The organism is Micromonospora alfalfae (assembly GCF_022230925.1).
GTDB lineage: Bacteria > Actinomycetota > Actinomycetes > Mycobacteriales > Micromonosporaceae > Micromonospora > Micromonospora alfalfae.
Genome location: NZ_JAKKFH010000062.1, coordinates 115344 through 173014 on the forward strand (window position 1 = coordinate 115344; position 57671 = coordinate 173014).

Below are 57671 nucleotides of genomic sequence, written 5' to 3' on the forward strand. Positions count from 1 at the left end.
AGCCTGGGCAACGTCTTCTCAGACGAGGAACTGACGGCCTGGGCCGCGTCGCTGGAGCGGCGGCTGGGCGGAGCCGCAGTGGCAGGCTGGGCGGTGGAACCCAAGCTCGACGGTGTGGCCTTGGCAGCCCGCTACCGCGAGGGCCGGCTGGTTCAACTCGTCACCCGCGGCGACGGGACGACCGGGGAAGACGTGTCCCACGCGATCGGGGACATCATCGGCCTGCCCATGACCCTGACCGAACCGGTCACGATCGAAGTGCGGGGCGAAGTCCTCATGACCGAGGACCAGTTCGCCGCTGCGAACGAGCTGCGGATCACGCACGGCGCCACGGCCTTCGCCAACCGCCGCAACGCCTCCTCGGGCTCACTGCGCGCCAAGGACCGTGCCTACCGAATCGGGCAGACCTTCCTGGCCTACGCCGCATTAACCCACTCCGAGCACACCGACGATCCCGGCCTCGCCGCGCTCACCCACACCCAGCTCATCGCCCGCCTCGCCGATCTCGGGCTGGGGACGATGGCCGACACCCCGCTCGCTACCCGGACCTACGTGACCCTTGACCAGGTGGTGAACCGGGTGCGCGAGATCGGTGCCCTGCGTGCAGGGCTCGACATCGAACTGGACGGTGCCGTGATCAAGGCCGACAGCCCTGCCGACCAGATCCGGGCGGGGATGGGCTCTCGCACCCCGTACTGGGCCACCGCCTTCAAGTTCCCGGCCGCCCAGAAGATCACTGTGCTGCGCGCCGTGCAGTGGAGCGTGGGCCGCACCGGTGTGATCGCCCCGCGGGCCGTCCTCGACCCCGTGGACGTCGCCGGCACCACCATCACCTACGCCACGCTGCACAACCCGGCCGACATCACTCGCCGGGGCCTGATGCTCGGAGACCACGTCATCGTCTACCGAGCCGGCGAAGTCATCCCCCGCGTTGAAGGCGCGGTCGCCGGCCTGCGCACCGGCACCGAGGAGCCCATCGACTTCCCCGAACTCTGCCCGCGCTGCGGTTCCGGCATCGACCGCAGTCAGGAGCGGTGGCGCTGCGCGCGGGGGCGCTCCTGTGGCCAGAAAGAGGCGATCCGGTACGCCGTGGCCCGCGACGCGCTCGACATCGACGGCCTCGGCGAGAAAGTCATCGTGCAACTCGTCGACATGGGGCTGATCGAGGACTTCGCCGACTTGTTCACCCTCACTCGCGATCAGCTACTCGCCCTGGATCGCATGGGGGCCAAGAGCGCCGACAACCTGATGGCCGCGATCGAGACGGCCAAGTCCAAGCCCCTCAATCGCGTCTTCTGCGCCCTCGGCGTCCTCGGTACCGGCCGTTCCATGTCGCTGCGCATCGCCGCGCACTTCGGGTCCATGCAAGCCATCCGAGACTCCGACGCCGTCGCTTTGGAGCAGGTCAACGGCATCGGCAACGAGAAGGCCCCCGTGATCGTCGAAGAACTGGCTGACCTGGCCCCTGTCATCGACAAGCTCGTCGCCGCAGGCGTGAATATGTACCAACCGGGCTTCGTTTTTTCTACTCCCACAGATGCTGAAGGCGAGGCCGAGACGTCCGCCCAGGAGGCGAAGAGCGAGCTGCCCTTGGCGGGGATGACCGTGGTGGTGACCGGCGCGATGACCGGGCCTCTCTCGGACCTATCTCGAACCGAGATGACCGAACTGATCGCCAAGGCAGGGGGACGCGCATCCTCAAGTGTCTCTGCCCGCACCCACCTCGTCGTCGCCGGGGAGAAGGCCGGCAGCAAGCGCGACAAGGCCCGGGCACTGGGCATCGAAGCCATCACGCCCGAGGAACTCGCCCAGCGCCTCACTGGACACCTAACGTGAATAGGGGTAGATGAGCAGGCCCACGTCGACCGGCGACGTTGTTGCGACTCTGGTTCGCAAGGCAGCTCATGCCTCGATGGTGGATTCCGTTGTTCCGATCGTCTTCGCTGACCTGGTCGCCGGCTAGGCCCTGATCCACGCTGGTGGCCGACGCAAACGGCCAGTTCGTCGGGGAAACGGATGTCGTGACGACTGTGGCAGACAGGCGAGGCCGTCGGATTCAGGTCAGCCGCCGGGTGCTCCTGCAGGGCGACGGTGCACGACGCCACCGCGGTAAGGCGCGCCCTCGTGACACAGGTCATCGGGCCGTCGCACAATCCGTGGCATGAGTGCGGACGAAGTGCGGCCGCCGGTCATCCTGCGGGTGCAGCAGCCCGCCGACCCGGTCGGCGCGGTCACCGAGGAGGACGCGGCACGGCGAACGGTGACCTACCCGAAGATCCGCATCGGCGCCCCACTGTTCGGCCACGCGGTGCACATAGATCGCGGGCGGTGGCAGGTGTACGCCGTCATGTCGGATACGCCGCAGGCCGCGCGGGACGAGCTTGCGCACCACCTCATGGAGCAGCTCGACGAGACCACTGACCCCCCGCTGGCTGCGGAGTTGACCACCGCGCTCGGCGTCCTGGACCGGGAGAAGGTGAACGAGGTGGTGATCAACGGTCGCGTGCACCGCATCGTGCGGGTGGACACGTTCGCGCGGTTCGGCCCGGACGGGCCTGAACCGCCCCGACCCACTGACCGCGACCCCCGCGACGCCGAGGACCACGACAGCTTCCTCGCCCCAGAGATCGTCATCGACCCAGACGGGGCGACCGGCCTGAGTGAGGCAATGCTGCGGGCCGAGCTGACGACCTCGCACTACCCCCGCGCCCAGGTGCCCGCCAACGTATACGCCGACAGCGTCGCCGCCGTCGCCTCCCACCCAGTCGGGGTCATCCTGCCGACCCGCTACGCCGCAGCCGAATCCGTCGGCGGGTCGTGGCGGCCCTACAGTCGCGCGGTGGCCACACCGCAGCTGGCCCGCGACGAGATCGCCTTCGGCCTGCGCCACATCGAACCGCGCCTGCTGAGGCTGACCGACGACCAGGCCGCCGCCTACCAACAAACCGCCGACACCCTCGATACCAACCCTGTCGACGACGTCACCGCGCTCGGACGCCACTTCCGGGTCACCCGCATCGAGACCCTGCTGCGCATGGGCGCCACCGGCCCGGAAATGCCCCGACCATCGGACCCCGATCCAGACCAGCCACCGGGCGCGGGCCGCCAGCGCTAAGACGAGCAACGGCATCACCATCGGGCTGGACAACCACCAACCGGCCACCACCCTCCTAGCCAAGGCCGCCCAAGCGCTTCACGGAGACTGTTCGGCGAACGCCGGGCAGCGGGGTGATCCTCACCGGGTTCTTGAGTCGTACACCATCGGCGCGTGAGGAGCGGTACATGAAGTTGATCTGGATCAACGGTGCGTTCGGCGCGGGGAAGACCACTCTGTCGGAGAGGTTGACTGCGGAGGATCCTCGGCTGTTGATGTTCGATGCGGAGTTGCCAGGGTTCATGCTCCGCGAGATAGTTCCGCTGCCCGCGAGCGGCGATTTCCAGGATCTACGAGTGTGGCGTCGTAGCGTGGCGGATACGGCGATAGCACTACTGGAGGAGTACGGACGCACGCTCGTGGTACCGATGACCGTGGTGGTGCCGTCGTATCTTGAGGAAATTTTCGGTCGGTTGCGTGCCCACAGCGTGGGCGTCGACCATTTCTTCATCGACGTGCCCTTCCGCGTCCTTCAGGCTCGAATTGAGGCGCAGTCGATCTGGCCGGATGACCCGGCTCGTGATGCGCAGGTGCGTACGTGGCGGCTGGAGCAGGTGAACCGCTGCGTTGCCGCTGTCGGTTTGTTGCCGGTTGACACGGTGGTGCTAGATGGTGAGCTGCCGGTAGCGGAGTTGGCGTCGCAGGTGTTGGCGCGGCCGGCTCAGTCGTGATCAGACGTGCGGCCCAGAGCCCACGGTCGCTTGGACTGCGGCATTGTTGGCCGCCAACGAGGCAGCGGGATTGCCACAGTCGTTGTACTCGCCGGTGATGTGGTGGATCAGTACGTCGTTGTCGCGGGCGAAGGCGATCGCGGCGTCGGTGGCCTGGCACTCACCGTTCGGCGCCGGAGCCATGGCCTCGCCGGCCAGTCGTAGGCTCGTTAAAGTGAATGGTCAGTGGGTCACAAGCCAAGGGGCGCGGTCGCCACCGTTGTCCACTCGTAACTGCGATGTTCTCGGCGCAGCGCGATCAGCGTTGCTTGCCGGATGGTCACCCAGGCTGGTGGCTGGTGGCGGATGGCGTTGAGGCGGTCGCGGATTGGTGCGGTAGGCGCTTGCGAGCCGCTGTAGGCGATCGTCACGTGTGGCCGGAATCCTTCTGAGGCCTCCGGCACGGTCTCCCATACCGCGTTGATGGCATCGCGGATGGTGGCTCGGAGTTGTTCGACGCGGTCCCAGGGACGGACGAGCAAGCCGATTCCTTCGGCGTCGGGGTCGACCGGGCCAAGTGACAGCTCTAGAGGCGACATGCCGGCGCAGCGTCGCCGGGTTTCGGTGACGACTGCTTCGAGGTCGCTGTCGGTGACCTCGTCGGTGAAGCCGAGGCCTTGCATGGTCAGGTGGAGCCCGTCGAGCGGCACCAGGTCCAGTCCGGGCAGAGTGAGTTGGCGTTGCACGTCGCTGACGAGGTGATCGAGTTCCGGTTGATGTTCAAACGTGAGGTGCCAGGTGTAGAACTGGCGGTCGGCCCGCCAGCCCGGGCGCCAGTACCAATGGTTGGTGAGTTCGGGCAGGGCCTGGTAGGCGGTCCAGCGCTCGTGCAGGCTGGCCAGTTCCCGGCTGCTCATGACAGCGATGGTAGAGCGGCCTGTCCGGTGGCAGCGACCTGTGTGCGGTCGACAAGCAGGTCGGCAACGTGCCGTAGCTGTGGGTGGCGAGCGAAGGGGTGGGCGGCAGCGAGGAACTGACGGGCGCGCTGGTGGACCGATTCGAAACGCTGGTCCGCGGTGAGAGTGAGGGCCTCCGCCGCCAGTGCGCCTGCTTCCTCGGGGTCGGGGTTGTCGGCGTGCAGGTGTGCGGTGGCCAGGTCGAGGCGGCTGAGTGCACGCGGGCCAGCCAATCCTGCGGTGTCGAACGCGGTGATCGCGGTGGTGAGATGGTTGGTGACGCCTGCGGTACGGCCGAGCGCCAGGTAGGCGGTCGCCGCATTGGCCGCGGTCCTGGCCGCGCAGTACGGGCCGAGGGCGAGACTAGCGCTGACGGAGGAGCCGGCCGGGTAGTCGGACAGCATGGTGAACGCGTAATCGACGGCGCGGTCGACGCCGTACCGATCGCCGAGGCGGGCGAGTGCCCGCGCCTGACCGTTGATCGTGAGGCGGATCCGGTGCGCGCTGGCGCCGCCACGGCGCAGGCCGTCCTGGGCGTAGGCCAGCGCGTCATGGTAGTCACCGGCGTAGAAGGCGATCAGGCTCTGCGTGGCCCGTGCCCAGGCTTGCGCTTCGGACTGCTCGGCAGCCTCGGCGAGGTCGAACGCTTCGGCGGCATAGGCGTGCGCCGCACCGAATGCGCCGAGGTCAAGGGCGAGTGCGCCGAGAAGGCCAGACAGGTGAGCGGCGACGGCGTAGAGCCGGGCGCGTTGCGGTGGGTGCTGCCGGCCTGCCATGAGCTGGTCGACGTAGGACCGAAGCGGTCGCATACGCGCCATGAGGATAACCGGGGTGAGGCGCTCGTTGTCGGCGATCGCCTGCCGGACCTCGCGTTCCAGATATGCGAGACGAATGTTGTCATCGACGGAAGACTTCAGTGCCAGACGGCGGGCGTTGATGGTGTCCTCGCGCTCCCAGAAGACAGCACCGCCGTTCGCTGCAGGGACTTCGCGGCCAGCGTCGGGCGTCACCGGCACTGACGTGCTCCTGACCGCCTGGATCGCCGCTGACCGTCGTCGTTGGCGGTCCAGCTCGGTGATGCGGTCGTACTCACTGACGAGCGCGTCACCGGTTTGCAGGACGATGTCGCAGCGCGCCCAGAAAGCACGGTCCGGGTGCTGGTGGCCAGTCTCGGTGCTCGCCACGGAACTGCGGCCGTATTGCACGAGCCGCGCCAAGTCGTGCTGGGTAAGATTGCCAGCCCTACGCAATTGAGCGAGTCGGCGGCCGAGTGCGCGGCGGGCAGCCTTGATCTCGTCGCTGTCAGCCATCGCTGCTACCTCCGGTCGACTGCAGACACTGTGGCCATGGTCCGTGGAGACCATCAGTGTCGCCTGTGACAATCTCGCGGTCCGGCGAAGCATACGAGCATCTCAGCATGCACCGGTGCAACCGTTGATCGCTGAGAGACCGTGCAAAATCGTCAGATGCCCATTATCGACAGTGGCGGCAGCCCATGGCAGGGCCACAATGTCGAGGTTTTGTCGGAGTTTGATGTCGGCATATGCCGACATTATCTACACAGGGCGCTGCGGGCGTGTCGACCGACCGACCAGCCTCTTACCCTGCCGGCATTCGTGATCATGCGCGAGGCCCAGAGGCCACGATCGCTTGGGCTGCGGCGTTGTTGGCCGCCAACCAGCCGGCGGGATTGCCGCAATCGTGGTACTCGCCGGTGACGGGGTGGATCAGTACGTCGTTGTCGCGGGCGAAAGCGATGACGGCGTCGGTGGCCTGGTACTCGCCGTTCGGCGCCGGGGTCAGCTTCTGGAAGTAGGCCATCGCGTCGGCGGGTAGCAGAGTGCGACTGATGTTGATGTAGGCGGTCAGCTCGCCGTAGGTGGTCGGCTTCTCCAGCAGCTGATCGAGTAGCTGGTGACCTTCCGCTACTCGCGGAGCCAAAATGCCATAGCGGTGGGCCTCGGCGCCGGGCACCGTGGCGGCGGCGAGTGCGGCCGGTACTCCGGCGGCGGCCCGGGCAGCGGCGAGGTCGACGAGGTCCGATCCGCCGTCGTTGCGAAGCAAAAGGTCGTCGCCGGCCACCAGGAGGAAGTCGTCGCCGGCGATGAAGTCAGCGGCGACGATCGCGGGCAGCGCGGTGCCGTACCGATCGTCGCGTGGTTGTTCGATGAACGTGAAGTCGGCTTGGCTGTGCAGGTCGGCGAGGGGCGTGTACTTGTCCTGCCAGCCGCGTGCGGTGAAGTAGTCCTTCAGGTCGTGGTCTTCGGTGAAGTAATGACGCACCTGGCGGCCAATCTCGCCGGGGGCGGTGACGATCGCGATTTCGTGGGCGCCTGCGGCGACGCAGTCAGCGACTGCGTAGGCGACGACTGGTTGGTTGAGGATCGGCAGCATGCACTTGTTGATGGTTTTGCCGATGGGGAAGAAGCGGCTGCCCATGCCGGCGACAGCGATGACGGCCCTCACGCGCTTACCTTTCGGTTGGGTTGCACCGGCCGTCAAGGTTAAGGCGACAGTGAGCCGGGCGGATCTGTGCCAGTTTACGCATCGCACTGGTCCGATTCGGGGCACATGGGGAAGGCGCGCACGGGTTCGGGCCGCCGGCGTGTCGACGCCGGCGGCCCGCGATATCTCGTCAGCGTGAGGCGGGTGCCTTGAGCATGGTGGTGGTCGTGGGTTCGCCAGCGGCTGCGGCCAGGGAGCCGGCCTGACGGATGCGGTCCCACGTCGGGGTCCGGCGTGTCTCGGGGTCGAGGCCGTGGCGCAGGGCCTGCCGGTGAACGCCGTTGAGCATGGTGTCGTAGTCGTGCGGGGTGCTCCGGTGACCTTCGGTGTACTGGTGGAGGGCGGCTACGCCGACCTCGGCCACGGTGTGTCCGCAGCGGGCGATGGCGGCGAGTAGGTCGGTGTCGAACGCCAAGCTGTGGTCGGCGGTGAGGGGCAGTGCGGTGCGCAGGGCGGTGGCCGGGAAGGCTTTGAAGCCGGCCTGCGGGTCGGTGGCGTCGAGTTGCAGGAGATCCTGGACGGCTCGCTGGTAAAGCCGGGTGGTGGGGGTCGGGCCGCTGGGCGGGTAGTAGCCGTGGGAGTCGGGGCGGCGGCGGGAACCGATGACGGCGCCGACGCCGGGTTGGTCGAGGGCGGCGACGTGGAGACCGAGTTGCTCCAGGGGGTAGGTGAGGTCGAGGTCGGTGTAGGCGAGGATGGTGCGGCCGGCGCCGGCGAGCTCGGCGAGGCCCCAGAGCACGGCGCCACCTTTTGCACTGGTGTCGTCGGGGCGTTGGGCGACGGTCACGCGGATCTGCGGGTGGTCGACGTCGATCGCGCGGGCGGCGCGGGCGGAGGCGCCGTCGGTGCTCTCGTCGACCAGGAGGATGTCGGCGTGGGCGTCAGGACGGGCTTGCAGGAGCCAGCCCAGTTGGGCGACCTTGAGGGTGAGCGCGTCGTCGCAGTGTGTGGCGATGAGGCGGTGGGCTTCGGCGCGCATCGGCACGACGATGCCGAAGTCGGCGGAGACCTGCCGGGCCAGGATGGCGGCTTTGGACCGGGCGGCCTTGATGGCGGCGATTAGGCCGTGCAGGTGTAGGTCCGCGGGGATGTTGTCGTGGCGGTTCTTGGCGAGGCCGTGCACAAAGGCGATGAGGAGTTGGTCGTTGTAGTGCGGGAGGGGGCTGTGTGTCTGGTGGCCGGTGAGGTGGTCGGCGACCAGGTGTAGCAGCGCGCGGCCGGCGGGGTCGGCGGCCCAGTAGTGGTCAGGGGTGGGCGGGGTGTCGGGTGATCCCCAGGTGCTGCGAACGTGGTTGGCGAGCAGGTCATAGCCGGCCACGAGGGCGCGTTGAGTGTCGTCCCATCGAGCGCCCTCGTCGGTGAACTCGGCTGCCTGCCACGCCTGCTCCCAACCGCCCGGCTGGGCTCCGGCGGCGCTCGCGGCGGCGGTGACGTGCTGCCAGCGGCGACGGACGGCAGGCCAGGCGCAGGCCGGGTCTTCTCCCGAGGCGAGGGTGTTGGCGGCGTTCTCGGCCAGGGCGAGGGCTTGGCTGGCTTGGGCGGGGGTGTCGGCGGTGGCCGTGAGAGCGGAATACCACAGCTCGGCGGCCAGCGTCAGTCCCGCGGTGTGGTCGGCGAGGTCACGGATCGTCTGTTCGCGCCGTGCGAGAAGCGCGGCGCGTACCTGCTGCTGGCGGGCGCGGTCGAGAGCGGTCGCGCCCGCCAAATCGAGGGGGGCCGTTGGGACGCGGCCGGCGCGGGCGTCGAGCAGCGCGAGCAGCCCGGTCTGGGCGGGACCGGGCAGGGTGCCCCCGTCCAGAATCGGCGCCAGTAGCTGTTCCAGGACAGCCGGGTCGGCTGCGGCGGCGGATGCGCGGAATCGTTCACTGTCGAGGTAGGCGTCGTCGACCGATGCGGGCTGGTGGACGAGCGTTGCCACGGTGCGGGCGAATCGATGACATGCACCGGGTGAGGTGCTGTCGGGGAAGAGTCGGCCGCGCAGGGCACCGGTCGCCTGCTTAGCGTCGGGCCGGTGCGCCACGAGTAGCGCCAGTGAGGTAAGGGGTAGGTCCGTTCGCTCGTCGAGCGCGCGGGCGATCCGATCGGCGGCCAGGGCGGCGGTGATCGACAGCAGCGCCCGCACGGTCGCGGGTTCGGGGTCAGCGGTCGTGGCCAGGAGCACGGCGAGGTCGACGTCCTCGTCGCCGTGGTGGCTAAGCAACGGGGACTCGGCCAGGGGCAGGAAGATCCGCTTAGGCGTGGGGCGTGCGGCGGTGGTCATCGGGTGATCCTTCCGGCGACGAGTTCGGCGGCCTGCCGGGCGGTGTGCACCGGGAAGAGCAGGTTCTGGCGCAAGAACGTTCGTTCGAACGGGCTCAGCTCGGCGTGCACGACGGTGGTGATGCCGGTGATGTCCACGCGCGCGTCGGGCCGGCCGATGCGTGCCAGGAGGTGCCGGACTGTTCCCTCGTCCGGCGGCTGGGCTGCCGCGCACACCTCGTGCTGGGCTGCGGGGCAGCGCAGTCGGCAGTTGGTGGTGGGCTGGTCGTAGTGGCCGTTGTAGTCGGGGATGTGGCTGCCGCGTTCCACCGCTCGACCGCACGAGGATCGTTTCAGGACTGCGGGGCGCCAGTCTGGGGCGACGTCGGCGTACACCTCGTCGAAGGCCGCCATGATCCGCGCTTCCGTGCCGGCGGTGAGCAGCTTCTTGCCGGGGGTGAAGGACCCTGCCGGCAGCGGCAGGCCGTAGGACATGAAGGACTGGACGTGGTCGTCGGCGAACTTCAGCCCGCCGAGGACCACCGTGCGGGCGTCGGCGTCCTTGAAGGTCTGCCAGACGTGACGCAGGTGGGCGTCGGTGGTGTTGAGCCCTTCGGCGATCGGCCGGTAGTACGCCAGCACGTTGATCTTCTCGGAGTGCAGGATGCGGCGCAGGAACCGAAGCCTGCGCCCACGGTTTGGCGGCTCGATTGACTCGGGCATGGCGGCGTAGCAGACGTTGATGTCGAGGTCGACGTGGACGAGGGATTCCAGGCAGTCGATCTGCTCGTCAGAGAGGGTGTACTTCGTGATGCACGAGACGCGGTTGGTCAGGCCGAGCTCGTCGAGCAGCTGCAACGCACGCCAGGTCCGCGGCCACAGCTTCGGCAGGAACGCCTCGGAGGTGGACATGTGCAGGCCGATGGGCGTGTGGTGCGGGGTGAACCACGGGTGCGACAGCAGCCGCGCGACGACATCCTCGGGCTCGAGGAACCCGGTCGGCTCCCAGGAGCCGAGGTAGCCGTCGACGGTGTCGCCTTCGCGCCGATAGCAGTAGGCGCACATCAGGGGGCAGCCGATGCCGAAGTCGGCGGACATGCCGCCCTTCATCTGCGAGATCATGTAGCTGGTGTTCAACCCGTCGGGACCGGCGGTGGCCTGGCTCGCGGCGATCTGCTCGACCGTGGCTTTCGGCACGAACCCGGCAGGGAGCACCGACTTGAGCGCGTACGGGGCGTCCGGGGTGCCGACGACGCCGGGCCACGCGAAGGCGCAGCGCAGCGCGAATCCCAGGGCGTCGCTCTGGTCCGCGTCGAGGTGGTGGGTGCGGGTGAGCGCAGCGATCGTGCGGGCGGGTAGTTCCTGTAGCGGGATGCGGCGACCGGTGGGCTCGTGCAGCAGCCGGCCCGCAACGACGTCAGCCAGGGCCCGCTCCAACGCCCCGGCGGCGAGTTGACGCGCCGCGTTCACGACCGGGTAGGGGTCGGATAGGTCGAGGACGGCTTGCAGGCGGCGGGCGACCTCGGATCGGGCCGCACCTCGGTAGAGGGCTGGTTGGTCGGCGGCCAGGGGGCCGGCGAGGGTCGGTGTGCTGGTCGGACTGCTCACATCTGCTCCTTCTGTGATCCGGTGGTGGCGTCGAGGGGTTCGGGTTGGATCCATCCGTGGGGAGCACGGACGTTCACGCGACGACCGGCCTCGATGAGCGCGGCCATGTCGCCGGCGTCGAGGGCGATGCCGTCCTGGCGGGCCCGGTCACGCTGGGACCAGGCGCGATCCCCCGGCATCCGGGCACCTTGCTCGCGCACCGCCTGGGCGACAGCGGCTACGCCCGAAGCGAGCGACTCGGCGACGGCGAGGCGGTGAGGGTCGACCGCCACGACCAGCAGCCCTCGACCGTCGTCACCCGTCGGCAAGGGGGCGTTCCCGGTCAGCGCGCCGACCAGCAGCTCCAAGACGATCGCCAGGGCTTGGCCGCGCTCGCCCTCCGGCAACAGCGCCACAGCGAGGCCCGGATCGTGGACCCAATGCCCGCTCGCGTCGAGCGCGGATCCGTTGGGCAACGCCTGTCCCGTGCGGGCCAGCTGGTGGAGGCGGCCCCAGGACATCGCGGCAGCGGCCAGGTCCACCAGCACCGGGCGCTGAGGGTCCGGACCTGGAACGGCGACCGCCAGCGCGCTGCTGCCCAGGACCGGCGCGCTACTGCCGCCGTGCAGGGCCACGCTGCGCGCCGACGCCTGCGCGGCGGCCACGCCCACCAGGCCACGCCGGGCCAGCTGAGCGGCGGGAATGCCGAGCGCGCCGACGTGACCGGCCCGACGAACGGTCACGGCGGCGATGCCACAACGCCGCGCACGGAGCATCGCCGCGGCGACCGCCAAGCGGGCGGCTACCGGCCCCGGGGCCAGGTCGGCGTCCACGACCAGGACCGCTTCCTCGTCCTGCACGATCCGAATCAGGGGACGCGGGTTCAGGTGCCCGGTTCGCAGCTTGTCCAGGTAGCCGGGGGCCAATCGGCTGCCGTGGCCGGGTATGCCACGAAGGTCAGCCTCGACGTGCGTATCGGCCATCACGCGCGCCCCGGCTCGGGTCATCCCCGCGGCCTCATATAGGCATTGCAAGAAGCTGGCGAGCTGGCCGGCCGGAACCCGGGTCACCACGACACACCGGAGACGGGTACGACACCGTGGGCGCGGCCGTCGACGAGCAGGATTCGGGCCACCGCCGCGACGGAGGCCCAGTGCGGGCTGAACGCGGCCACCAACACGGGCGCGGGCGAACCGGCCAGGTCGTCGACATCACCGAACGCGACCTGAACTACCGTCCGCCCGCGCTCGACCAGCCGGGTGGCTTCCTGGGCAGCTCTGCTCGGACCCGCGATTGTGGTGCGGGTGTCGTAGCCGTACACGATCACCGGACCGGCCGTCGGCACTGGAGCGCCGACCGGCACCTGCACCACACGGTGACGCGCGGCGAGCAGCGTGGGCAGATAGTCCGGCGTTAAGCGGGCACTGTCGGCCCGCCGCTGCCCCTCGTCAGGCACCCGCATCAAGGCCAGCACCTTGCCGGACGGCACGTCCAGCGGAAGGACCCGGTCTCCGCGCACCACCGCCACCGAACGGTCAGCAATCCGTTCCGCCGCACGCCAGGCCGCCGCGTTCGCCGACGGCCAGTCCGGTCGGAGCGAGCTAGGCGTCAGGCCGTATCGCCGGTGCAGTGCCTGCACACGGTCCACGGCCTCGCCGATGCGCTGGCGGTCGATCACGCCCTGCTCGACCGCCGTCGTCAGCGCCTGCACCACCTCCGCGCGCCGCCGAACCGCCGCCATCCGCGCCGCCAACGAGCTACGCCCCCGGGAAACCTCCGAGTCCAGCATCACGATGTCCACCCCGGCGGCCACCGCGGCGACCGCCGCGCGCGCCACCCCCCCGAGCGGCTCGTGCACCGCAGGAATCGACAAGTTCTCGCTCACCACCACGCCGCCGAAGCCCAGCTCGTCACGCAACAGGCCAAGCACGCGCGGCGATGCCAATGCCGGCTTGTTGTCTACGGCGAGCACGGTGTGACTGCCGACCATCACGCACGCCACCTGCGCGTCGATCGCCGCTCGAAACGGCAGCAGCGCACCTGAACCGAGTCGGTCGACCACCGGCGCGACGTGGTGCGGGTCCCCACCAACCCCGCCCAGACCGGGAAAGTGCTTGGCGGTCGCCGCGACGCCGGCCCGCTGCAATCCGCGTACGTACGCTGCCGCCAACAGCCCAACCCGTTCAGGATCGGAGCCGAAGGCGCGAGCGCCAACAGCAGCAGCCGCCGGCCACCCCGTGGTGTCGCACACCGGCGCCAAATTCCAGGTCAACCCCACCGCGCGCAGCTGCTCACCGATCGTCGCCCCAGCGAGCTCGGCCAGGTCCTCGTCCCCCGCAGCCCCGAGCGCCAGGTTTCCCGGTAACTGGGCCGCGCCTGGCCAGTCCAGCGCGTTCAACCGGCCGCCTTCCTGGTTCACGCTCAGCAACAGCGGCAGCGAACAGGCCGAGTTCTCGCTCGCCGTCCGGGTGACCTGGCTCAGCCGGGCCGGGCCTGCGACGATGGCCTTACTGATTCGGCCCGGCTCACTGCCGGCCTGCTCGTGCAGTGACTGAGCGCAATCTTCGGGCCGTAGGGACATCCGGCCGGGACGCACCAGCAGATCAATGTCAGCGGTAAGGACGGGATCGACTCCTACCGGCTGGCCGGGAATCAGACGTGGCATGGCAGCTCTCCCTCGCGACCGCAGGTCGACTAGCGAGCATCAACCGCAGGACGCCGGAGTGACATCCGAGGCGCTGACGATGCCCACACATCGACCTTTGTCGGTTCGCAGCGCCTGGGGCAGGCATCAAAGCAGTGCCACTGGTGCCGCTCGCTCGGAACCTGGTGCGGATGGTGCGCTTCGCTGCCCGCCACTGACCGTGGCCGCTACTGTCAGGCCCGCGGCTGCACTACCGGCACCCGGAAGGGGGATCCCACCGTGGAGGCCGAACCCACAACTTCCCGCGCCAACCGACGTCTGGCCGGCCTGCTCCGAGAGGCGCAATGGGGGCCCGAGGCCCTCGCCCGACGAATCAACTCGGCTCTGGTGGCCCGCGGCAGCACCCGCAGAGTCCACCCCAAGACCCCCTACAAATGGGTCTCAGACGGCGCTGTGCCGCACGGTGACATACCCGAACTCGTCGTCGAGGTGCTTTCCGCCAAGCTCAGAATCGACCTGATGTTCGAGGACGTCTGGGGGGTAACCGCCCCGCGTTCGCATCCAGCGCTACTGGCGAATCACGCGATGGATCTACCCTGGGACAGCAACGGACTGCTCAGCCTCGTAGGAGGACCCGTGCCGACCCGTCGCACCGTCATCGCTGTCACCGGCGCCGCGCTCACCGCCCACGCCTGGACCGCGCTTCACCAGCCACACCCAGACCTGATCGCGGCTGCCGGAGACGGCGGACCAGTCACCCCACCGCTACTCCACATGATCGACACCGTCGTCGCCCACGCACAACGGCTCGACGACCACCAGGGCGGCGCCGCCCGCGGATTCGTCAGTGACCAGTTCACCGCCGTAGCCCGGCTCCTGCGCCGCGCGTCCTACAACGCGGAGGCCGGCCGCCGCCTTGCCGCCGCACTAGCGCAGCTCGCCCAGACCGCTGGGTTCATGGCGTTCGATGCCAACGAGGACGGCCTCGCCCAACGCTGGTACCTCACTGCTCTACGCGCCGCGCACGCCGCTCGCGATCCCGGCCTAGCCGCCAGCATCTTGGCCCTCATGTCCAACCAAGCCGCTGACCGAGGCCACGCTCTCGACGCCCTGCAACTTGCCTCAGCAGCCCAAGAGTCGGCGGCAAAGGCTCCGCCCGCCGTCCGCTCGCTGGTAGCCGCCCGCAGCGGCCTCGCCCACGCCGTCGCCGGCGACCTCACCAGCTTCTTCCACATGCGCGAGAACACCCTCGCACTCGTCGACACCGCCCCCGACGCCCCGCTTCCCCCATGGGCGTCGTACATCGATCGGGTCGAACTGGACGCGATCACCGGCCGAGGCCTCGTTGTACTGGCCGAGCGGGTACCGATTCAACGGCCAGCGATCCTTCGCCAAGCTGAACGGCTGCTCCACGCCCGCGCGCACACCAGTCCCACCGACTCCCCGCAACGCTCCGCACTACGCCACGGTGCCTGGCTCAGCCTCGCCCACCACGCCGCCGGTGACCTCGACCTCGCGGTCAGCACAGCCCGCCTCGCCCTTGGCCGCCTACCCGCCGTCAGCTCCGTGCGCAGCGTCGCACTGCTACACCGACTGCACGACGAACTCGCCCCCGCCGCACCGCGCTCACCAGCGGTCCGCGACATCCTCCGTGAAATTCGTGAGTTGCCGCGGACATCACCCGCACGGTGATCACTTCGGAAGGTCGTGCATGTCTCCTGCCCGCGGCATCACCGGTGGACACTCACCGGGCTCGGTGTGCTCGCGTTTGCCCGCTGCTTGGCATCGCGCAAGAAGCACGCCGCACGTTTCCTTGGCCGAGCGGATATCCGCAGGCGGATCGCTTCTGCGTGACGTGGGCAAGGCTATCTCGCGTAGCGGAGGGGGTCCTGTGAGCGCTGTCGATCCGGTGTTCGCCTGTGTGCCGGAGCGCTACTACACCCACAATGAGCACCGAGGCGAAACCCTGCACCGCTCCGCAGCAGAAGCCATCCAACGCGACGTGATCGCCCTCGACGTCAACGAAGGCGCCCGCGTGCTGGAGATCGGCACTGGCACGGGATACTCCGGCGCGTTGCTCGCCGCGCGAGCCGGGGCCACCGGCCTCGTGACCAGCATCGACATCAGCGACCACTTACAACTCCTAACGAAATGATGTTGGGCGTAACGCGGGGACGTGAGGGTCGTTCTGCCTGAACGTGAGGAGGGGTGAGCAGCCGCCGTGGATCGTCTCGGACGACCTCTGGGCCGAGATCGCGCCGCTGCTGCCGCCCCGACCACCACGGCGGCACCGGTTCCCCGGCCGTAAGCCCCTCGACGACCGCAAGGTGTTGTGCGGGATCCTGTTCGTGCTCTACACCGCGATCCCGTGGGAGTACCTGCCCCAAGAGCTCGGGTTCGGGGCGGGGATGACCTGCTGGCGCCGGTTGCGGGACTGGAACGACGCCGGGGTGTGGCAACGCCTGCACGAAACACTGCTCGGCAAGCTGAGGGCCGCCGACCAGCTTGACATGTCTCGGGCGGTGATCGACGGCACGCACATCCGGGCCCTGAAGGGCGGCCCAAAACCGGTCCGAGCCCGGTCGATCGCCGCAAGCCAGGCTCGAAACACCACGTCATCACCGACGCGGGCGGCATCCCCCTCGCCGTCACACTGACCGGCGGCAACCGCCACGACGTCACCCAACCTCACCCTCGCCTGCGCCATCATCTGCTGGCGCCGGCTCCAACACTCAAAGAGTTAGGAGTTCTAAGTCATCCGACCATCGCGTCGGCGCTGAATGGCGACCGGTACGTCGATTTGCGCACCCTCGCCAGCCTGGAAGTCGCCTTGGGTGTCGAGCTATACCCCGTCCGCCTGTACCAGAGACTGCAGGCGGAATGACCCGCATCGCTTGACGGACGAGCAGTCCATCCGGGCCGGGCTACTCGGTGTGGCCGACTTCAGGCTGACCCCCACCGCTGCCACAAGCCCATCAACCAATACGCCACAACCTCCGATATGCGAGACGGTGCAAAGCGGCAAGAAGCTGCTCTTTCTCGGCGAGTGTGGTGCGAGGGTCGGTGAATCGGTCGCGGACGGCCACAAGAAGCGCTTCCATCGCTGGATCTGCCACGGGCACCTCCGGCGGCGGTGTTTTTTGCGGCAGCGGGGTGAGGGCGCGCAGGGCAGCGCCGAGCGGGAGGTCCAGGGCCGCGCAGAACGCCCGCACTTTGGGCAGCTCTGGATGATGCTGCCAGTCACCGGATAGCCACCGGAAGATGGTTGAGCGTCCGATGCCGCAACGGGCCGCCACTTGCTTGATCGACCAGTCATGGTCGTCGTGAGCGGCGTCGACTGCACGGCGCACGAACTGGGCAAACCGGTCCTGTGCTGCCTGTTCGGCATCACCCATGTCCCGGCCATCGCCTTCCCCGTCGTTGGCACCCAACTGACCCCTCCCCTCCACGCCTGCCCTCTGAGTTGCAGTCGCATCGAGCGTGCAGACAGCCATTGTGGGCGCTCCCGCATGGGAGCCGCTCCCCTTGCGTGACGGCGCAGAGATGTCGCTCGAACTCGCCCGGCCCGACTGACGGTGCCAGCATTCCGGATCTCCGTTCCAGGTGCGGCAGCCAATCCCTGGGACGCACCCGTGACACTGCTGTCGGCGTTGGCTGGACTTCAATGGCCTGGTGTCGCAGCGCAGCTGGGGCAAGCCTGCTCTGTTGGAAGGCTGACAGCCTGGCGGCAGACGGGATCTCCACCTGCATGCTCAGCGGATGGTCGCGTGGTCCGGTTCGGCCACGCCCGTAGCCGGTCCGATGGGCGCGCCGCCCCTGACGGTGGACGCGGAGACGTACGGCCTCGCGACTCGCCGAGGCGGCGCGCGTCATCGGTGGTTCAACCGGTGGCTCGGCGCCACAGCCGCGCCTACGGGCGTCGCCGTCGCGGGCGCCGCGGCCAGGGACGTGGACGACGGTGCTTGGGATGATGACGCGCCGGCCTGGCTGGACGACTGGTTCCGCCGGCCTGGCGTTGCCAGGTCCGCACAACCAGTGCGCCAAGGGTGCTGGCAACACGCCGGATTCTCGTTGAGGGCTGCACTCTGTCACCGTCTTCTCGCATGGTGTATAGATGGCGGGTGCTCCGCGCTAACCCGGCGCTCAACGAAGCGGCGCGGAGCACCCTGACCGACCAACCAGTCAGCAGATCGGCGTGGATAACTTTCCTCGACGTCCCTAATGTCGGGAAAGGGGTCCGGATCAACTCCCGACAACATCGATCGCTGTCGGGACCACCCTCGTGCAACAAGGACGACCGACCGCATGAGCACCGGCCAGCGCCAGCCGCGCCGCAACGCCCGCCCGTACACCGTCGACGAGGGCACCATCCGAACGCGGTCCGCCAATCCGGACGCCGCTGAGTACACCCTCTACGTGCGCCGCCTAATCGATGATCACCTGGGCGTCGGCGGACAGGCGAAGATCCTTGAGCACGCCCATAACCGGGGCTTGCACTACCCCGGTCTCAACCGCCAGAAGGTATCGGAGCAGCTCAGCCGCTACCGCCTCGGTCCGACCTGGGAGATGACCGAGCTGATCATCGCGTGCCTGCCGGACAGCTGCGATACCGCCGGGATCCGGGCCCTCGCCGCGGGCTGGTACCAATGCGCACGAGGACAGCTCCCCCACGGCTACAACGGTCCGGTCAGCCGCCCGCCGGGCAAACCCGGCCAGCGCAACGTCCCGGAGAGCGAACCCGCCATTCCAGTCCTGCAACGCCAGGTCGCCCGTCTGCAGGAACGCCTCCGGGCAGAAGCCGAGCGCCATGTCAGCAACCTGCGGGCCTCGGAGAATGCCCGCAACGACGCGGTCCGCGTGGCCAACCAGCTCGAAGTGCAGTTCCACCAGACACGGGAGGAGCTGCTGCGGGTTCGCACCATCGCCGCGGAGGTCGCGACGATCCGCGAGGAGTACGCCCGTCAGTGCGTCGCACTCGAACTGGTGGCCGCGCCCAGTCTGCGCTCGACGCCGGTCATCGACCTGCCGAAGCTGCCCGTCACCCGCCGTCGGGTCCGCTTCGGCCTCCTGGTCACTGGGATCGACACCCAGGCACCACCGGCGCGCCGGGCGCTGGCCCGCTACCTCTGTGTCTACGCCGAGCTCATTGGCGTCTCTTCCACCGAGCTCGCTCGCAGGGCGGACATCGCAACCACGGTGACGATGGACATCCTCGCTGGGCGCCTCGTACCCACCGCCGGCCACGCCACCCAATTAACCACCGTGCTGAACTGCGAACCGGACACCTTGCGCTCCCTCATCAGCGCCGCCAGCAGCGCCACCGCCGTCGACGAACACTTCTGGAGCATCGCCGGCGCCGTCGACACCACTCCCTCCCCCGACAGCGCACCGAATGCCGAGGACCTTGTCGGGATCGATCCCGACAACCGTGCCGCGCATCCACACCCCGACCCGACAACAACACCGTCCACCCCGATCGCCGACCGACTCCGCCAAGTGGCCGCCGTGCACCAGCAGGGGTTGATCAGCGACGGTGAGTACGCTGAGCAACGCTCCCGCATCATCGGCGAGCTGTAACCGGACCAATGCCAGGGGAGCGCTTGGCGATGTCGATGCGATGCGGTTATACAGGCGCTCTGGCAAACGTTGCCGATGGCTCGACTACCAGAGATCGGCTGCTTCCTCGGGGACGACAGCGCAGCCAGCTGGCCCCACTTCTCTATCAGCCATACAGAAGGCTACTGTTCAGTAGTAGATCCTGCGGAATTAGGGGGTAGAGCTGTGGCTAAGCAAATCATTCATAAGCTGGTCGACGACCTGGACGGCGGAAGCGCGGACGAAACCGTCAGGTTCGCCCTTGATGGCGTTCAGTACGAAATCGACGTGTCAGCCGCGAACGCAGAGAAGCTGCGGGACGCCTTCTCGCCGTACACCACCCACGGCGTCAAGGTGGGACGGGGCGGCGTCGCACGATCCGCACGCGCCACGCATAGCGCGGCGGGTGTAGGCAGTTCGCGGGGTGCCCGTACCGGCGGAGTCGCGAACCGGGATCAGAACAAGGCGATCAGGGACTGGGCCAAGAGGGCCGGCAAGGACATCTCGGATCGCGGCCGAATCCCTCAGGAAATTGTCGCCGAGTACCACGCGTCGGCAGGGCGCTGATCACCGTCTAACGCTGCATTGACTTGCCGTTCTGGGCTGGCGGGGTGGAAGCTATCGGCGCATCCGCAGGTGGAGTCGCGGCGACGCCCCTACCCCGCTCCACCCGTCCGCCTGGCCCTGCTGCACGAGGTGCCACTTTACTCGGATCAGCATCAGTCTCTACGGGTGGCGCGCCACCTTGTTGTTCGCGCCATCGCCCCGCGGAGTCGGCGCGCAGGAGACGCTCGACCATCGCCGCAGCGTCGTCCTTCGAGTCGTACGTCCAGCGCAGCACCTGACCCGTCTCGCTATTGCCGGTACGAGCAATCACCTTCCACCGCGTCTGACGGATCAACCAGACGTCACGCCGAGTTAGACGCCCCCAAACGCCGTTCCACCACCGCTTCGCCACCTCCTCCGCCACGGCCTGATCGTACACACGTTCGATTGCCTGGATGTCAGCCGAAGCGGTTAGGTGTCACTCGCCTGTTACAGCGGTCCCCGCTTGCCGCGTCTATAGGGCCCGCAGCAGTCGGGACAAGACTGATACATCCGCAAAATCCGGCCGCCGCGCTGGTGGCCGGACCGGTCATCTCGTAAAGCATGCCTGCCACACGACCGTCTCACCGCGCCCCGACACTGCGTGTCCGCCTCCCGGGCCCCCTCCGCGGCAGAACATCCACTCCTCGACGGTATGTGCCGCCGATCGCGGCACTCACCGTCGAGGCCGTCCCGATCCGCTGCCAACAACCGCGTGCCACCCACGCACAGCGGTGCGAATGCCCAACCGGCTCTCAGCCCGGTTGGCGGTGGCCCGCTCGTGCGGTCCAGCGCAATTGCAGCAGTGTGCCGGACACATGCCAGGACGGCGGTGCACGCGAGACGGGGATCCCTCAAGGCGCCCGAGGCCCGTCGATAGAGTCTGATGTATGCGCAGAAGACGGGTACGGCGTAGCCGCCCTCATCTGATCCTCTGCTGGGAGCCGAGCCCGGCGCCGGGCGTGCCCGGGTCGGCGGCCGGGGAGCCGCAGCCCGGTGAGCGGATCGGCCCGCATCTGCTGGGCGGGTTCACCCAGGCGCTCAAGCCCAGATCGCGCGGGGACCTGGCCACCAGCCTGATCGAAGGGTTCCTCGGCGATCACGGCCAAGGGTTCCGGTTACGCGCCGGGTGGGTGCTCGGACCGCAGATCAGCGCCACCGCCACCCGCCTCGGTGCTGGGCACCGGCAACCGCTGGCCGAGCTGGCTGGTTGGCAGATACTGGCAGAGCTCGCCAACGAGATCCGGCAGATGATGCGCCCGATCGCCGCACGGCACGACCCAGGCTTCTGGTACGCGCTGCTCGTAAGGGCACAGCCACTCATGATCGCCTGGCTGGGCAACGTGGCAATGTTCGCTCTACCAGCGATCGGCTCGGCCGTGTTTTCGTCCCCGCGGAAGTCCACCCTGGTTGGCTTCCTGACAGCACCGTGGCGGGTCCCGCCGAGCGTGATGACCGAGCTTGACCACCTGATCTACCTGGGGCTGGTCCTGGCGAACATCGAGATTGCCAAACGCCGCGTCGGCAAGGGCCAGGAAGTCGCCTTGGTCCACGAAGGGCTGTTCCACGCCTCGTTCGAACCTCGCACCGAGGTCGCCGCAGCGATCGACCTGTTCGACGAGCGGGTCTCGGCCGCCCACCACGGGCCGGCCGCCGCGCTCGGCGCGTACGGCACGGCGCTGGCGCCGCTCACCGCGCAGTGGCCGATGATCGTCTGGGGCTCGCTAATCAACCAGCCGGCGTTGCACGGTCCGCTGCTGCGGCAGGCACTACGCGACTGGGACCCGGTGTTCCCGATCCTCACCGACCTCAAGCAGACGGTCCCCGCCGCGTTCCTGCCCGGCAGTTTCGGGCTCACCGGCGAGGCTCAAACAGTCGCGGTATTCCTGAAGGCATACAGCGACCTGGTGGTGGCCCGCGGCGCAGTCCTTCGAATTTCCCGGCGGGCCTGGTCGAGGTTCGGCTACGTGGTGCGGAGCCGACGCGAGTTTCTTCGGGCATTTACGAAGGCTGCCGCCGGGCATCCCGTCCTGAGAGGCGGCTGGCTCAACGGGGGCCCAGACGACGCGATCGTCTACCTCATCGACAGCGGGCTGATCCACGAAGTCGGTCGCCGGCACCTGGTCCTCAACGGCGCCATGGCGTCGGCGGCACTGACGGAGGTCTTCCATCGGCCCGGCGACGACAACGCCGCGAACGTGTGGGCCGGTGCGTTCGAGGACGAGGTGCAGCAGCTCATTGATCTGACGATGTGGCGGCCACCGGAGCAGTACCGGTCGCTGATCCGCCGCAACGTGAAGATCGACGGCGCGATGATCACCGACATCGACGCGGTCGCCTACCACGACGGAGTGCTGCTGCTCATCGATTGCAAGGCCTACAAGAGCAACGCCCGACTCGCAGCAGGCGAGTACTCAGCGATCAAGACGCTGCGAGAGAAGGCGGAGAAGGCGTGGACGTCCTGGGCAGACAGGGTGACCACCATCGATGACAACCGCACCAAGCTGGCGGTACCCGTGCCAACCGAGGTCACCATCGCCGGTGTCGTCGTGCTCCCCTTCACGCCGTTCCTGCTGCCTGGAGATACGACTCAGTTGACCGTCGGGTCGCTGCGAAGGGTCAGCTCGGTCGGAGAGCTGCTGCTGTTCCTCACCGACCTGCAACTAACCTAGCTGCGAACTGCCTGGTGAGTTTCGCTGGCATCGCCGCTGGGCTACGCGTCGCCGAAGTACCCCTCGACTTCGCCCAAGAGCAACGGCACGTTGTAGACCGACATATCTGAGCGGGTCCGGACGTAGCGGACCGCGTGTCGCCAACGTTGATGCTCGAACGCCACGTCGGCCTCAATCTCGACCACCACGGTCGGTTCAACTTGCACGTACCGCAGTGGGTCCGGCCGGTCGAACTGCCCCGCCCAAGAGGCGGGGAGCGGATGCGGCCACGGATGAACGACGGCCGCGCGGCGATGCTGTAAGGCCCCTGGTAGAGACAGGGCCGCAGACAGCTCGGCCCGCTGATCCGCGGAAAGTGGGTGAGTACGGCCGGTGTAGCGCAGCTTCCCGCGCCGATCGAACCGGCCCAGCAGGACCGTGCTCGGGGACCGCACGGCGCCCGTCACGCCGCCAACGATCGCCTCGCTGACGATGCGGGTGCGGAACTTCGCCCAGCCGCGCCGGCCCAACTCGTACCGGCCATCCAGCCGCTTGGTCACCACCCCTTCGATCCCGGTGGCGACGGTCCAGTGGGTCAGCCAGTCCCACACCTGCCGCATGTCGGCGGTCTGCGGGGTGGCCGTCAGCGACGCGGGCGCGTCGGTGAGCAGCCGTTCCAGCCGTGCCCGCCGTTCCGTCAGCGGCAAGTCCACGATCACTCCCCCACTGGAGTCCGCGAGCAGGTCGAACAGGATGTAGTGAGCGGGGCAGTCGCGAGTCAGACGTAGCAGCCCTCGGCCGGCGGTTACGCGGCGCTGGAGCTGCGCGAAGTTCGTCCTGCCGCGCTCGAACACGATCAGCTCACCGTCTAGGACCGCCCCGGCGGGAATGGTGTCTCGGATCGCTCGGGTGATGTCCGGGAAGTAGGTGGTGAGGTTCCTCCCGGCCCGCGACTGGAGGTACACCCCCTCCGAGTCTCGGAAGGCAATCACGCGCCATCCGTCCCACTTCGGCTCGTGGACCAGGTTAGGGCCTTCGGGCACCTGGTCGACCGGGGCGGCAAGCATCGGTGCGATTGGCCGCCGCAGCGCCGGGTCCGCTGCCCGGCGTCGAGCGGGGTTCACCGCCCACGCCCGTTGTGAACACCTTTCATTCTCCGCCCCCCAGGTCATCGTGAGGGACCAGTCATCGGCGTCGGGTGGAGATCCGCCACAACGAATGCGGCGAAGGTGAAGCCGGCGGCCGGAATCGAACCTCCTGCCTCCAGGCCTGTGTGTGTCTCCGAGCCCCCGACGTCCGCTGCCATCGCGGTCATCGACCGGCTGCTAACATCGGAGCCTCTTCGGCCTCACGCTCACCGCGCTCCTGCGAGGCGCGAGGTTGAGGTTGTGGGTGATTCACACGGCCGGGGGGTTGCCACTTCGTTCGCTTGCGGACGTTGTTCCCCCGGTCGTTCCATCCGCTGGCCACTCGCGGACAGGGACAGGCATGGAGATCCGAAACATCGATGGCCGGCCTCACACAGACATTGCCGGCGCAGCTGAGTTGACCCGAAGATCCGAGGCTACCGTCCGACTCAGGACATCACCGAAGCAGCGGCAGCAGGGTTCCGGCTGGCCAGCGTCGGTCAAGCAGGACAAGAAGGCATGGTTTCCCGTCGATGAGCTAGAGCGCGTCCGGGACATCCTCCTACCGCAGATCGTCGAGGCCGCCAAAGCACGGGTGAGCCTTGTCGACCTCGACGGCGACCCCGACGAGTTGATATCCGCTACTGAATTTCGGAAGATCCTCAAACTCAGCCAAGGAGCATGGGACCACTACGTCGGCCTCAGCAGGCCCGCGTGGAGCCGCGGCGAGGATGGCTATCTCCCCTTCTTCGATGACGAGAAGCAGGCGCCCGTGCAGGGTTCGGTCAAATACTGGAAGCGCCGTCGCGCGCAAGAGTGGATCAACCGCAGGGGCGGAAGCGTTCAGAGCCCCGAGCAGTCCGGGTAATCCATTGGCGGGTGGCGTCTGACGGTGGGCCTTCGCCACTCTGACCGACAGGCTCTATGCGCCTGGCAACCACCGTCGACTGGAATCGACCTACGGCCGACGGCCTCCGGCCCGGTCAGCGTCCCGCCGCTGAACCGCGTCGCCTCGCCGGCGAGGCAGGCTCCGGGATGAACCAGAGCAGCGCCGATTCTTCCCGGCGACCTGCCCAAGGGCACCATGTTCGGTGGTGAGCCGCAAGCCACACCCCAGGCTTGCCCCTCACCACCGAACATGGTGGATCAGAGATCAGGCCGCCGGGAAGAATCTCTGACACCGGGCTGAATGCGCGCGTACGCCCCCGAACAACAAAACCGGCGTAATTCAATTCCTTTCGAACCCATGCTCCGCAATTGGCCGCTTCTGTCTGGGCAGACCCGTTAGACAGCCTTCCTAGGCCCCAAGAAACCGCTCAGGCCACCCCCGCCACCCTGGCAGACAACTTCAATCCAGATCACGCCCCCTCCCTCGCCACCCTCGAATACGCCAACGCACAATCGGCTTCCACCCCGCCGGAAGCCCTCCCAAAACCGAAATCCAAGTAGACGCCACACGATCAATCATGTATCATTAAATACATGAGGAAGGGGTGGCAACCCCCAACCGAATTCCCACAATCCCACTCGAAGGGAACAATCGTGAGCGGCACGCTTAGCGCCATACCCCTGACCGCCCGTCACGCCAGCCTGGCAGACCTGACTGCCATCCTCAATCAGCAGCAGGCCCACAAGCTCGACATCGTGGCCGGCGCTGGAATGCTGCGCGCCGAAGCCGGTCATCTGCACATCACGGGCGCAGAGCCGATCCTCACCGACACCGGCGTCACCCCCTCCGATGGGCTCTACCTGCCCACCGAAATCGGCGACGCTGGACTCGGCGAAAAACTCGGCATCCCCACCGCGTACCTGCGCAAGACCCGCGCCCAAGCTCTTCACCTCTACGACACCAACGTCAACGGCTGGCTTGATCTTCAACGCGGGAAGCGATACCTCGCCCGCTGCCTGTCCGATGGCAACGGCAGCGGAGTCCTGCGCGCCTTCCTCAGCGACGGTTACAAGATCATCGATCACCTTGATGTCTTGATGTCGGTGTTGTCCGGCATCCGCGAGTCCGGGTTGCGGGTGGAGCTCGCGTGCGACCTGAGCGAGCGGCGCATGGTCGTCCGGGTGCACTCCGAGGCCATCAGGTCCCTCGCCCCTACCCTGCTGCGCAACTATCGCAGTCCCTTCACCGGGGCGACTGGCGCGGACAATCCGACCGTTTTCGCGGGAATCGTCTTCGCCAACAGCGAAACCGGCTCCGGTGCCATGAGCGTTACCCCTCGCATGGTCGTGGAGGTCTGCGACAACGGCGTCACCATCACCAAGGACGTGCTTCGCGCCGTGCACCTCGGCGCGAAGATGGACGAGGGCACGATCCGGTGGAGCAACGACACCCACGAGGCAAACCTCAGTCTCATCGGCAAGCAGGCCCGCGACGCCGTACGCCGCTTCCTCGACGTCCGCTACGTTCGCCGGGCGATCGAGGAGCTTGAAGAGAAGGCGGGTCGGCGGATCCCCGACCCCGACACCACCATTCGGGTGGTCGGGCAGCGGCTGCGTTTCACCGAGGATGAACAGCGGTTGATCCTCAACCACTTCATCGACGGTGGGGACCGCACCGCCGGGGGAATGCTGCACGCGGTCACCAGCGCGGCGCAGACGCTCAGCGACCCCGATGCAGCGTTCGACATGGAGAACGTCGGCGTACGCGCCATGGAGATCGCGGCCACGGTCTGACCGGTCTGCCGGGTGCTGCCCGCCGGCACCCGGCCCCCGGCCTCACCAGCTCATCGACGGACCGCGCCAACACCGGCCGTGCTCTGGACAGCGCACGTCCGACGCGTGCCGCCCCGTGACGTCATTCCACCGTCAATGGAGAAACCATGCCCCTGTTCATCGGGCTTCCTCACGGCGTGTCACTTCCCCGCAACCTCGCCGAGCCCGACGCCCGGCACCTCGTATCCATTCTCGCCCGCACCTTCCAATGGACCGGCCCCCTGTTCGGCCGCGCGGAGGTCGAGGCATACCTCCACGCCCAGGCAGAAGACCCCGCCAACCTCCCTGCACTAACCGACGACGATTGGCAGCGCGTGCTGGCAACTGCCGCGTGGAAGAGCCTCCTTCCCGCTGCCCGCCGCGCGATCTCCACGGCGGACATCATCGGTCGCGCCCTTCGGCAAGCCGGCCGGTGTTGCGCTGACTGCGACACCCCGATTTCCGGTCCGCCGACCGCCAATTGGGGACTGTGCCCGATCTGCTTAAACCGCGCGGCGATCAGCGACCTACAACGCCGGCCGTGCCCGGCAGGCGACGGAGCGAGCCCGCACCGCTGGGACGACAGCACATGCACCGGCTGCACCATGCCGGCCCCGCCCAACCGCCCGTACCTCACCGCGCTACCCACAGCGGCCTGACCGATCGGTCACCGTTCCTTAACAACTCCACAGCGCTCCGCGCGCAGCCCGCCACCGCCGCTACCGACAACTATCCCGCAAGCCCTGGCGCGCTCTGGACGGCAACCCCAGACGCGACCGGACAACCAACACACCCACAGCCCGAAGGGAGCACGAACCGTGCTTACGGAAACCGCACCCGCACAGCAGCTCGACCCGCCGGTTGAGACCGAGGCCCCGAACGACCCCCAAGACGCCGCACCCCTGACCGAAGCCAACGGAGCAACCGCTACCGATGTGGGCGTCGAGGAGACCGACGAGGCCCAGGAAGCCCCCGCCCTGCCCGGCCGGCACTGCATGGTCCGGGTCAAGAACATCCAGCCGAACCCCGGCAACGCCCGCGACGATGCGCAGGCCCTGCCCGGCATCGTGCAGAACCTGCACCAGGACGGCGTTCGCGGCCTCCTCTCACCCCTCATCGTCGTCCCGCTCGGACCGGACGAGGACGGCCCGTATCTGATCATCGACGGCGAGCAGCGCTACTGGTCCGCCGTCGAGGCGAACCAGAAATGGATCCAGGTCATCGTTCGCGAGGACCTGGCCGCCAACCGCGAACAGATCATCAGCATGCTTCGGCAGGTTCACCGCACGGAACTCACCGCCACCCAGCAGGCAAGAGCCATCGAACAACTCGCCCTCGACGGCATGAACGACGAGGACATCGCCCAGCGCACCGGCTACCAACCCGAGCAAATCAAGGCCGGCCGGCGACTTGCCACCCTGGACAAGCGCACCGCCGAGCGCACGCACACCCTCGGGCTCGACCTCACCCAGGTCGCCGCGCTCGCCGAATTCGCCGACGAGCCCGATCGCGTCGAAGCCCTGCTCAAGGAGGCCGAAGAAGGTCCATACGCGTTCGCCCGTGCCGTGGAGCACTATCGCGGCACCCGCGCCGCCATCGCCGCAGAGGCGGCCCGCCGCGCCGAACTCGTCACCGCCGGGGTGACCTTGCTGTCCGAACACCCTCGGTACAACGACCCCAAGATCAAGGAAGTTACCGACCTGCGCGACGCCGAGGGCAACCGCGTCGAAGCCGAGGCGCACAGCGACTGCCCCGGACACGCTGTGCGGCTCTTCCTCGCCTACGACGACCGACTGTCGGAGACGAGCTACTGCGCCGACTGGCGCAAGTACGGCCATGCCCTTCCCGCCCACGCTGTCACCTCCACTCGCAGCGGTCCCATGACCGAGCAGGAGAAGGCGGAACGGCGACTGGTCATCGGGAACAACAAGGCCATGGAGATCGCCAACACGGTCCGCCGCGAATGGCTGGCCACGTTCCTGACCGCCAAGACCCCACCCAAGGGCACGGCGAAGCTGATCGCGGAGATGCTGGCCGACTCCGGTTACATCCTCTCGACCTGGGTCAACGGCGGCCGGAAAATGCTCGACGACCTTCTGTCGCCCGGCAAGGCCAAGCGGCCCGGCACCAAGCGCGTTCCCGCCCGGGGCGTCAGCGACGGCCGCTACTCCGTCATCTCCCTCGCGGCCATCGCCGCCGCCAACGAAAGCGGCATCACCCGATCCTCGTGGCGGGCACCCGACCCGGCAGTCGGCAAGTGGTTGCAGTGGTGCGTCGCTAACGGCTTCCAGGTCGGCGAGGTCGAACAGCTCATCATCGACGCCAGCGCCAACCACACGAAGCAGCGCGCCAGCCTCAGCGTCGTCGCCGCCCCAGAGCCCGACGAACTGCTGATCGGAGGCGACGCCGACACCATCGACAGCAGCACCAACGCGGACGGACCGGACGAGGGGCCGACCCGCGCCCTCCGGGACGACAGCGACGAGCCCTCGGGCTCCGAGCTGGACACCACGCTCGCCGCATAAACCTGCCGGTCGGGGGCCATACCAGGCCCCCGGCCGGCACGGCCACCAAGGCCGCGACGGCCCTGCCCCGCCCCTGGTCGTTCTCCGGCCAGCACCGCTAGACCTCACACGCAGTGCCGAAGCCGGGGCGCATCGAGCGCCCCGGCTCCGACAAGGAGCGCTCACGCGCCGCCCCCTCGCCTCCCCCGGCTCGGCGCTCACCCGCCGTCCGACCGGCACTCAATGCCCACGTGGCCCGAGGCCACGCCCCGAACGGACCGCCATGCCTCGCAAGTCCCACCCTCCCGCCCAGGACCGGGCAGCTCTGCCGACCATTTGCACGTTGTCCAATACTCCGGAGGCATCAATCCTCATGGTGCGCAGATCATCTTCACCACGCACGACATCGGGCTACTCGGCCGACACCAGAACATACGACTCGCCCGGGACCAGGTCTGGCTGACCGAGAAAGACCAGGCAGGCGCAACCCGGCTCTACCCGCTGACGGAGTTCAGAGTTCGCAACGCCTTGGACGATGTCGCAGGCAGGTACCTCAAAGGCCGCTACGGAGCGGTCCCCTTCTTTGACAAGGAACGCCTACTCGGGCCAAGCCCCACCGAGCAGTCGGATTGACGCGCAACGTACCCACCTCAAGCGGGGAACCCGCCACGCACCAGGACCAGGACCAGCCTGCCATAACGACAACAACTCCATCCGACGCTCCGCAGCTGCTTCCGATCCCCGTCAAACCAGCCTTGGACTCCGGTCCGCGCCGGTACAGACCGCTGCTCCCGCAGACACCGGCCGACCCGGCCACTCGCTCCGCTCGCAACCAGCCGCATCGGCCTGCCAGCTCCGCCGTCCGTTGACCATCGAGCGAAGCCGCCGCACCCCAACCGCCGCCCGCACGTAGACAACGCACCGGGAAGCGGGTATAGTAATAGTTGCTCTGATGGGAAGGCGAACCCACACCGGAATTCACACACCTGCCCCAAGGAGTTAGACATGCCGCCCACTCCCCTCACCGACCCCGAACGCACGACGGCACGCCACCTGCCGCTGTGTGGTCACTGGCAGTGCGCCGCGACGCCGCCCCAGCCACTCGACGCACGGGCAGACGTGGTGTTGATCCGCGACTGCGCCGGCCGACAGCACCTGTTCCGCGACGGCACCGACCACGGCCTGGTCCTCAACGCCGATGGCGACCATTGGTCGCTGACCCGCGAGCGGTACGCCCACGTCACATCGGCCGACGGCGAGCGCTGGGAACTGGTGGCCGATCCGATGCCCGTGTGCGTCGGGGGCTGGAACGCACTGCGACGCGAGTATGTGGCACAGCACCTGCCGAGCGGGCGGACCATCGCGCACTGGGACACCCAGTACGGGCTACTCGCCCGGACCGCCCGCCGATACCTTCACCTCGCCGCTCGCGGGCCATCGAGCCAGTGACGCCCGCCGGCCTACCGTCACCCGACCGCGCGGCACCACCGCTCACACCACCGCGCGACGGCGGGCAGGGCAACGGCCGGGGGGTTAGTTTGGCGAACTCCCCCCGGCCGCCTGGTGCCGACGCCACACAGGCCCCCAAAGGCCCATACGCCGAACACGTGCCGCCCATCCTACGACACCCGTCACCGGCCATCGGAGCAAGAAAGTGATCAACGGACGTGTCGGGCGGCTCGCGCAGCCCCTACGGCCGCCCAACCGGCCGATGCGGCATCATCGGCGCATGCCCACCCGCAATCCCGACGACAGCAGCCGCGTAGGCCGTGCCGAGGCCGCAACGATGCTCGGCATCTCCCTCAGCCACCTGGACAAGCTCTACGGCGAGCGGGCCACCAACGGCTTTCCCGAACGCGTCGACGGCACCACATGGCTCGCCGAAAGCATCGCCTCCTACCAGCTGCCCCGAGTCAGAGCCCGACGCGCCGCGAGCGCCGCCGTAGACCGCAGCGGCGATCCCGACGAGCTCGTGAACAGCACCACCGTCGCGCGCATGCTGGGCTACCAAAGCGCCGATTCACTGCAAGGACAAAACCGAATCTGGCCGCTCCTGCTTGAGCGCGTCGACGACGAATCCCTCACCCCCACCGGCCGCAAGCGCCGGCGCTGGAAGCGCCGCACCGTGTGGGACATCGCCGACAGCCGCACCGGGCAAGGCGCACCCCACACCGGACGCCCCCGCGCCACACCCCAAGGCCACCCCGACCGCTCCGGTGATCCCGATGAACTCGTCGGCGCCCCCGAGGCCGCACGCGTCCTCGGATACAACAGCCCGAACGCCCTGCCCGACGACGTGCTTCGTCAAGCCGACGAAGACAACGTCGGCCCCAGAGGCCGCCACCGCCGCAGGTGGAGGCGCGCGACGCTGTGGGCGATCCTGGATCAAGCAGAGCAGCGCCGGTAGCTCGCCCAACGGAACTCGAATCCGGCAACACTCACACCAATCATCGAGTGCCGCCGGGTTTCAGGCCCGGTCCTAGCGGACCGGAAACCGGAAGCGGCCTGCGGCCGCACTGCTCAAAACCCCTTCTCCTTCGGTGGGGGCCGAACAGGCTAGCGACGTGCTCGCTCCGGTCAAGTCCGGCCGCGGCTCGCAAAACATCATGCACACCCCGCATGATCTTTTCCTCGAAACCCCGCGCCCAGACTTGACCTCCACTGCGCGCGCCACGGGTCGAGTGAACTCGCCCCCACCGCCGGAAGAAGTGGGGGGACGCGCCACGACCGCACCCCGCGCGCTGGTCGGCGTACCCGCCGGCATCCACTTTTCAAGGTCATAAAATCCGATGTCCGAACAGGCCAAACAGGGTAGCCACAGGACGCCAAACCGGGTAGAGTAATAGTTGTTCGGAGGGGACGGCGAACCCCCACCGCACACCACACAAACCCCCAACCAAGGAGACGCATGGGCACCAATGACGACGCCCCGCCGATCATGGAAGAGTACGGCTGCGCCACCTGCGGCCTATCCCTGACGGCTATCACCAGTAGGGACGAGGTGTTCTTTCTCCACCCCGGCCGCAACGCGGAGGACCACGACCCCGACCCGGTCCCACTGGCGCAACTTGCCAACTGGCAGCCCGTGTGCGACTTCTGCTCGGCACCGCACCCCGTGGCAACCTTCACCTTCGAAAACGTCGACCTAGCCGTATCAACCGACAGCGCCGATGCACAGTTGCACAACTTCGGCAACAAGTGGAACGCGTGCGAGGCGTGTGCGCGCCTGGTCGAGCAGCGGAACCCCGAAGGTCTCACCCAACGCGCCTACAAGCGGTTTCTCCGCAAGGGCCACACCATTAATCTGCAAGTGCTGCGGTCCATGCACCAAGCGTTATTCACCGCGACGCCCACCACGCCCGTACGGCAGCCGATCGCGTCGGTCGGCAGCGCCACTCATCGCGGCAACGCCAGCGGCGACGACACCGCCCCCGCTCCCGAGGTGCGGTCACTCCGCCCGCAGATGCTGCCAAAGGTGCGGGACAGGCTTGTGCGCTTCTGGCGGACCGCCGGCCCGGCATTCCTGCTTGACGCCCTCGCCCGAGGCCACACGTACAAGGTGCCCGGACACATGTCCCCTGGCGCTGCCCTCGACGCGCCGGCTGCCACCGTCGACCACCGCAACCCCGAGCCACTACGGCAGTACGCCGCCCTCATGGCCAACCACGCGGAGGACGCGCGCATCTTCTGGATCGACCCCGACTTCACCGCCCTGGCCGCGCATGCGGCACGCGATCTGCCTGACGTTCGCATCGAACAGGTGGAGCTGCCCGCCCCCAACGGGCTGCTCATCTGGCACACGCCGATCTACCAGCCGACCGATCCGGCATCCTGCCTAGTAATTCCGGTCATCGCCGCACAGTGGGGACCAGTGCCCGGCGGCATCTGGACCACGTTCTACACCCACGCCGAATGGATCATGAGAGGCGAGCGGCTCACGGAAACCCGGATGCAGAATTTCCGCGAGAAAGTCGGCTGGCTAATCCCCATAAGCACTGGGGAAGGGCTGCGTTTTGGCCAGCCCTACGCGCCCGCCAGCGAAGAGACGCGCCTCATGCTGTGCTCCCTGATCGCTACGTGGATCCTCACCACGCAGCCTGACGCGGAGGTCACTGACGAGCCAGCCGACAAGGCAACCCGCAGGGCGTACCAACGCGCCAACCGGCCCGCCCCACTCGTGCGACTCGTGCGACTGCGCCGCAAGCAGCAGCCACGACGCGACACCACCGACGACACGCCCACGCGCGTCTACACCCGCCGATGGTGGGTCAAAGGGTTCTACCGAGAGCAGCCCTACGGCCCAGGCCGCGCGCTGCGCCGCCGCACCTACGTACGCCCGCACATTAAGGGGCCGGACGACGCGCCGCTCATCCTGAACCAACAGGTACACGTGCTCGGCAACCCCAGGAACCAGAACGAGCAGTGACAGCGACCGGGGGGAGTCGCCGCACGCGACTCCCCCCGGTCGCCCCACTCGTCCCAGGCTATCCAAATAGACACCCGGGCATTAACCGGGTATAGTAATAGTTGTTCAGGTGGGACGGCGAACCCCACCAGGACAACCGCCAAACCCCAAGGAGATTTCGTGAGCAGACATCGACTCGACGCCCTGCCCAACCGGGGCGGCTACACCGTGGTTGTGGGGTGGGATCGTCCGCTAGACAGCTACTTCGCCCAGGTGATCAACGAGGGTGAGCTGAACGAGGACAACCCCGACTACATGCCGCTTTGGCTCGGCGCGGACACGCGTATCACCGACCCGTACACGATCATCGAGGCAGTGCGTCCGTACGCCGTCATCCCCGACACCCTGCGCGCCGACCTTGAGGCGGATCGAGCCTGGGAGGGCACCCGCGACCAGCCCGGATTCGCGCGGACAGCCCCGGTCGTCCCCGGCCCGGCCCCCCTCGAAACGTCGGGAAAACTGTTCTACACAACCGCCAGCGGAACCCTGGCCACCTGCGCCCTACGGGTGTACCGCACCGGCATCTTTTCCGTTGCGGTGGTCGTCACCGACGTACCCTCCCGCACTCCGTCACGAACGCAGCGACTCATCCGCGCACTGGCCCGCCGGACCAACCCGCAGCGAGCACCAATCACGGAGCACGCCTCCACCATCCATGCCCTGTTGCGCGTCACCTTCGACGGGCAGGAGGTCGAGCACATCGAGTGCACGCCGCATCAGACCGGCGAGGTCTTCCACGCGTTCAGCGTCGCCGACGACGGCAGCACGACCCGCGAGGCGATCCCGCCTGACGACATGGTCCACCGCTTCGGCTCGGACATCACTCGATAGGCCGGGCGACGCCCACCCCAGCTCTCCGACCGCCAGGATGCCGGCCGGACGACCCGGCCGGCACCACATAGCCCGAAAGACTCCCCATGCCCGAGACTGACATTCCCGTTCCGCTGCGACACCGCCCCACCGTCGGCGGATTGGTCGTACCGTGGATCACCGTTCAGATGCCGGACGGCCGGTACCGCTTCGGAGCGATCGACGCCGACCGGCTACGAACCGCCTTCATCGACCATCTCTGCCAAATCTGCGGCGAACAGATGTCCCGGCTGTTTGTCTTCGCCATGCGCACCGTCGACTTTGAACGGCTCATCAGCACCGAGCCGGCCATGCACCCCGAGTGCGCCCGCTACAGCGTGACTGCGTGCCCCATGATCGCGGGCCACATGACCCACTACCGCGCCCAGGCGTCGGACGCCCCCGAATCTGCCGGCGACCCGCACGGGGCTCGCCCCGGACACAGAGCCCACGAATGGCGCTTACTGTGGACGACCGGCTATCGCACGACTTTGGACCCCCGGACCCGGACTCCGGCGGCCGAGATCCCCATTGAACTCTTGCAGCGGGTACAGCGGATCAGGCCGCCCGCTCCGGACCAGTAGCTAACATCGCCTGACGGCGGTCCGCACTGGGCCGCCGTCGGGTGGCGTCGGGTTTCAGGCCCGGTCCTAGCGGACCGGAAACCGGAAGCGGCCTGCGGCCGCACTGCTCAAAACCCCTTCTCCTTCGGTGGGGGCCGAACAGGCTAGCGACGTGCTCGCTCCGGTCAAGTCCGGCCGCGGCTCGCAAAACATCATGCACACCCCGCATGATCTTTTCCTCGAAACCCCGCGCCCAGACTTGACCTCCACTGCGCGCGCCACGGGTCGAGTGAACTCGCCCCCACCGCCGGAAGAAGTGGGGGGACGCGCCACGACCGCACCCCGCGCGCTGGTCGGCGTACCCGCCGGCATCCACTTTTCAAGGTCATAAAATCCGATGTCCGAACAGGCCAAACAGGGTAGCCACAGGACGCCAAACCGGGTAGAGTAATAGTTGTTCGGAGGGGACGGCGAACCCCCACCGCACACCACACAAACCCCCAACCACGGGAGAGTGCGCATGAGCACCGCATCCACGTTCCTGCTCGCAACCACCACCGCGTCGTGCATCGCGCTTCTCGCACGCAACAGGAAGCTTCGCACCGATCTCATCACCGCTCGTTTCGAGGCCCACCACGACGCCCTGACCGGGCTGCCGAACCGCCGCGCCCTGCTCCTGCACCTTGACGGCCTACTTGCCGACCGGACCCGTCCGGTAGCCGTGGCCCTTGTCGACCTCAACCGCTTCAAGGAAATCAACGACGAGCACGGCCACACCGCCGGAGACCTCGTGCTCTGCCGGGTGGCGGACACCCTGAGAGGGCTTCGCCTACCGCGCACGATGGTCGGCCGAATGGGAGGTGACGAGTTCATGATCATCGTCGATGACGGCATGTACACCGCTCGCAACAATGCCGAAGCCGCCGCCCAGGCGCTCGACGCAACGACCGTCATCCTCGGGGCAACGAACTTCGGCTGTTACGCCAGCCTTGGGCTTGCCCTCGCAGACCACAACGACATCACCGCCGTCGACCTGATCCGCCGAGCAGACGCCGCCATGTACGCAGCCAAGCGACGCGGCGGGGGCGTCAGGGAGTGGCACGAGAACATCGGCGCGACCGTCACGGCAACGCTCCCGATGCAGCGCCGCCGCTACCGGTTCTAGCCGGCACCGGGTGGCCCGGAACCCCGGGTGGTTTCGGGCCACCCGGATAGACACAACCCTCATAACCGGGTATAGTAATAGCTGTTCGACAGGGACGGCGAACCCCTTTCGAACACCCACCAAACCCCATGCGAGGAGTCTCACGATGCCCGCGCTAGCTGCTCCCACCGAAGCGCTCCCGGCCCTTCATGCCGACCCCCACACGCGACACATCCTGCACCTGCTCGACGCAGCCCGCCGCCGCATGGCAGAGGTCATCACCTTCCTGCACCTGTGCGAGCACGCCCCGGCCTGGCCCACGACACCCACCCACAACACCGCCGCCGCCATCGAACTACGCGCGGCCACCGTCGCCCTGATCATGTACGCCCGCCGACACTGCTGCGACGCCTGCAACCCCGGCCGGATGCGGGCCACGCTGCGACTGGCCGCCTTGCTGCTCGACCTGTGGCAGAACGGCAAACACCACGTACAGCGCCCCGACCTGTACCCCCTCACGCTCGCCCACAGCGCTGGACGGTTGTTCCGAGACACCGCCGGATGGGTCACCACCGGCGACCCGGGCCGCCTGCTCGGCCAGCACGTCTGACCCGCGCGGATCGCCCGGCCGCCGGCAAGGCGGCCGGGCCACCACACCCCAGACGTCACCGACGCGCATCGAGCGCGCCGCCGCCGGCTACCGCTCCCGCCCCTCACCCCACATCGCATCGCATCGCCATTGGAAGGCAAAACCTTGAGTTTCCTCACTCGCGCCGATCGGATCACCATCGCCCACGTCTGCCAGGACTGGGCCACCGCCTACGCCGCCGCACCAGTGAACCTGCCCAAGAGCCTCACCGTTCGCTACCTCACCGACCACCACCTTCGAGCCCTCAGCGCGCGCCACGGCCGAGAAATGATCTCGCGTGCCGTCGCCTCGCACCTCGACGCCCACCCCAAAGACCTCACCGCCCCCCGCGTCAGCCACCGGGAACGCCGTACCCGCCAAGCCGAACGCGACGCCACCGCCGCCCGCTACCTGAAATACGCCTACCACCACTACGCCGCCGCCGAGCCCTACGAAGCGCTCGCGCTCATCGACCGGGCGGAACTGGCCTCACCTACCTATAAGGACTTCAGTCAGTACCGGCGAGCCATCCAGAAGAGGATGCGGCCCTTCGCCGGTACCGACCTCACCCGCACCAGCCTGCGCCACCGCGCTCTGCTGCCACTGGCCAACCCACACCCCGGGCCGCCCGTCATGCACCACGGCAGCCACACCCAAGAATGGGTTTACCCCGGACGCCTCGTCATCGAAGGCAATTGGCCCGCCGCCATCCCCGAGCACTGCACCGCCACCGACGAGGGACTCACCGACTGGATCGCCAACAGAACGGTTCTCGTCTGCACCGGGTGCGGACTCGACTGCACTTAAACACAGCATCCGCAACGCTGGCCGGTTGGGCTGAAGCCCGGACCGGCCAGCGTCGCCCACTCACGACGCAACATCGCCAAACGTCTGCCCACGCAGCGCCTGGCCGCCCTTCAGCGGCCGGGCCAGGACACCCCAGAAGTCACCGACGCGCATCGAGCGCGCCGCCGCCGGCTGCCGCACCCGTCACCCACTGCCCCGCCCCGCAGCGCACACCCTCGCACCACACGAGAGGCACCAGCATGAGACTGACCCACCCCGAACGCGTCATGATCGCCTACGTCTGCGCCGACTGGGCACCCAACTACTTCCACAGCCCCATCCACGGCGGCACGGACGCGGCCGTCCGCTACATCGCAGACCACCACCTTGACGCATTGACCATGAAATACGGCCGCCCCGAAATCTGGGAAGCCGTTGCCGCCCACCTCGACGCCAACCCCGACACACTCACCGCGCCACTCACCACCAGCGCCGAACGCAGCGCCCGCGAAGACGCCCGCAACGCACGCGCCGACGCCTACCTACGCGCCGCACTGCACCACCACCAAGCCGCCGAGCCATACGAAGCGCTCGCGCTCATCGACCGCGCGGAACTGGCCTCGCCCACCTTCAAGGACTTCACCCAGTACCGGCGAGCCGTCCACAAGAAGCTTCCACCCGCAACACCGACCGACCTCACCGGCACCGGCCTGCGCCACCGCGCCACGCTGCCGCTGGCCGGCCCACACCCCGGGCCGCCCGTCAGGTACCACGGCAGCCAGGCCAGGGGATGGGTTTACCCCGGCCACATGGTCATCGAAGGTGACTGGCCCGCCGCCATCCCCGAACACTGCACCGCCACCGACGACGAACTCATGGAATGGGTAGGAGAAGGGACGGTTCTCGTCTGCACCGGATGCGGACTCGACTGGACCTAACCCGCAACGCCGGCCGGTTCGGGCTCTAGCCCGGACCGGCCAGCCCCACCACCTCAGGACAGAGCGCCGCGCGAGACATCACCAGCAGAAGCCGGCCCCGCATTTCCGGGCACCGGGACAGCCGTACGTCGACGACGAGGCACTACCTCGCCCAACTCAGCGATCCGAGCCCGCACCGTGCCTCCATCCGCGCCACGCCGATACGCCCGCACCCGCGCCAGATCCACCCCGGTCAAGTCCGCCGCCAGGGCGTCATCGCGCAGCACCGTCGCCAGCACCACCACAGCCAACCCGTGCGCCGCCGCAGCCGCCCCGACTTCCTGATCCAGCCGCGCGACGACCTCACGCCGACGCCGCTCGGCGTCCTGCACCGTCCCGGCAGCCTGCTCGACCGCCCGCACCGCGCGCAGCTCCAATTCCTGCCGCCGCCGCAGCGCCCGAGTCGCGTCGTTCCCCGTTTTACTCGCCATTCCCCGACCGTAGCGACCACTCCCGGCAGCTCACCAGATCACGCACCACGCCAATTCGGCTATTCGTTCGATGCTGGCCGCAGTTCGACATCTTCCCCACTCGACCGTTCATCCCCGGCCACGCACTCTGTGGCCTGCCTAAACGGCTACCGCCTCGTTTCTCATTCGCTTACGGGGGACACACCCCCTTGCATTCTCCACCGCGCATCGACGAGTTGATCTTCTACGGTCGAGTCATGTTGTCCGTCACGCGCATCTCGCCCGGGGACGGCTACCGCTACGTGATGGAGCAGGTGGCCGCTGGCCGCCATGACCTGCGCCCCCTGGGCGATGGGGGGCCAACGCCCTACTACATCAACCACACGGCGCGGGGGGAGAGCCCCGGCTGGTGGGCCGGCGACGGCGCTGCCGTCCTTGGCGTCGCCGGCTGGGTCAACGAGCGGCAAATGCGGTACCTCATCGGCCAAGGACGTCACCCGAACGCCGGTTACCGGCTCGGGCAGAAATGGCGGATCTACACGCCGATGACCGACGAGTACCGCGAAAAGGCCGTCCAGCGGGCGCTGGCGCACCTGCCCGCCGATGCCACGGTGGAGCAGCGCGACAAGGTATGGCACGACATCATGCACGCGCCCGAGCGGCGTGCCGTGTCCGCATACGACGTCACCGTCTCCCCCGTTAAATCCGTATCGCTGCTGTGGGCGTTCGGCGACGACGCGGTCAAGCACGACGTCGTGGCCGCCCACCACGCCGGGGTGCGATCGCTCCTGGATCACCTCCAGCGCCACGGTGCGTTCGCCCGCGCCGGCGCGGGCGGCGTCCGTCAACTCGACACCGCGGGGCTGGCGGCGCTGGTCTTCGACCACCGGATGAGCCGCGAGCGCGACCCGCAGTTGCACTCGCACGTCGTCGTCTCCAGCAAGGTCCAGACGGTGACCGCGGACGGCGATCCGCAGTGGCTGGCTCTCGACGGCAAGGCCTTCTACCGCGCGACCACCGCCGGCCGTGTCGCGTACGAACGCGCGGTGGAAGTCGAGCTTCACCACCGACTGGGGGTTAGCTTCGCCGCCGCGCGGGATGAGTCCGGGATCCGCGAGATCGTCGGTCTCAGCGACGCGTCGCTGCGCCACTACGGCAAGCGGCGGGGCGCGATCACCGAGGAGATGAACCGCCGCACCGACAAGCAGGCCCCGGCGACACGATCAGTGGCCGCGCAGTGGCGTCGCCGCGCGCAGGACGCGACGTTGCGGACCCGCCAGCCGCACAAGGGCGCCGAGTCCACCCACCAGGCCGTGCAGCGCTGGCAGGCTGAGGATCGGGTTGCACGACTCGACACCGCCAGGCAGGTACGCCTCGTCCTCGATGGCGCCGCCCGTGACGATACAGCCGCCACCGCAAGCCGGATCCTTCGTCGCGCGTCCCGGCTACACCCGCACGGCGTCGACGAGGCAGCGCTCCGCACGGTCGCCGCGCAGCTCGGCGTCCCCGCCACCGACCACGACCGCGTCATCGACGCGGCCGTGCGCACCGACGTGCGCCTCGCTCTCGCTCGCGCCGTCCGCGACCTCGGACGCGAGCGGGCGGTCTTCGGCCGTGAACACCTCGAACTGGCCATCGGTCGAGCCCTCGACATCACCCCCGGCGAGTCACCACAGGCCGACTGGCAACGGGTCCAGAACCTTGCCGGGAAAGCCATGACCGAGGGTCTGGCCGGGCTGCGCGTGCTCACACCGCCAGCCCTCGTGCAATGGGGGCCGAGCCTGCTGCGCGGCAGCGACCGGCACAGCGAATACACCCGGCACCGGGACCTGCAGATGACCACCCACACGGTCCTCGCCGCCGAGAAAGAAGTCCTCACCTACGCCGGCCGCCACGGAGCCATCCCCGCCCCAGCAGCAGCGATCACCTCCGCCACAGCGGCCCTGCGGCTGTCTCCCGAGCAGGAGACCGCGCTGCGCTGGCTCGTCAGCGACGACCGGCGGGTCACCGGCGTTGTCGGGCCCGCCGGCACCGGCAAGACCTACCTGCAACGCGCCGTCGTCGCCGCCGCCCGCGAGACCGGTGTGCCGGTGCTCGGCCTCACCGTCGGACAGTCCGCAGCCCAACTGCTCGCCGACGCCACCGCCGCGCCCGGACAGGTGCTGCGGACAGAGAACATCGCCCGGTGGTTGCACGCCCAACACCGGCCGCCACCCGGCACCACCGCCGCCGAATGGCAGTTCCGACCCTGGCAATGGGTCATCATCGACGAGGCATCGCAGGTGTCCAGTCACGACCTCGCCCGCCTCGTCACCCACCTCGACAAGGTCAACGGCAAACTCATCCTCGTCGGCGACCCCGAACAGATCTCCGCGATCGGGCCCGGCGGACTGTTCCGATACCTCGACAGCCTCGGCACCACCATCCACCTCTCCCAGGTCCGCCGGTTCACCCAACCCTGGGAAGGAGCCGCGTCGCTGCGGCTACGCGGCGGCGACCTCACCGTCCTCGCCGAATACGACCGCAGAGGCCGCCTCATCGGCGGGCACCGCCAGCACCTCATCGGCCAAATGCTCGACCGGTGGGCCGCCGACATGACCACCGAGCACCGCAGCATGATCCTCGTCGAAACCGCCGACGAAGCCGCCGACATCGCCCGCCGCGCCCGCGACATCCTCATCCACGCCGGCCTCGTCCGAGCCGGCCCCGCCGTGCGCCTGCGCGACGGCAACTTGGCCAGCGTCGGCGACATCATCGTCACCCGCCGCAACGACCGGCGCATCAGCGCCGGCAGCACCTACGTCGCCAACCGCGACCAATGGCGCGTCGACGCCATCGCCGGCACCGGACAGGTGCAGGTCACGAATCTACGGACCACCGCGACCGCCGTGCTGCCCGCCGCGTACGCCGCACAGCACGTCCAACTCGCCTACGCCCTCACCGTCGACTCCGTCCAAGGCCAGACTGTGCACACCGCCCGCGCGCTCGTCGACGACAACACCTCCCTGGCCCGCCTCTACGTCATGCTCACCCGCGGAACCACCCTCAACGAGGCGTACGTCGTCACCAACGATGTACGCCGCGAAGGAACCCCACCGCAGCCGCCCACCGCCCGCGTCGCGGTCCTCGCCGACATCATGCGCCGCGCCACACCCGACCGCTCCGCCACCGAAACCGAACAACAACTCTGGGCCGACGTCGACGCACTGCACGCCTGGACACCTATTTACGACGACCTGTCCGCCCGCGCCCGCATCCCCCAATACCTCGCCATCGTCCGGCAGATTAGCGGACGACAGCTGGCCGACCGGCTCGCCCAGGACCTCGCGCTGCCCGCGCTCATCGCCCGCCTCACCACCCTGCGAGAAGCCGGCCACGACCCCACCGACGTGCTACGCCGCGCCATCCGACCCCGCGAAATTGACTCCGCCGACGACATCGCCGCAGTGCTGTCCTGGCGCATCGGCCGCATCATCGGCCGCGCCACCGCCGACCCCACCATTGCCACCACACCAGACCTCGCCGGCACCTACACCGAGCGCATGCCCGCCGACCTCACCGGCGACATAGGAGACGCCCTGCGCCAAGTCGCCGGCATCTGCGACCGCCGCGTCCGCGCCCTGGCCGACCTCGCCGCCGAGGAGCAGCCCGCCTGGGCACGCGCCCTGGGCGACGTCCCCGACGATCCAGCGGGCCGCGACCAGTGGCTAGCCCGCGCCGAGGTTGTCGCCACCTACCGCGACCGGTACCAACTCACCAGCGATCACCCCATCGGAGCCGAACCCTCCACCAGTGACATCGCCCGCTGGAACGCCTGGCACCGCGCCCGCGTCGTCGTCGGCGCCGCCACCCTCGCCGGCCACCTCACCACCACCGACGACCAGGAACTCACACGACTCATCACCGCGCAACACGCCGCCGACGACGCGGCGCCCCCCTACGTCGCCGACCAGCTGCGCGATGCGCACCTCCGCCTTACCGACGTCGAGCAGCGCCACCACGACCTCGCGCTTCTCCTCGCCGCCGTCGACGCAGCCGGCCAGCGCGCCACGGCGCACGTCCAACAACTGCGCCCTCGCTGGTGGCAACGCGGGCCGTCGCGCACCCGGATTCTCGCTGCCCAGCGCGAAAGTCATCAGCGAGTCGACGCTGCCACCGGCCGGGCCGCCGGTCTCCGGGGGAACCTGACCCGCCTGCGCGAGGTCATCGACCAGCGCCAAGCGCGGGTCACGGACCTCGAATCCCGGCACCGCACCTGGAGCCACTGGTACACCAGCGCCCTGCCCACCCGCTACGCCGGGCTCGCCGCCGCAGCCGAACAAGCCCGCCGCACCACGACCCGCCGGACCAACCTGGCCGATGCCGTCGCCACCACCACCGCCCGGGTTCGGGCCATCGACGAAACCCGGCCGCAACCGCACGCCACACCCATCACCGAGAGCTTGCCCCAACACGCCACCGCTGCCCGGGAGCGCACCAAAACCCGCGACCTGGGGACCATCGAGGAAGCGGAGATCGACTAATGGCCACTCACCCCACCGCGTTCGTCGACGAGTCCTGGTTCCAGCAACGCAACTCACCTGGGGCCTACCTGATGGCCACCGTCATCATCGACCAAGACGCCGTTTCCGCCGCTGAGACCGCTGCGACAAACGCCGCCGGCATCCACGACGGCTACCACTCGACCGCGCTCTACCACCGCGGACACGTCGGCACCATCGAAGCGATGCTCGACGTCGTCGCCGAACACGCCGGATGGTCCGTCGTCTCCGCCCAAGTACCCATCAAACCAGGCAACCTGGCCGCCGTACCGAACAACCCACGCCACCTACACGCTCATCTGGAAGGCCAACGCGAGCATGCCCGACAACTCAGCCTGGAGCGGCTCCTGCGCCACCTCAACGGCCAACGAGTCCGCGACGTCTACCTCGAGACGCGGGGCAGTCCCGCAGAGTGGCGCGACGCCCGGGAAACCGGCAGCCGGCTGCCCAGCATCGACCGCAACGACATCCGGGCCTACCGCCGACTCCTCGACCAAGGAGCCATCAGCCACCGCATGCGACTCATCCACGTCGAAGGCCGCAACGATCCCGGACTCTGGATGGCCGACGCCGTCGCATGGTCCGCAGGCCGCGCCATCCGCACCGACGAACCGCAATGGTGGAACCGGATCGCCGACGTCGCCACCATCCTCGAAGCGAACACCGGCACCGAACTTCACCTAAACGCGAGTGGGGCCGCTCCACCAGATGGCGAACGCGACCCCCACAACCTGAGCCAAAGAGCCCAGACCATGTCCTCAGCCGTATTGTACTCCGCCTCGTCAACGGACCACCATGCCGGCGCCATCCTGAACAGCCTTATCACGCAAGCCGAGCACGCAAGGGCACCTGCTGACCAACTGACCCGTGAAGTGCTCGGCTACGTGCAGCAGATCGCCAAGCGCGTCGAACAGCTCAGCGACTCCGTCAACCACATCCTTCCGCGACCAGCCAGCGAATCCGCACGGCCACCCGCTCCCCAAGCCGAGAGCGCCGAACAGAACGATCTCAGCGTGTCGCGCCATCGTGAGATTGACGATTGATTTCAGCCGCTCAAGCCGACCGCCGCGGGGGGGGTCGACTGGCCATGGGTGGCTGCTCGACTGCCGCCGCGAGCATTAACCAGACAAGCGCTCTTAAAGCAAACCTCACAGCCGTTGCAGAGCATCAGCTGCTCGCTGACCATGCCCCACCTCGGGCGGCCTCCAAGTCCAGATGCAGACGACCGCGCCAGAGAGCGCTCGACGGGTCGACGACATCCGAACATTCAACGTAACGAGCGCCAGCCAGCGGCGGAACAAAGCCACCGACTGCCTTGGCATACCGGTCTCCCTCAGGAGTGCGCGACGCAGAGTGCCGCGGCTGGAAGGCCCAATGCTCGGAGGTCGCGGTGTCACACGCAAGAGACCACAGCGAGCGGGCGACACCTAACCTGCGGAAGCTCTCGACTGTGAACACGTCAAGAACGGACCCGGCCGGCAGGCCACCAGGGACGGCAAGCGCAGGCTTCGCTACTGCCGACAGTCGAAGGTGCGCGATCCGCGCCACATCTGCCAAGGCCACGAACCGGACCTCAATCGGGTGTTGTGGGCCGTCGAGGATCTCCGCGGTCAGCACCATGCCCACTCCACCGATCCGCACCCGAGCTTGCGCCTCAAGCCTGCGCCATGGCACGGGCGCTACTGCAAACGAAGGATCCATGCACCGACTTTCGACCAAGGTTTCGACAGTGACCGGCGGTCGGCTGACAGTCGCCGCACGAATGGTGCTAACCGACGCCCGGCGCGCTGACCACACCTCCAACCTGGAAGCGCCCTCGACACGGCTCGCTGAAGGCGGCCACGCTGCGGAGCATGGCCCTTACCCTCGCCTCGCCAGCGGCGACGTCATCGGTTCGCCGCAGCAATTCGGTCAATTCCTTCGCACTCAGATCGCTCTGAGGGCTGCGCGCCAAGTGGTGAAGGCACGCCCTGGTCAACGTAGCTGCAGGGTTGCGGTCCTCGGTGATCTCGGTCCAGCCGGGCTGGACCGGCAGGAGCGTTGCGAACTGGCGCTTCGCTTCCTCCCGGTGCGCCAGGACCTCAGCCACGGCCGCAGAGACACTCGACAGGCCCGTGCCCAACACCGTCTGCAACCTGCGCCGGGTCTCCGGTGCAACGAAGTAGCGGATCGTGCCGACCGTGGCCAATGCACCGACCACGAGCCACGGCCAAGGCACCCGCCGCGCCGTGGCGAAGACCCCATGGAACAAGCCCTCGGCTGCCACACCGAGAAGTGCGTTGAGTGCGCCAATCAGGCCCCCGAGGGGGCCGAGATCACCAACGGCACGAAGCTCGTTCAGCCACTGTGCGTGGGCCAGATGGTCGTGCTGTTCGCCGTACACGGCTCGGAGTGGCGCTCTGTCTCTGCTCAACAGCGCTGCATTGAGCAGGATCGCCAAGGCCGCGGTAGGGACGTCATCGGGGTCGCAGTAGTCGCCGACGTGGGAGGGCTGAGCCAGGATGTCCAGACGCCATTGCTCGACAGCGGTCGTCAACCCATCGGGTACCTGAACACACCGCAACAACGGCGCCACGTCGCCGCGCCAGGCCGCGCGAACCGCATCAGGTTCGAGCCGCTTCTGCGCCGACCACTCCTCAAGGTGCTCCTCGACCTCTTCCACAACGTGTGGCGCGCAGAAGCGCAACACGCCGCTGTTGGCGGCGTTTAGCATGAGCGTGCGGCCCTTGCCGGCGGCCACTCGTAGCAGGTCGTCACGCAGAGCATTGGCATCGACCACGACCGGGAAGACCTCGGGCAGCATGGCCGGTGCGAACCTACCGCGCTCGTCGGGGGTGCTCACATTTGGCACGACGCTCCCCACACCTCGCTTTCAGCCCGCAAGCCGTGTGCGGGCGGGTCGCGTCGCGGTGGACGGCGACTGCGTTGGTGACCGGGCTGCCCTGGACAGCAGCCCTCTCACGAACGCCGCTGGCTAAGATCCTCCGACCGACATCGAGCGCAACTGTTCACCAATAAGACGACGATGCACGGCTGGCACAACGCCATCTCGAAGGTTCTCGACAAGCAGCCGCTCATGGCCGATCACGTGCACCAGAGCCGCTGCAAGTCCTGCCGCCACTGGCTCTACCTCCAGCGCTCGCTGAATGGCGACAGCGTCCTCCGGCCGGCCGCCGTTCGCGGAGATGTGACGAAGCGCGGCGGCGGCGTCGTGCAATAGGTCCGCTTCTTCGCCGGTACACGGATTGGTGAGGATTTCGACTTCGAAGTCTTCCCAACCCCTCGCCGGGTCGGGCTGGAGCACCGCATCCGGGTGCCTCCTAACACCAGAGAGGCCGCGCACGCTGCTGTGCGCGCGGACCTCTTCGACGATCGCCGGAACCAGCTGTTGAAGTGCCGCTGCGGTCTCTCGCGTCGTGGACGTCCCTGCCAGCGAGGCCCGCAGTCCCTCTGCCACTGCCGCGCGCTGGTCGTCGCCGGTGCTGGCGAAGCGCACCAGACATTTGGTGATCGGGGAGAGATCTGGCGGGTTGGGCTCTGTCAGAACCTTCAAGCCGTGTGCGACGAGCCGGTCGCGCCACCTGGGGTAGGAGCGGGCCATGCCGTCGTCGATGATGTCCAGCGCAAGCCGCGGACCGATCGGTACGGCCCGGCCGAGGCGGGAGTCGGCGTCCTTGTCGTCGATGGTCTCGACGAGACGGACCAGGGCGTCGTGTTGATGCGGCTGAGGAGTGGAGAAGAGCTGGCCCGCTGCGAACAGCCAGGTGTTCCGCCAGTACGGGCTGGCGGCCGAGTAGCGGAGGCGTTGTAGGACGTCGTCGAGCAGCCCCGTGGTCAGGTGCATGGCCGCCATGAGCTCTTGCAGGGAGCGGACATCGAAGCCGTAGCCCTCCGTGCCGCGAGGCGCGATCAGGACCAGCCGCTTGGTGGCGGCGTCGAAGATCTTGTCCAGCAGGGGGGCGTCTTTGCCTGAGGGCTTAAACCCGGCTTCGTCGAGGACCTGCCACGCGATTTGCCGCAGCTCGGCTGCCGTAAGGCTGGCGTAGGAGCGGTCGCCCGTCTCGGCGCGCACCTGCAGCTCAAAGCCAACCCGCTCGTGTAGTTGCTGGATCTGCTGGCCGAACTCCTGCAGCATCCTGTGCAACCCACCGGACTTATCACGTTCTCGCCTAAAGACGGCGTCGTAGTAGCCCCGGAAGAGGCTGTAGCGGTCCGGAGCCAGCTGACCGGCGCCATCGATGATGATGGTCAGGATCAGGACTTGCAGCGGGGTCCTCAGCAGGTGTTGCAGCGCCTCGTCGTCCGCGGCCTTGTGCAGGCGTGTGAGCACTCGTTCGATGCGATCGAGGTCCGTGCGAAGGCGGACCTTGGTCGCGAGCTTGCCGTAGCGGACGGCCTCGGGGAGTTCGAGGAAGTCGAGGTCGATCCGCTCGAAGTGCGCGGGTGCGATGTTCTCGGTGTAGCCGACCGGGCGAGTGGTGAGAACAACCAGCACGTCGCAGTTGTCGGCCTCAGCGGTGTTGACGAACTCGGTCACGCGCTCAATCAGGCGCTTGCGCACGGCCGGTTCGGTGACTTCGTCCAAGCCGTCTAGGACGAGCAGCCACGGCCACTTCTGCATCCAGGTCTTCAGCGCCCACGGCTTAACCTCTCCCATGTCGGAGCGGCGCGAAACCTTGTGGGCGATCCACCGAAGCAGGGTCGAGTCGTCGCTGAGTCCTCCTTCCTGGGCGTACAGGGCCAGGTCGACGCGCATCGGCCATCGGCGATTCTTCGGCAGCTCACGGCCGAAGCGCTTCAGGGCTGCCGCAGTGCCCCTGATGACGTCGCGGTGCCCGTCGCTGAGGTCTTCGGCGTGTTCGAGCATGGCCGCTCGGAACACCTGGACGAGGAACTTGGAAATCGTCGTCTTGCCGTTGCCGGGCGCGCCGGTGACGATCAAGTGCCGGGGCGCCTCCTGGGTGGTGACGCCGGGAGCGAGCACATGTTCGGCGCGGTCGAGCACGTACTGCACCACGCTTGCACGCCGCGCGCCAGCGGCGAAGGTGATGGGCAGGTCGATGGCCACCTCGTGGACGGGAATCCCCTGACCGTCACCACTGCCCGCCTCGTCGAAGTAGATGAAACCCTCGCCCATGAGCGTGGTCTTGGCGTGCTCCCGAAGCCCTTCTTCGAGGTCCTTCGGCGGCACGCTGTCGGTGAGCTGTGCCAACGCGGCGAACACGTCGCCGGCGGTGAGGAACCCCGGAAACGCATTGCGGACGCCCGGGTGCACCCTGAGCAAGGCCTGGATCTGGTTGCCGTCCCAGACACGCATCTTCTTGATGCGCTTCAGCCTCGCCAGGCGCGCAATCCGCTCCTCTACGGCTTCGGGATCGACCTCCCGACTGTTATCGGCAAGGCGCTCCAGATAGCGCTTGATGTTCTCGTTGAGAAAGTCATGGCCGCCGACCTGCGGAAACGGCGTGAGCATCACGTTCGTGATGATGATCAGAAAATCGGGAACCGGATTGCGATCGCCGTAGGGGTTGGCCCAGTCATCGAGCTCGCCGCGGACGTGCCCCCACAGCCAGACCGCATTCTCTCTGTGGCTGGCCGACGGGGTCGCCCGGTGCTTCACCTGCAGGACGGTGTACCCCTCCCACACCTCGGCAGGCTGATCCTCCGTCGGCTTCCAGATGAGCGAACCCCGGTGGTACAGGTCCCGTCCGCCGTCCCGGCCTGAGCCCATCACCTGGACAGCCGGTCCGAAGGAAGCGACCGCCAGGCTCGCCGCAAGGTCCTGGAAGCCTGTTGGACCCAGCTTCTCCAAGTCGTCGCTCACATCACACCTTCTCGACCACCCTGTAACCCTGAGCAGGCTGCCTCAGTCCCGGGGGCAGCCTACGCGGGCAGGGCGCCAGGCCAGGCAGCCGGCGCGCTCAGGAAATCCTGCATCTCACGGCCGATGAGAGTCGCCCCGCAGCTGGAGGCCCACTACGACTCGCCGAAGTAGCCCTCCTCCTCGCCGAGCAGCAGCACGACGTCGTTGATGGCCAGGGTCGACGGCGGCGGTGGTCCGTCCCCGTGCTGTCTTTACGCTTGGACATCGAAGCCGTGAAGACCCGCCGCGCTCACGACAAAGATGACGCGCCGGCGCGGCGCGACGGCGCAGTCCCGAATGGTCGACCCGATCCGCATTGCGGCCTGCGTCGACCGCTCCCGGCACCACACGGCCACAGCGTCGTCGCCAACGACGGTGAGCCAGATGCTGTCAGGGCCGATGAGCAACTGCCGAAGACCGCTGGCAATGCAGGTGTCGACCCGGTCAATCCGCTCGCCGGTGGCTGGATCCCAGACCTCGATGATCGGGTCGCGGTGGTTGTAGATGCGGTCGTAGCGGCCAATCGTGGCCATCCAGGTCCCGTCCGGCGCGATTCGCATTTCGCCGACGCCGGATCGGTGAGTTGCGCTCCTCGCACCCACTCCCGCCCGCCGCCGCGACGCCCGCAAAGTCCTCGCCCTTCTGCTCCGCCGGAGTGTTACCGAAAACCCGAACCCCGGTAAGCCCACCCAGCAGTGAAGTTTCCACGGCAAAGGGAGCCGGCAGCGGTGCCAGCTCGTAACCGCATCACAGAGACAACCAGCAACTCCGCGCCTACCCTGTGACAGCAATGGGCACCAGGGAACACCACTACCTCTGATGCCCCAACACCCTGAATCCGTTAACCAGCGCGCTTGCCACACCAAGCCTTTTACAATTGACCCAAACGGACTACTCTGCAGTAGCGTTAGGACTTAGATCGGCTTAGAGGAGCAGTAACGTGGCTCGGCGAATCATTCATAAACTGCTCGACGACCTGACCGGTGGAGACGCCGACGAGACTGTCACGTTTGCCCTTGACGGGGTCCAGTACGAGATCGACCTGTCAGACGCCAACGCCAAGCAGCTGCGTGACGTCCTCGCCCCTTACGTGAGCAAAGGCAGCAAGATCGGCCGGGTAGTCTCGGTCGGCGACGGCCGGCGGGCCGCCCGGGCTGCGGCAGGCGCGAACGGGGGACGACGGGGAGCCAACACCACCGATCCGGAGCAGAACAGAGCGATCCGGGACTGGGCGAAAAAAGCCGGGAAGAACATCTCCGACCGTGGGCGGATCCCGGTAGAAATCGTTGACCAGTATCACGCGCAAGCAGGCCGCTGACCATACACCGTGGCTCCTGCTGGCCTGCGGTCACGTGGACGGCCCGCGATGATCGGCCCCGCTAACCTGTACCGACACGAGCGAGCGGCGTATCCGAGTGACCTGGCTGACGGGCAGTGGGCGGTGGTGGGGCCGTTCCTGCAAGCGTGGAGGGACCGGCATCCGTCGGTGTCGGGGCATCAGGGTCGCTATGAGTTGCGGGAGATCGTGAACGCGATCTTCTACCAGAACCGGACCGGTTGTCAGTGGGCGTACCTGCCGCACGACCTGCCGCCGAAGTCGGCCACGTACTACTACTTCGCTCTGTGGCGCGATGACGGCACCGACCAGGTGATCCACGATCTGCTGCGCTGCCAGGCGCGGGAGAAGGCCGGCCGGGCGGAGGACCCGAACGCGGTGGTGTTGGACACCCAGTCGATCCGGGCCGCCAACCACGTCCCGGCCGCGACGACCGGCAAGGACGCCAGCAAGAAGGTGCCGGGCCGCAAACGGGGCTTGGCGGTTGACGCGTTGGGGTTGATCATCGCGGTGGTGGTCACCGCCGCGTCGGTCACGGACAACGCGATCGGTGTGAAGCTGCTGGACTCCGTCCTGGCGCACACCCCGACGGTGACCAAGGCATGGGTCGACGCCGGGTTCAAAGACGACGTGCAGATTCACGGCGCGGTGAACGGTATCGACGTCGAGCAGGTCAAACGGTCCGACACCACGGCCGGGTTCGTGCCGATCGCCCGCCGGTGGGTGGTGGAGCAGACCAACGGCACCCTGATGCTGCACCGCCGTCTGGTCCGCGACTACGAGAGCCGACCCGCCTCGGCGGTGTCACGCACCTGGTGGGCATCCACGGCGAACCTGGTCCGCCGGCTGACCGGCACCACCACCGCGTCCTGGCGCGACCCAGGCCACCAACGGTGACCCAGCCGACGCTACTGAACCCGCCACGTGACCGCCGGGCAGGTCCTCCGAGACGTCGAGGCCCGCCCATCGCCCGCGACTCCGCCCAGGTCACCGTCCCAAGCACGCCGGTGGTGACCAAAGCAGCGGCCCGTTCCCGAGGACCGTCAACGAGCCCGGGTACCGATCAGAAGTGAGCGCTGGCGGGCCACCCCGAGGCGATCTCCCGCCTCTACGCCCTGCGAGGTTGAAAGGCCCACGCCGTGGCTTGCAAGGCATGCGTTTAATGAGCCCATGGGTTCGACGCTCTTCCTGCTCGCCGCGCCACCCCCCGCCAACCCATACCATGGCCAGCTGGTTACTGGCCTATGGGTCATGGGCCTCGTTGCGGCCGAGCTGCTCGTCCTGGCCGCGCTCCTCTGGCGGTCCGATCGTTCCCGTGCAACGCGCGGCCGTGAGTCTCAGGCTGACCTGGCTCGCTTGGCCGCCAACCGCGGATCACTGGCCGCAGCCCTCGCCATTAGCCTGGCCTGCTGGATCGCGGTCGGTTCGCTTGCCGGCTTGCCAGCCGATGACCCGTTCAGCCGCGCTCTTGGCCGCGCCTACGCCGTCCTAACAGTGCTGCTGGGTGGGGCCGTTGTCGTGACGACAGCGCTCTACCTCGTCGCCAAGCTGAGGGCGCAAAGCACCATCGATCGGCGAGGCTAGCCGGGTGGCTGACCACGCACTGAACTGAAGCAAGCCGCTGATCGGTCCCAGTCCCGGCGCCGCTATGAGCACCGACGGGTCTAGTGCCGTGACCACCAACGTTCACGGTGTTGGCTGACACGCCGTCTGGGCTGTTGGTCGGACGGCGTCGTGGCGGTCAGGCTGTGTCGGTGGCAGATCTTGTACGGGTGCCGCGGGTCAGTGATCAGGGCGCGGCGCGAACCGCCGAGACGAGCCCGCCCACGCCCTCGTCCTGCTGCGGCGGGGTGAGCACCGGACGCCCGTAGGCCTCGCCGCGCTCACGCAGGCTGAAGGTCTCCGCCTTCCAGCCGAGGCCGTCCAGCCAGCCGACCGGGTCCTCCGGCATCTCCCAGACCCACATCGACGCCGCCGATCCCGAAGCGGCATCCCCGCGGAAGCGTTCGACCACACCGCGCGCGCCCAGCGTGAGGCCCATCCTGCTGCCTGCAGCGGACAGCGCGCCGACCCGTTCGAGCAGCGACTCCACCGCGTCCCCGGGTAGATAGATCAGCAGTCCCTCGGCGATCCACATCGTCGGCTGCGCCGGATCGTGCCCGGCCGCGACCAGGGCGCCGGGCCAGTCCTCGCGGAGGTCGACCGGGACGGTGATCCGCTCGCAGCGCGCAACGGCACGCTCGGAACGCAGCACCGAGGCCTTGAATTCGAGCGGTTCAGCCAAGTCGACCTCGAACAACCGCGTACCCGCAGGCCACTCCATCCGGAAGGCCCTGCTGTCCATCCCGGCTCCGAGCAGCACGACCTGCCGGACGCCGGACGCGACCGCACGCTCCAGCAGATCGTCCAGGAACTTCGTCCGGATGACGATCGAGAAGGCCACACCGAGCCAGCGGCGCCGCGCCGCCTCGTCCGCGCGCGGGGGCGGCGGCGCCCCGGGGCCTCTCCCACCGGCCGTCGCGAAGGCCAACGCCAGCGGGTCCCGGAACAGCGGCTGCTCGCGTGCCGTCTCCATTGCCCTCACCCGGGCCACGCCCACGGCCGTGGCCCACACCCCGGACGGCTCGATCGGTCCCGCCGCATGAGTCATGCGTTCAGCCTAGCCAGGCGGCGTGTCACCCAACACCGTGAACGTTCGTGGTCACAGCGCTGGCGCACCAGAGCTCAGCTTGCCTGCTCTGGTTCTCGCAGCGCCGCTCGTGCTCCAGCCGCCGCCAGCGCCGGCATCGCCGCGACGATGGCAAGGGCAGCATGCAGCCCCAACGGCTGCCATAAGGCCGAACACGTCGCCGCGCCCAATGCGCCTCCTACGAAGAACATGAGATTCAGCAAGCCGAGCGCGCCCCCTCGTTGCCGAGGTTCGACGCGAGCCGTGATGGCGGCAGTCAAGCTCGTCTGCGCGATGGCGAAGGCGGCGAAGCCGGCAGTTGTTGCGAACATCAGCGTTGCGGGGCGCTGGTCCGCCGCGGCGAACAGCATGCTGGCACTAAACAACATGGTTGCGGCTACCAATACCCGGCGCCGGGTCAGATCACTCGCTGCGTAGCCGGCAACGCGGGCTACCACTGAAGCCACGATCGCCCCCGGCAAGAGCATCAGTCCGATGCTCCGAGCGCTGTGACCGAAGGGGGTGAGCAGCTGCGGGACGGCGTACACGCAGGCGAACATCCCACCGTAGATGCCAGCGCCGCTCAGACCGGCGAAGAGGAACCGCCGCTGGCTAATCACCTCGGGGATGAAGCCGGCGGGCTGTCGCCCGCGGTGCTGATGGAGAAGGAACGAGAGTACACACGTTCCCGCAATAAGACCGGCAACGGACAGCGGCGTGAAGTGCAACGTGGCGGACTGAATCGTCAGGAGCAGCCCTGCCGCGGTGAGTGCCAACAAGCCTGCACCCATCCAGTCGACCCGTGTCGGCAACGCCTGTCGGGATTGGGCGAGCGGCCAGCACAGAGGGATGGCGGTAAGTGACAGCGCGGGAAGGACGAGAGCTGCTCTCCATGACGCGGTTACGGCCAGTGCCCCGGCAAACGGCGCGGTGGCAGACGACAGGGCCATCGCGGCACCCAACCGGGCCAGCACTGCCGGCCGCTGCGACGGCGGCCGGCCGGCGGCGAGCGTCAGGGCGGTGGCGGTCATGGCTCCCGATCCCATGGCGAGTACGCCTCGGCCTCCTACAGCCACGATAAGAACGGTCGCGAGCGCGCAGATCGTCGCACCTGCCGCCAGCAATACCGCCCCGATGCTGAGTACGCGCCGGGGGCCCCAGATGTCGGTAGCCCGTCCGGCGACGGCGGCGCCGACGCCGAGGCCCAGAGCGTGGATAGTCAGGATCCATACGGCCGTTGCCGGCGCGGAGTGCAGCCCCTTGGCCGCGACGGGCAGGGCGACGGCTGCCGCGCTGACGCCGTAGATCGCCGGCCCGTAGAGGATCCCGAGGCGCCAGCCCACAGTGGTCGCCGAGGCGGCAGTGGGTACGACTGTGGTGGCCATCAGACGGCTCCTTTGCCGGACGCTGGACAGGAGACGGCGACGGTCGCCGGCCAGGGAAGTGCCGACGACCGCCGCCGACCGTCACCGCTCGCTGGCGGGACGGCTTCGGGTGGACGCGGATATCCCGGCACCCGGGTTCACGAGGTCGTACGACCGGCGAGGCTGAACATCCATCACCGCCATCTGCCGTGACGCTGTGGCCGGGCTGGGCCGGGCCGGCTGCGTTCCGGCCGGCAGGCCGCGCGGGGCCGAGTGGCGTCGCCGCCAGATCAGGGCCGCGACAGCAACCGCCGCCGGGAGGACCACCAACGGGCCAGCACATACGGCGACCCCGCCAACGACAGTCGCGCCCACGGCCGCGCCACCGCGGATCAGCGGCGAGCCGAGGAGCCGTACGGCCGAGGCCAGCCCCAGCAGGGTGACCGATGCCACCAAAACTGAGAACACGCGCATGAGCAGGTCCACGTCGACCACTGTCGGTGCGGCCAGCGCCGCGACAGCGACCACGGCCGCGCCGCCTGCCTGGACAGCGAGGCTGCGCCGGGGCACACCATCGGCGCCGGTGACGGCGAACCACCCCGGAAAGGCGCCGTCGCGGCCCAAGGCCGCGCCGGCGCGGGCGGCAGCGGCGATGAAAGTGAAGCACGCGCCGAAGGTCAGCAGCAGCGCACAGAGCGCAGCCGCCGCCGTTGCGCCGACGCCGGCCTGCGGGCCGAGTAGGCGCAGCAGTGGCACCTCGCTCTGACCGCCGGACGCGCCGAGCACGCCGACGGTGCAGATGGCCAGTCCGGCGTAGAGCAGCGCGATGATGCTCAGGCTTCCGGCAGCCACGATCGGCAGCTGACGGCGGGGGTGCGCGAACTCGCCCGCCAGATGAGCGGCGGCTTCCCACCCGCAGATCGCGACGAAGAGCACCGCGGCGGCGCTACCGATACCCGTGACGCCGTGCGGAGCGAACGGTGTGAACCGAGTGGCGTCGATGTGCGGCACCGACACCACGATCACCGTGGCCAGCAGCGCGCAGAGGCCACCGGTGAGCGCCAGATGCAGGCGACCGGACAGGTGCAGTCCGACGAGATTCATCGCGTATGCCGCCGCGAGCATGCCTGCGGCGATCCCCGCCGCCCCGCTCGGCCCGACGCCCAGCACAGTGGCGGCGTACCGGGCGCCCGCCATCGCGCCGGCGACCATGCCCATCGGCACCGCCGTGAAGAACCACCATCCGACAACAGCTCCGGCCGTGGGTCCAAATGCCCGCCGGGTGAAGGTGGCCACCCCACCGGCGTCGGGGTAGCGGATACCGAGGGCGGCGAACGCCGCCGCGATCGGCACCGACACGGCCAGCATGGCGGCCCAGGCCAGCAGCGATGCCGGTCCGGCGGCGTGCATGGCCAGCGCGGGTAGGACGAGGACGCCGGGCCCGAGCACCGCCCCGACGTACAGGGCGGTGCCGCGGGCTACACCGATGCGCCCGTTCACCGGGTCGCGTCCGGCTCGTCGGTGGCGCCGTCCTGACGAGAGCGGGTGGCCAGAGACCGCAGAACCCGGGCCAGGCTGTCTCCCGATGGCATGCCAGGCTCACCGAACAGGCGTGCTTGTTCGGCTTCAACGGGGCCCTGGACGCGGCGGGCCAGGTCCATGCCGGCCTGGGTCGGTCGAAGGACCACCCGCCGCCGGTCATCCTCCTGGAGGTCCCGGCGTACCAGCCCCCGGTCGACGAGCGACACGAGGGCGTTGGTCAGGGTGGCCTTGGCGATGCCAACCTCGGCGGCGGCCGTGCGGGTTTCGACCGCGCGGCGCGCACACACCAGCACCAGCACGTCGTAGGTGGTCCAGGTCAGTCCCTCGTCGCGCAGGACGCCGCGTTCCACCTGGGCGCGCACGGTGTTGGCGGTGCGGACCAGCTGCGCCAGCGGCCCCGGCCGCGGTGGCGGCATCCGAGAGGCGTTGACCGGCGGTCGGTAGATGCCCGCGACTCGACGTGGCCGGCGGTCCGTTGCGGCGCTCATTCCATCCACCTGCGCCGTGCCGGGCGCCGGTTGGGCTTGCGGTTGCGCCGCTGCCCGACTTGCCCGCCGCGGTCCTGCGGCGGCGGCGGTTGCGGCGCCGGCCGGCGCGGACGCTCGATGCCTTCATCCTCGTCGTACATGTCTTCTCCCCCGTGCTGTTTCTGATGACCTACCTGCCGCCTCCGACCAACGCCTCACCCCCTCTTCTCGCCGAGCGGGGCGCCGCGTTGGCGCATGAACTCGACCGGGTTGGTGGAGTTGGAGTTGTCCAGGTCGCACCGCGATCCCGAACACACGCTCTGGTGGGTTTGGAAGTGCAGGTGCGGACCGGACGAGTGGCCGCTGGTGCCGACCAGGCCAAGCGGCTGGCCGGCCTGCACGGTGTCGCCCTCGCTGACGTCGGGCCGGCGGACCATGTGGCAGTAGCGCGTGCCATACCCGTCGGCGTGCACCAGGTCGACGTACCAGCCACACCCCTTGGTGGTGGGGCTGCCGTCGACGTCACAGTTGCCGGTGCTCGAGTCGCAGCCCGCCCACACCACTCGCCCGGTACTGGCCGCGTGGATGACCGTGTTGCGGGCCGCGCCCATGTCGACGCCGGCGTGGAGCCTGCCGTCGCGCGGTCCGTAGCCGCTGCCCACTGCGGCGCGCAGCGGCGCCGTCCACCCTGACGCCGTGACCGTCACTGGATCTGGCGAGCATTCGGCGAGGCTGGCTCCGGGTAGGTCGGCGACGGTCGCGACGCCGACGACGGCAGCGACGACCTGTTCGGCGGCGTGTTCGTACGTGCCGTAGCGGTCGGGGAACGCGGAGACCTGAACGCGTTGCGCGGCGACGGTCAGCGGCAGGCTTTCCCACCGGCCGATGCGCTGCAGCTTCGTGTAGAACTTCGTGGCGGCGTAGACCGGGTCGATGATCTGCGCAGGTGTGCCCCACCCCTGGCTGGGGCGCTGTTGGAACAACCCGAGGGAGTCGCGGTCACCGCCGTTCAGGTTGTGCAGGCTCGACTCGACCATGGCCGTAGCCACGGCGATGACCCACCCGCGGGCCGGCACGCCATTCGCCCGCCCGACGGCAACGATCTGCGCGGCGTTGCCGACCTGTTCGGCGTCCCACCGTCCCACCGCCTCGACGGCCCCGATGGCCGAGCG

Annotated in this window: 45 protein-coding genes and 2 pseudogenes (2 of these 47 cut by a window edge); 27 read left to right on the forward strand and 20 right to left on the reverse strand. The window is 68.4% G+C overall.

Features of this window, described 5'->3' with window-relative positions:
- The 3 genes from ligA to MED01_RS33530 all read left to right on the forward strand — a co-directional run.
- Positions 1-1836, forward strand: the 3' portion of a protein-coding gene (gene ligA, locus MED01_RS33520; RefSeq protein WP_238672467.1) for an NAD-dependent DNA ligase LigA. It extends 267 nt beyond the left edge of the window; the window shows 1836 of its 2103 coding nt (coding positions 268-2103); its start codon lies beyond the left edge, outside the window; the stop codon is at positions 1834-1836.
- Positions 1837-2161: 325 nt separating this feature from the next.
- Positions 2162-3115: a DUF5954 family protein gene (locus MED01_RS33525; protein ID WP_238672468.1), complete on the forward strand. Its 954-nt coding sequence runs from the start codon at positions 2162-2164 to the stop codon at positions 3113-3115.
- Positions 3116-3282: 167 nt separating this feature from the next.
- Positions 3283-3825, forward strand: a complete 543-nt coding sequence (locus tag MED01_RS33530) for an AAA family ATPase (protein WP_238672470.1) — start codon at positions 3283-3285, stop codon at positions 3823-3825.
- Here the strand turns inward: MED01_RS33530 and MED01_RS33535 are convergent, their stop codons facing one another.
- The 8 genes from MED01_RS33535 to MED01_RS33570 all read right to left on the reverse strand — a co-directional run bounded on the left by MED01_RS33535 (position 3826) and on the right by MED01_RS33570 (position 13755).
- Positions 3826-4008: a hypothetical protein gene (locus MED01_RS33535; protein WP_238672471.1), complete on the reverse strand. Its 183-nt coding sequence runs from the start codon at positions 4006-4008 to the stop codon at positions 3826-3828.
- A 47-nt stretch (positions 4009-4055) separates the two neighbouring features.
- Positions 4056-4721 carry a 2'-5' RNA ligase family protein gene (locus MED01_RS33540; protein ID WP_238672473.1) on the reverse strand — a complete coding sequence of 222 codons (666 nt, stop codon included), beginning with the start codon at positions 4719-4721 and terminating at the stop codon, positions 4056-4058.
- Positions 4718-6070 carry a helix-turn-helix domain-containing protein gene (locus MED01_RS33545; RefSeq protein ID WP_238672475.1) on the reverse strand — a complete coding sequence of 451 codons (1353 nt, stop codon included), beginning with the start codon at positions 6068-6070 and terminating at the stop codon, positions 4718-4720. Before MED01_RS33545 ends, MED01_RS33540 begins: the two co-directional genes overlap by 4 nt.
- A 310-nt stretch (positions 6071-6380) precedes the next feature.
- Entirely contained in the window at positions 6381-7226 is an 846-nt protein-coding gene (locus MED01_RS33550) for a sugar phosphate nucleotidyltransferase (RefSeq protein ID WP_238672477.1), read from the reverse strand.
- A gap of 169 nt (positions 7227-7395) precedes the next feature.
- Positions 7396-9525: a glycosyltransferase gene (locus MED01_RS33555; RefSeq protein WP_238672478.1), complete on the reverse strand. Its 2130-nt coding sequence runs from the start codon at positions 9523-9525 to the stop codon at positions 7396-7398.
- On the reverse strand, positions 9522-11111 hold the full coding sequence (locus MED01_RS33560) for a hypothetical protein (RefSeq protein WP_238672480.1): 1590 nt from the start codon (positions 11109-11111) through the stop codon (positions 9522-9524). Before MED01_RS33560 ends, MED01_RS33555 begins: the two co-directional genes overlap by 4 nt.
- Positions 11108-12163, reverse strand: coding sequence for an Ldh family oxidoreductase (locus MED01_RS33565; protein WP_308193591.1), 1056 nt, complete (start codon positions 12161-12163; stop codon positions 11108-11110). The genes MED01_RS33560 and MED01_RS33565 overlap by 4 nt, the downstream gene beginning before the upstream one ends.
- Entirely contained in the window at positions 12157-13755 is a 1599-nt protein-coding gene (locus MED01_RS33570; RefSeq protein WP_238672483.1) for a glycoside hydrolase family 3 N-terminal domain-containing protein, read from the reverse strand. Before MED01_RS33570 ends, MED01_RS33565 begins: the two co-directional genes overlap by 7 nt.
- A 258-nt stretch (positions 13756-14013) precedes the next feature.
- On the opposite strand from MED01_RS33570, the gene MED01_RS33575 reads away from it, so the two are divergent.
- From MED01_RS33575 to MED01_RS33585, 3 genes and pseudogenes are all read left to right on the forward strand, one after another.
- Positions 14014-15426: an NsdA family TPR-like regulatory protein gene (locus MED01_RS33575; RefSeq protein WP_504900267.1), complete on the forward strand. Its 1413-nt coding sequence runs from the start codon at positions 14014-14016 to the stop codon at positions 15424-15426.
- Positions 15427-15625: 199 nt separating this feature from the next.
- Positions 15626-15871 (forward strand): annotated as a pseudogene (locus MED01_RS33580) (protein-L-isoaspartate O-methyltransferase family protein); the annotation flags it as partial.
- An 88-nt stretch (positions 15872-15959) separates the two neighbouring features.
- Positions 15960-16429, forward strand: a pseudogene (locus MED01_RS33585) (IS5 family transposase); the annotation flags it as partial.
- 280 nt (positions 16430-16709) lie between these two features.
- On the opposite strand, the gene MED01_RS33590 reads toward MED01_RS33585, so the two are convergent.
- Entirely contained in the window at positions 16710-17165 is a 456-nt protein-coding gene (locus tag MED01_RS33590; protein WP_238672485.1) for a helix-turn-helix domain-containing protein, read from the reverse strand.
- Between the two features lie 985 nt (positions 17166-18150).
- Between MED01_RS33590 and MED01_RS33595 the strand changes: the two genes are divergently transcribed.
- From MED01_RS33595 to MED01_RS33605, 3 genes are all read left to right on the forward strand, one after another.
- Positions 18151-19311 carry a hypothetical protein gene (locus MED01_RS33595; RefSeq protein WP_238672486.1) on the forward strand — a complete coding sequence of 387 codons (1161 nt, stop codon included), beginning with the start codon at positions 18151-18153 and terminating at the stop codon, positions 19309-19311.
- 204 nt (positions 19312-19515) lie between these two features.
- A complete protein-coding gene (locus tag MED01_RS33600; protein ID WP_238672487.1) occupies positions 19516-19896 on the forward strand; it encodes a histone-like nucleoid-structuring protein Lsr2 in 381 nt (126 codons plus the stop codon).
- 908 nt (positions 19897-20804) lie between these two features.
- Positions 20805-22586, forward strand: a complete 1782-nt coding sequence (locus tag MED01_RS33605) for a hypothetical protein (protein WP_238672488.1) — start codon at positions 20805-20807, stop codon at positions 22584-22586.
- A gap of 41 nt (positions 22587-22627) precedes the next feature.
- Here MED01_RS33605 and MED01_RS33610 read toward each other — a convergent pair whose 3' ends face one another.
- Entirely contained in the window at positions 22628-23632 is a 1005-nt protein-coding gene (locus MED01_RS33610) for an ATP-dependent DNA ligase (RefSeq protein ID WP_238672489.1), read from the reverse strand.
- Between the two features lie 421 nt (positions 23633-24053).
- Here MED01_RS33610 and MED01_RS33615 point away from each other — a divergent pair, with 421 nt between their 5' ends.
- The 13 genes from MED01_RS33615 to MED01_RS33675 all read left to right on the forward strand — a co-directional run bounded on the left by MED01_RS33615 (position 24054) and on the right by MED01_RS33675 (position 38269).
- Positions 24054-24560 carry a hypothetical protein gene (locus tag MED01_RS33615; protein ID WP_238672491.1) on the forward strand — a complete coding sequence of 169 codons (507 nt, stop codon included), beginning with the start codon at positions 24054-24056 and terminating at the stop codon, positions 24558-24560.
- Positions 24561-25174: 614 nt separating this feature from the next.
- The gene (locus tag MED01_RS33620) at positions 25175-26374 is read left to right on the forward strand and encodes a DUF932 domain-containing protein (protein ID WP_238672492.1); all 1200 of its coding nucleotides are present in this window, start codon (positions 25175-25177) and stop codon (positions 26372-26374) included.
- A 146-nt stretch (positions 26375-26520) separates the two neighbouring features.
- Entirely contained in the window at positions 26521-27051 is a 531-nt protein-coding gene (locus MED01_RS33625) for a hypothetical protein (protein WP_238672493.1), read from the forward strand.
- 159 nt (positions 27052-27210) lie between these two features.
- A complete protein-coding gene (locus tag MED01_RS33630) occupies positions 27211-28917 on the forward strand; it encodes a ParB/RepB/Spo0J family partition protein (protein WP_238672494.1) in 1707 nt (568 codons plus the stop codon).
- Between the two features lie 984 nt (positions 28918-29901).
- A complete protein-coding gene (locus MED01_RS33635; RefSeq protein WP_238672495.1) occupies positions 29902-30345 on the forward strand; it encodes a hypothetical protein in 444 nt (147 codons plus the stop codon).
- 280 nt (positions 30346-30625) lie between these two features.
- Positions 30626-31303 carry a hypothetical protein gene (locus MED01_RS33640; RefSeq protein ID WP_238672496.1) on the forward strand — a complete coding sequence of 226 codons (678 nt, stop codon included), beginning with the start codon at positions 30626-30628 and terminating at the stop codon, positions 31301-31303.
- Between the two features lie 501 nt (positions 31304-31804).
- Entirely contained in the window at positions 31805-33322 is a 1518-nt protein-coding gene (locus MED01_RS33645; RefSeq protein WP_238672497.1) for a hypothetical protein, read from the forward strand.
- 159 nt (positions 33323-33481) lie between these two features.
- Complete coding sequence (locus MED01_RS33650; RefSeq protein ID WP_238672498.1) at positions 33482-34192, forward strand: hypothetical protein; 711 nt, start codon at positions 33482-33484, stop codon at positions 34190-34192.
- A gap of 86 nt (positions 34193-34278) precedes the next feature.
- The gene (locus tag MED01_RS33655; protein ID WP_238672500.1) at positions 34279-34794 is read left to right on the forward strand and encodes a hypothetical protein; all 516 of its coding nucleotides are present in this window, start codon (positions 34279-34281) and stop codon (positions 34792-34794) included.
- 499 nt (positions 34795-35293) lie between these two features.
- On the forward strand, positions 35294-35938 hold the full coding sequence (locus tag MED01_RS33660) for a GGDEF domain-containing protein (protein ID WP_238672502.1): 645 nt from the start codon (positions 35294-35296) through the stop codon (positions 35936-35938).
- A gap of 145 nt (positions 35939-36083) precedes the next feature.
- Positions 36084-36527, forward strand: coding sequence for a hypothetical protein (locus MED01_RS33665; protein WP_238672503.1), 444 nt, complete (start codon positions 36084-36086; stop codon positions 36525-36527).
- Positions 36528-36671: 144 nt separating this feature from the next.
- The gene (locus MED01_RS33670; RefSeq protein ID WP_238672505.1) at positions 36672-37352 is read left to right on the forward strand and encodes a hypothetical protein; all 681 of its coding nucleotides are present in this window, start codon (positions 36672-36674) and stop codon (positions 37350-37352) included.
- A 266-nt stretch (positions 37353-37618) separates the two neighbouring features.
- Entirely contained in the window at positions 37619-38269 is a 651-nt protein-coding gene (locus tag MED01_RS33675) for a hypothetical protein (protein WP_238672506.1), read from the forward strand.
- A 53-nt stretch (positions 38270-38322) separates the two neighbouring features.
- Here the strand turns inward: MED01_RS33675 and MED01_RS33680 are convergent, their stop codons facing one another.
- On the reverse strand, positions 38323-38739 hold the full coding sequence (locus tag MED01_RS33680) for a hypothetical protein (protein ID WP_238672508.1): 417 nt from the start codon (positions 38737-38739) through the stop codon (positions 38323-38325).
- Positions 38740-38975: 236 nt separating this feature from the next.
- Between MED01_RS33680 and mobF the strand changes: the two genes are divergently transcribed.
- Positions 38976-43241 (forward strand): MobF family relaxase, encoded by a 4266-nt coding sequence (gene mobF, locus MED01_RS33685; RefSeq protein WP_238672510.1) that lies wholly within the window; start codon positions 38976-38978, stop codon positions 43239-43241.
- The gene (locus MED01_RS33690; protein ID WP_238672512.1) at positions 43241-44302 is read left to right on the forward strand and encodes a hypothetical protein; all 1062 of its coding nucleotides are present in this window, start codon (positions 43241-43243) and stop codon (positions 44300-44302) included. Before mobF ends, MED01_RS33690 begins: the two co-directional genes overlap by 1 nt.
- A gap of 725 nt (positions 44303-45027) precedes the next feature.
- Here the strand turns inward: MED01_RS33690 and MED01_RS33695 are convergent.
- From MED01_RS33695 to MED01_RS33705, 3 genes are all read right to left on the reverse strand, one after another.
- Entirely contained in the window at positions 45028-46062 is a 1035-nt protein-coding gene (locus MED01_RS33695; RefSeq protein ID WP_238672513.1) for a PIN domain-containing protein, read from the reverse strand.
- A gap of 171 nt (positions 46063-46233) precedes the next feature.
- Positions 46234-49083, reverse strand: a complete 2850-nt coding sequence (locus MED01_RS33700; protein WP_238672514.1) for an NACHT domain-containing protein — start codon at positions 49081-49083, stop codon at positions 46234-46236.
- Positions 49084-49334: 251 nt separating this feature from the next.
- Positions 49335-49655, reverse strand: a complete 321-nt coding sequence (locus MED01_RS33705; RefSeq protein ID WP_238672515.1) for a hypothetical protein — start codon at positions 49653-49655, stop codon at positions 49335-49337.
- 407 nt (positions 49656-50062) lie between these two features.
- Here MED01_RS33705 and MED01_RS33710 point away from each other — a divergent pair, with 407 nt between their 5' ends.
- From MED01_RS33710 to MED01_RS33720, 3 genes are all read left to right on the forward strand, one after another.
- Positions 50063-50440, forward strand: coding sequence for a histone-like nucleoid-structuring protein Lsr2 (locus MED01_RS33710; RefSeq protein ID WP_238672516.1), 378 nt, complete (start codon positions 50063-50065; stop codon positions 50438-50440).
- Between the two features lie 48 nt (positions 50441-50488).
- Complete coding sequence (locus tag MED01_RS33715) at positions 50489-51355, forward strand: IS5 family transposase (protein WP_238672517.1); 867 nt, start codon at positions 50489-50491, stop codon at positions 51353-51355.
- Positions 51356-51628: 273 nt separating this feature from the next.
- A complete protein-coding gene (locus MED01_RS33720; protein ID WP_238672518.1) occupies positions 51629-52042 on the forward strand; it encodes a hypothetical protein in 414 nt (137 codons plus the stop codon).
- Between the two features lie 205 nt (positions 52043-52247).
- Here MED01_RS33720 and MED01_RS33725 read toward each other — a convergent pair whose 3' ends face one another.
- The 6 genes from MED01_RS33725 to MED01_RS33750 form a co-directional block, all read right to left on the reverse strand.
- Positions 52248-53108 (reverse strand): class I SAM-dependent methyltransferase, encoded by an 861-nt coding sequence (locus tag MED01_RS33725; protein ID WP_274526652.1) that lies wholly within the window; start codon positions 53106-53108, stop codon positions 52248-52250.
- A gap of 74 nt (positions 53109-53182) precedes the next feature.
- Positions 53183-54511 (reverse strand): MFS transporter, encoded by a 1329-nt coding sequence (locus MED01_RS33730; protein WP_238672523.1) that lies wholly within the window; start codon positions 54509-54511, stop codon positions 53183-53185.
- Between the two features lie 81 nt (positions 54512-54592).
- A complete protein-coding gene (locus MED01_RS33735; protein WP_238672524.1) occupies positions 54593-55990 on the reverse strand; it encodes an APC family permease in 1398 nt (465 codons plus the stop codon).
- Positions 55987-56520, reverse strand: a complete 534-nt coding sequence (locus MED01_RS33740) for a MarR family winged helix-turn-helix transcriptional regulator (RefSeq protein WP_238672525.1) — start codon at positions 56518-56520, stop codon at positions 55987-55989. The genes MED01_RS33735 and MED01_RS33740 overlap by 4 nt, the downstream gene beginning before the upstream one ends.
- Positions 56517-56660, reverse strand: a complete 144-nt coding sequence (locus MED01_RS33745; protein ID WP_238672526.1) for a hypothetical protein — start codon at positions 56658-56660, stop codon at positions 56517-56519. Before MED01_RS33745 ends, MED01_RS33740 begins: the two co-directional genes overlap by 4 nt.
- A 54-nt stretch (positions 56661-56714) precedes the next feature.
- On the reverse strand, positions 56715-57671 hold the 3' portion of the coding sequence (locus MED01_RS33750) for a M23 family metallopeptidase (protein WP_238672527.1). 126 nt of this gene lie beyond the right edge of the window; the window shows 957 of its 1083 coding nt (coding positions 127-1083); its start codon lies off the right edge, out of view; its stop codon occupies positions 56715-56717.

What these genes read in the sequence shown, in the direction of transcription:
- mobF (WP_238672510.1), top strand. Translation starts at nt 38,976, where the DNA reads ATGTTGTCCGTCACGCGCATCTCGCCCGGGGACGGCTACCGCTACGTG.
- MED01_RS33530 (WP_238672470.1), top strand. Translation starts at nt 3,283, where the DNA reads ATGAAGTTGATCTGGATCAACGGTGCGTTCGGCGCGGGGAAGACCACT.
- MED01_RS33675 (WP_238672506.1), top strand. Translation starts at nt 37,619, where the DNA reads ATGATCGCCTACGTCTGCGCCGACTGGGCACCCAACTACTTCCACAGC.
- MED01_RS33745 (WP_238672526.1), bottom strand. Translation starts at nt 56,660, where the DNA reads ATGTACGACGAGGATGAAGGCATCGAGCGTCCGCGCCGGCCGGCGCCG.
- MED01_RS33645 (WP_238672497.1), top strand. Translation starts at nt 31,805, where the DNA reads ATGGGCACCAATGACGACGCCCCGCCGATCATGGAAGAGTACGGCTGC.
- MED01_RS33730 (WP_238672523.1), bottom strand. Translation starts at nt 54,511, where the DNA reads ATGGCCACCACAGTCGTACCCACTGCCGCCTCGGCGACCACTGTGGGC.
- MED01_RS33605 (WP_238672488.1), top strand. Translation starts at nt 20,805, where the DNA reads ATGCGCAGAAGACGGGTACGGCGTAGCCGCCCTCATCTGATCCTCTGC.
- MED01_RS33660 (WP_238672502.1), top strand. Translation starts at nt 35,294, where the DNA reads ATGAGCACCGCATCCACGTTCCTGCTCGCAACCACCACCGCGTCGTGC.
- MED01_RS33525 (WP_238672468.1), top strand. Translation starts at nt 2,162, where the DNA reads ATGAGTGCGGACGAAGTGCGGCCGCCGGTCATCCTGCGGGTGCAGCAG.
- MED01_RS33740 (WP_238672525.1), bottom strand. Translation starts at nt 56,520, where the DNA reads ATGAGCGCCGCAACGGACCGCCGGCCACGTCGAGTCGCGGGCATCTAC.
- MED01_RS33705 (WP_238672515.1), bottom strand. Translation starts at nt 49,655, where the DNA reads ATGGCCACGATTGGCCGCTACGACCGCATCTACAACCACCGCGACCCG.
- MED01_RS33720 (WP_238672518.1), top strand. Translation starts at nt 51,629, where the DNA reads ATGGGTTCGACGCTCTTCCTGCTCGCCGCGCCACCCCCCGCCAACCCA.
- MED01_RS33615 (WP_238672491.1), top strand. Translation starts at nt 24,054, where the DNA reads ATGGAGATCCGAAACATCGATGGCCGGCCTCACACAGACATTGCCGGC.
- MED01_RS33655 (WP_238672500.1), top strand. Translation starts at nt 34,279, where the DNA reads ATGCCCGAGACTGACATTCCCGTTCCGCTGCGACACCGCCCCACCGTC.
- MED01_RS33695 (WP_238672513.1), bottom strand. Translation starts at nt 46,062, where the DNA reads ATGCTGCCCGAGGTCTTCCCGGTCGTGGTCGATGCCAATGCTCTGCGT.
- MED01_RS33620 (WP_238672492.1), top strand. Translation starts at nt 25,175, where the DNA reads ATGAGGAAGGGGTGGCAACCCCCAACCGAATTCCCACAATCCCACTCG.
- MED01_RS33635 (WP_238672495.1), top strand. Translation starts at nt 29,902, where the DNA reads ATGCCGCCCACTCCCCTCACCGACCCCGAACGCACGACGGCACGCCAC.
- MED01_RS33665 (WP_238672503.1), top strand. Translation starts at nt 36,084, where the DNA reads ATGCCCGCGCTAGCTGCTCCCACCGAAGCGCTCCCGGCCCTTCATGCC.
- MED01_RS33545 (WP_238672475.1), bottom strand. Translation starts at nt 6,070, where the DNA reads ATGGCTGACAGCGACGAGATCAAGGCTGCCCGCCGCGCACTCGGCCGC.
- MED01_RS33625 (WP_238672493.1), top strand. Translation starts at nt 26,521, where the DNA reads ATGCCCCTGTTCATCGGGCTTCCTCACGGCGTGTCACTTCCCCGCAAC.
- MED01_RS33535 (WP_238672471.1), bottom strand. Translation starts at nt 4,008, where the DNA reads ATGGCTCCGGCGCCGAACGGTGAGTGCCAGGCCACCGACGCCGCGATC.
- MED01_RS33725 (WP_274526652.1), bottom strand. Translation starts at nt 53,108, where the DNA reads ATGACTCATGCGGCGGGACCGATCGAGCCGTCCGGGGTGTGGGCCACG.
- MED01_RS33680 (WP_238672508.1), bottom strand. Translation starts at nt 38,739, where the DNA reads ATGGCGAGTAAAACGGGGAACGACGCGACTCGGGCGCTGCGGCGGCGG.
- MED01_RS33555 (WP_238672478.1), bottom strand. Translation starts at nt 9,525, where the DNA reads ATGACCACCGCCGCACGCCCCACGCCTAAGCGGATCTTCCTGCCCCTG.
- MED01_RS33610 (WP_238672489.1), bottom strand. Translation starts at nt 23,632, where the DNA reads ATGCTTGCCGCCCCGGTCGACCAGGTGCCCGAAGGCCCTAACCTGGTC.
- MED01_RS33690 (WP_238672512.1), top strand. Translation starts at nt 43,241, where the DNA reads ATGGCCACTCACCCCACCGCGTTCGTCGACGAGTCCTGGTTCCAGCAA.
- MED01_RS33540 (WP_238672473.1), bottom strand. Translation starts at nt 4,721, where the DNA reads ATGAGCAGCCGGGAACTGGCCAGCCTGCACGAGCGCTGGACCGCCTAC.
- MED01_RS33570 (WP_238672483.1), bottom strand. Translation starts at nt 13,755, where the DNA reads ATGCCACGTCTGATTCCCGGCCAGCCGGTAGGAGTCGATCCCGTCCTT.
- MED01_RS33640 (WP_238672496.1), top strand. Translation starts at nt 30,626, where the DNA reads ATGCCCACCCGCAATCCCGACGACAGCAGCCGCGTAGGCCGTGCCGAG.
- MED01_RS33715 (WP_238672517.1), top strand. Translation starts at nt 50,489, where the DNA reads ATGATCGGCCCCGCTAACCTGTACCGACACGAGCGAGCGGCGTATCCG.